Source organism: Gaetbulibacter aestuarii, from assembly GCF_039537665.1.
Classification (GTDB): Bacteria; Bacteroidota; Bacteroidia; order Flavobacteriales; family Flavobacteriaceae; genus Gaetbulibacter_A; species Gaetbulibacter_A aestuarii.
In genome coordinates this window covers 461,371-519,041 of record NZ_BAABAY010000002.1, presented here as the reverse complement: position 1 = coordinate 519,041, position 57,671 = coordinate 461,371, and the positions used below count along the sequence as shown (strand labels likewise).

Sequence of the window (57,671 nt, the reverse complement as noted above, 5' to 3'; positions counted from 1 at the left end):
TGGCTATAGCATATTCCAATTTCCGCTTTGCGGTATCCAGTTGAAGGGTAAGCATATCAAAATTAGACATGTTTTTTGTGGAAGGCGCGAGTTGATGAATATGCAGGTCAACTTCCATAACAGCCTCATGACGTTCCTTCGGTTTTTTACGCGCTGAAGGTTTGCGTTTTGGTTTCTCTTTCTCAGCAACAACCTCCTTTAATGACTTTTCAGAAAAAATGGATTTACTATAACCTGATTTGTCCTCCATTTTTATAAGTTCATTTTTATGATAACTGAGTTCAAAACCCTCAGAGGTTTCAATATAAATAACATCCCCTTCTATCCGTTTAATAGTACCTGAAAGGTCATCATCTAAAACAGAAACAAAATCATTAATCTTGAAATCCATTGGAAATTTTTAATTGTCGTCTGAAGCATTGGAATTATCCCGATCAGAACGGCTACGCAACTTTTTACTGATACGGTAAATGCCTATCATCATAGCAGCCATTCCCAAAACCAAAACCGTAGTTTTTTTGTTGTAATCTTCAAAACTATCAGAATATAAAGCCAGAGCAATTCCCAAAATAATTAAAAAGTAGTTTAAATACTTCATTTTACTTTTTGTTTGAATACAAATTTACATAGAAATACTGAGCTTGCATCAGATAAAAACAAGGGATTCAATATGAAAAAGTATCATTTACAAATTATGATAATCTAAAGCTATTTATTAATTTAGTCCACATGAATTTCCTGGCAACAAATTATGAGCAATACATGCTCCCTTGCTTATCAAAAAAATTTTTTGGTATCGAATGCTTTGGCTGTGGTATGCAACGCTCGTTGGTTTTACTTATTCAAGGTGATTTTTCAGCTGCATTTCACATGTATCCGGCTATTTTTACGTTGGTGCTCCTTTTTGGGGTTATTGGATTTAATGCCATCAGAAATTTTAAATACGCCGGAAAACTTATTTATTTTTTAGCTATATTGAATGCGGTAATCATCGTTACCGGCTATTTTTATAAACACTTTAACTTTTAACAATCAATTATGGAACAACAAAGACTTCCCAATTCTACACTCATATTAGTTCTTGGAATTTTATCAATATTAGGTTGCTGTTTTTACGGAATCGGAATTATATTAGGAATCGTAGCGCTAGTGCTTGCGGCGAAGGCTTCGGCCATTTACAAGGAAAATCCCGATGAATATACAGGTTATCAAAATGTAAAAACCGGTAAAATACTTTCCATTATTGGAATTATTTTATGCGTGCTTTCTTTAGCTATAACTATATACTTTGGATATAAATTAGGCTGGGATGCCATGGGTAATCAGGAACTTATGCAAGAGCGTATGCAGGAAATGATGGGCCAGTAATTTGTTTATCCCAAACGAAAAATAAAAAAAGCGACTGTATAAGTCGCTTTTTTTGTATCCATAAACTTCAACCTATTTTTCGAAGGCTTTCAGTGTTTTTGTAATGATCGAAACACAATCCAGCAACTGATTTTCGGTCATCACCAGAGGCGGTGCAAAACGGATGATGTTACCATGTGTTGGTTTTGCTAACAACCCATGATCACGAAGCGCCAAACAAATATTCCATGCGGTATCACTATCTTCACTATCGTTAATTACGATGGCGTTCAATAGCCCTTTACCACGTACCAGTTTTACAATGTTACTGGTTTCTATATATTTATTTAATTCACTGCGGAAAAGTTCTCCTAAAACAAAAGCATTCTCAGCAAGTTTTTCATCACGGATCACCTCTAAAGCGGCAATCGCTACGGCAGCTGCTACAGGGTTTCCACCAAATGTACTTCCGTGGTTTCCGGGACGTATCACGTTCATGATAGGATCATTTGCCAACACGGCAGAAACCGGATAAACCCCGCCACTCAGAGCTTTTCCTAAAATAAGGATATCGGGTTTTACCTCTGGCGTACCGGAACAGTTCTTATTCTCGCAGTTACAATTTCCGCAGGTTGCTAATAAGCGTCCTGTTCTGGCAATTCCGGTTTGAACCTCATCGGCTATAAACAATACATTATGTGCTTCACAAAGGGCTTTCGCCTTGGCTAAATAATCCGCACTTGGCACATAAACACCGGCCTCACCCTGAATAGGTTCAACTAAAAATCCGGCAATGTTTTTACTACTTTTTAAAGCCTTTTCAAGAGCTTCTAAATTATCGTATTCAATTTTAATAAATCCCTTGGTGTAAGGTCCGAAATGCTCTCTGGCTACCGGATCATTACTGAAGGAAATTATGGTTGTGGTTCGTCCGTGAAAATTGTTTTCGCATACAATGATCTCGGCATCATTTTCATGAATGCCCTTCACTTCATAGGCCCATTTTCTACAGATCTTCAAAGCGGTCTCTACAGCTTCAGCACCTGTGTTCATTGGTAATAATTTATCAAAACCAAAAAATTCTGATGCGAACTTTTCGAATTTCCCTAACATATCATTATAAAAGGCGCGCGATGTTAAGGTTAGGGTTTGCGCCTGATTGGTCATGGCATTCACAATTTTTGGGTGACAATGCCCCTGATTTACTGCGGAGTAAGCCGATAAAAAATCGTAATACTTTTTACCTTCTACATCCCAGACATACACACCCTCTCCTTTTGTAAGCACTACAGGTAAGGGGTGATAATTGTGTGCCCCGTATTTGTTTTCTAAATCAATCGCTTGTTGCGAAGTTAATTGGTCTAAAACAGCCATTTTAATTGTTTTTTAAATTTATAAAATAACCATTCCTTCTATACCTTTATTCTTTCGAAGTCAACGAAAAAGCAGCGTGGGAGAGAAATCATCCCTGGATAGGGCTGCAAGTTAATAAATTTTAATGGCCTTAAAAAACATTTTTATTTCGCCAAATGGCGGAATTAGTTACCCTGTAAAAAATACCATGGTTTTGCTTTAAATCGCAGTCGCTTTGTTTATTTTTGCAGCATGTCCAAAAGAAGATCAAACCGAAAAGTTTTTGAGCAGCTCGAAGTTCTTGATGCTGCCGCCAAAGGAAAATCCATAGCCAAAGCACCGGATGGTAAAGTTGTTTTTTTAGCTCATGCCGTACCCGGTGATGTGGTTGATGTTCAGACCTTTAAAAAACGTAAAGCCTATTACGAGGGCAAGGCTATAGCCTTTCATAAATTATCGGATAAACGAACAGATCCGGTTTGTGAGCACTTTGGTACTTGCGGGGGGTGTAAATGGCAAAATATGGCCTACGAACACCAGTTGTATTACAAACAAAAAGAAGTGACCAATAATTTAACCCGAATTGGTCATATCGAGCTACCTGAAGTCACACCCATATTAGGTTCAAAAAACCAGTATTTCTATAGAAATAAAATGGAATTTTCTTTTAGCGATAGCCGTTGGCTGACCCCGGAAGAAATAAATTCCGGAAAAGACCTAAAAGATAAAAATGCCTTAGGCTTCCACATTCCGGGAATGTGGGATAAGATCCTTGATCTCAATAATTGCTTTTTACAGGCTGATCCTTCGAATGCTATTCGAAATAAAGTGAAGGATTTCGCAGTAAAAAATGATCTGGAGTTTTTTAATACCCGAGATCAAAGCGGATTGTTGCGTACCATGATGATCCGTACGAGCTCTACCGGAGATATTATGGTATTGATTCAATTCTTTAAAGAGGACAAACCAAAACGTGAGTTACTTCTGGATTTTATAGCCGAAACCTTTCCTGAAGTTACCTCCCTACTATACGTGATAAATTCTAAAGGAAATGATACAATTTACGATCAAGAGGTGATCTGCTACAAAGGTGAAGATCATATTTTTGAAGACATGGAAGGTTTGCGGTTCAAAATAAATGCTAAATCATTTTATCAGACCAATTCTGATCAGGCCTACGAATTGTATAAAATTGCCCGTGATTTTGCAGATCTCACAGGTGAGGAACTCGTTTACGATCTTTATACGGGAACCGGAACCATAGCTCAATTTGTGGCTAAAAAAGCTAAAAAAGTAATTGGTGTTGAGGCTGTACCGGATGCTATTGAAGCTGCAAAAGAAAACGCACAATTAAATAAGATTGAAAACGTTGAATTCTTTGTAGGTGATATGAAGCATGTTTTTAACAACCGCTTTATCGCAATGCATGGCACTCCTGATATCATTATTACAGATCCGCCACGTGATGGCATGCATAAAGACGTCGTGCAACAAATATTGAATATTGCTCCGAAAAAAGTAGTATATGTTAGTTGTAACAGTGCCACGCAAGCCAGAGATCTGGCCTTAATGGATGCCGATTATAAAGTGGTAAAAACACAAGCAGTTGATATGTTTCCACAAACATTTCATGTTGAAAATGTTGTACTTTTGGAACATCGCTGATCTCAAAGAACAATAATTGATAAAAAAATCGTTCTTTTGAATATCCAAATCGATAGGAAGAAAAACTATGATTAAAAAAAATATCCGCATACTTCTGTGCTTGCTCTCGGGAATAGTGATGACGAGTTCCATAAGTTGCGAACCTGATGATATTTGTCCGGCCAGTACCCCTACCACGCCAGGTCTGGTTATGGAAGCCTTTGATAATAACAATCCGGAGAACAGTAAGAATATTTTTGGATTAACGGTGATTGGTGAAGGACAATCCGAACCGTTACCCGACTTTTACAATGTTTCTAACAAAAGTAAACTCATTTTACCCCTGAATACGCAAACCAACAAAACCGAATACCGATTAATTAAGGACACCTTTATAAACGATAATGGAACTCCAGACGATACCAGTGATGATTTTATTGATGGTAAATCTGTTTTGATTACTATAAATTACAGTACCAAAGCCGTTTTTGTATCCCGTGCCTGCGGTTACAAATATATATTTGAAAATGTTTCCGTGCAGGTCGATCAATCCGATCCTGACCGCTGGATCAAGTCCATAGCTCCTGTAAACCCGAACCAATCTGTAGAAAATGAAACTGAGACGCAATTTATCTTATTACATTAGTTTCGTTTTGCTATTTATTTGCCTTGGATTACAAGCGCAAAATGACAGCATTCCGGAACCGGTTAAAGACACTCTGGGTATAAAACAAAAATATGGTCTTCGGATTGGTGGCGATGTCAGCAAACTTATTCGATCATTCTATGATGATAATTTTAGCGGTTTTGAAGTGGTGGCCGATTATCGTATTAAAAAGAGCCTTTACATCGCGGGAGAACTTGGATATGCCGAAAAAAACACGGCGAACGATTACCTGGATGTAACCAGTAAAGGAAGTTATTTAAAAGGTGGTATCGATTATAACCTATACACCAATTGGCTGGATATGGATAACATGATATATGCCGGTTTTCGTGTTGGTGTAAGTAGTTTTACCCAGGTTAGGAATGCCTACACCATTTACAATACAAACCAGTATTGGGCGCCTCAATTCTCAACTACAGAAAGCAAAACCTATAGTGGTTTAACAGCCGTCTGGGCGGAATTACAATTGGGTATTAAAGCTGAAATTTTTAACAACCTATATTTTGGTGTGAATGTGCAACTTAAAATGATGGCAAGTGAAACTGTGCCTGAGAATTTTGGTAATTTATACATCCCCGGATTTAATAAAACCAATGATAGTTCCGGTATTGGTGTAGGTTGGGGATATATAATCTCGTATCGTATTCCGCTTTATAAGAAGTAGATCACTTTAGAATCTATTTTTGATACTTCGCTTTCTTACTGCCTTCATACATCACATATTTTACAAAGCGCGCTTCCAATTTAGCATTGTACAATGGAATCTTTTTGGATGTTCGCAATCCAACATGCTTTAAGGCATCCAAATTACTGGTGATAAGCCAGGCATCCGTTCCGGGGTAGTTTTGTTTTAGCGTATCTCCTATGGACTTGTAAAATTCTTCCATATCAATATTCAAACGCTCGCCATACGGCGGATTGAAAACCATATGTAACTTACGTTCTCCGGCTTTCTGGGTTTTGAAGAAATCTTCGTGTTTCACCTCGATAAAATCTCCTAAATGGGCATTGGTGATATTTTCTTTGGCTTTAGAAACCGCACTAGGCGCTTTATCATAACCGGTGATCTTAAAATGAAAATCCCTGGTTTTTTTAAGAAGTGATTCCTCAATGGTTTCAAACAATTCAACATCCCAATCCTGCCAGCGCTCAAAAGCAAACTCTTTCCGCATCAAATTAGGCGGAATATTACAAGCGATCATGGCTGCCTCGATAAGTATTGTTCCTGAACCACACATAGGATCCATGAAATCGCTTTGACCATCCCATCCGGAAAGCATCACCAATCCAGCAGCGAGAACTTCGTTTATGGGTGCAATATTTGTTGAAGTTCTGTAACCTCGTTTATGTAGCGAATCACCGGAAGAATCTAAGGAAATGGTACAACGCCGACGATCGATGTGCACATTGATCTTGAGATCAGGAAATTTCAGATCGACGCTAGGGCGTTGCCCTGACGTGTCTCTGAATTTATCAACAACAGCATCCTTGGTTTTTTGTGCGATGTAAAGGGAGTGAGAAAACAAATCAGAATGGATGGTAGCATCAACGGCCAGACTACCCGTTGGTTTTAAATATTGCTCCCAATCCATGGCATAAATCTTTTTGTAGAGATCATCTTCATTTGCCACATTAAAGCTATGTATGGGTTTTAATATTTTAATAGCCGTGCGTAAACCCAGATTTGCTTTATACATAAAGCCTTTATCGCCAACAAAGGAGACATTTCGAACGCCTTTTTTAATGTCCATAGCGCCAAGTTGCAGGAGTTCTTTCTCTAAAATATCTTCGAAACCAAATAAGGTTTTGGCAACCATACTAAAATTTTCTTCCATAGATGTGTTGAAATTCATTGCAAAAATAATGTAATTTTAGCGCATACCTTATGAATTTGAGAATTATTGGGTTAAGGATTGTAGCGGCATCCTTTTTTTAGTTATGCTAAAAAAAGATACAGCGAAAAGCCTGACTGCCGCAGCATGCGGTAGAAACCCCACAAAAATAAATACGATTAAATTGTAAAGCTGAAGACAACTGTTTAGTAATGGTCTTTAAATAAATTGTACTTTTGGGCAGGCCTTTTACACCAAACTTCAATTCTTTATTGTACAAACTGATTTTTAATGATTAATTATATTCTTCCCGTTTCTGCTGTAATTCTAGGCATTATTATTGCTTTTTTAACACGCGGAAAAAAAACCTGGAACACGAAATTATTACTGGCTTTTAGCGGATCGTTCTTATTGGCCTTAACGCTTTTTGAATTGTTACCTGAGGTTTACCAACATTTACAATACAAACTTAGCGGGCTTTTTATAATGTGCGGTATTCTGCTGCAAATTGTGCTGGAATTGTTCTCGAAAGGCGCTGAGCACGGGCATGTGCACATACATGAGGAAGAAACAGCTTTTCCGTGGTTACTGTTTATTAGTTTGTGCATTCACAGTTTTTTAGAAGGTTTCCCTATTCATGAGCACAATGATATGGTTTTTGGCGTTTTAGTTCATAAAATTCCGATCGCTACTTTAGTGAGTTTGTTCTTATTTCGTTCCGGATTTAACCAAACAAAAATTATCGGCTTCTTACTTGTTTTCGCTCTGATGACACCGCTGGGAACTTTGGTTTCAAATACAGCTGATCTTGATCCCATGGTAGCTTACAGCATTAACGCTATGGTTATTGGTATCTTTTTTCATATTTCAACAACTATTTTATTTGAAAGTGGTGAGGGTCATAAATTCAATTTGAATAAGTTTATCGCCATAATTCTGGGTGTGGCCATTGCCTATTTTATCTAAAAGTTTCTATTTTTAAAATGTTTTCAAAGGAAGAATCACGGGTTTTACGACAGGAATTCTGGACGAGCTTTGGGAAATCCTTTCCCCGGAAATGGTTATTGTATAATACCAAACTGAAAGGTTTGGATTTTAAATTTCACTTTGACACCAAAAGAGCTTTTGTAGCTCTGGATCTGGATGAACCATTAGAAAATCGTATTCGGTTTTGGGAAAAACTACTTGCTTTAAAATCTATTTTACAAGACGACTATTTACCGGAAGCTGTTTTTGAAGAAAGCTACGTTTTAGAAAACGGCAAAGAGATTTCAAGGATCTATGTGCCTTTAGAAAAAAAAGTATCTATCCACAACAAAAATACCTGGCAGGAGGTTATGGTATTCTTTTCTGAAAAAATGAGTTTATTTGAAGCCTTTTTTCAAGAATACCGCGATGTTATCGACAGTTGATCAGATCTCTTTTATGAGTTCATAATCGTCCATGATAAAGCCTTCACCTATATCTGTTACCAACGGACCTACATTTCGAAATCCTAATTTTGTATAGACCTCAATAGAATGTACATTATTGATATTCACCGTTAGGCGAATTTTCGGTTTATCGTAAGCTTTGGCTTTTTCCTCAATAAACTGCATGGCGTGTTTTCCTATCTTTTTTCCTCGATATTTTTTTAAAACATAGATCTTACTTAGGAATAATGCTGATGCTTCGTTTACAATGGCCAGATAGCCTACAGGTTTATCATTATAAATCATCGTGTAATATTCGTAACCCGAATGAATTTGATCAGCCATGGCTTCAGCCGATTGAAATTTATCGAGCATGTAATCGATCTGGGATTTTCCTACAATTGGAATATAATGTTCGCGCCAAATAATATCGGCTAATCCGGCTATGGTTTTGATCTCTTCTTTAGTTTTGGCTGGCTTTATTTCGATCATAAAATATAAAAGTAAATCATACAAAAATGAAACACGGCTCCAGCTAAAACAAACAAATGCCAGATCACGTGGTTATAGGGAATGCTATGAATAGCATAAAACACTATGCCTATGGTATAAGCCAAACCACCTGCAAAAAGGAACAATATGCCATTACTACCAACCATAGTTGATAAATTGGAAAAATCGAATATGATCAACCAGCCCATAACCAGGTATAATAAGGTTGAAAAAATTTCGAAGCGACCGGTAAAAAATAATTTGATCACTAATCCTATAGCTGCAATAGACCACACGACCCAAAATAAGGTCCACCCTTTGGTATTTGCCAAAGCAATCAAAGTTACGGGGGTATAGGTTCCGGCAATTAATACATAAATACTGATATGATCAACAATACGGAAGTAATGCTTTTTGGTCTCGTTTTTTACACTATGATATAAAGTAGATGCCGTAAACAAAATGATGATGGAAAGCCCGTAAACTACCACACTAAATTTGTTAATAAAAGGCGCTTGAAGCGTATGATTTATCAGTAATACTAAGGCAAAAATCCCGAATAAAGCCCCAATACCATGGGTTATGGCGTTTAGTTTTTCTTCTAAGGTCGATTGTATGCGCATAAGCTATTGCTCTTCTTTTTTTGCTTCATCCCAACCACCGTGTAACCACTTATTGGTTAAGTCGTAGTAATCGTACGGAATGGCCGATTTTTGTCGCTCTAAAATACCATTTTGAAAATTGCGTTGCAAGATATCTTCAATGAGGTAATCTTCCTTATTATTCCAGGGATCGAATTCTTCTTTTAATGAAATATTGAACATACTGGCGGTAGTATTGTACCAAAAGGCACGCCAGCCACTCCGTAATTCTTTAACAAGATCGAAGGTGGTTACGCCGGTTTGCCTGTATATCAGTTTTACTAAAATCTGGCCTTCCGTGCGCGTTAGTTTCTTTAAGCGATCTGAAAACTCCCCTTCAATATACTTTTGGATCATTTTGGTATATCTTTTTTTATCGCGATTCCGGGTAAGCGTCTCCAATCGTTTATTCAGTGAATCCAGACGATCGGCTGCAAGTTTTGCATAAGGATATACTTTAATGGTTTTTCTGCGAAGAATGAGATAGCGAATGCGGTCCTCACGGCTGTCAAACTTTAGTTTTTGCAAAAGCATCACCTCATCCAGATCGATGGTAGTTCGCGGCACTGAATCACCTTCAATAATCAGATAGGTAACTTCAGTACTATCCTGTTCCTGCTCAGGCGTTTGGGTAAAACCCAAAATAGGAAGACAAAAAATAAATATGACTAGTATTTTGCGCATATTTGAAATTCGGGACGTTTTGAGTTCAAAATTACTAATTTACCCCAACATTAGTTTCAAAAATATACGAATATAATTTCGTTATAGATCAAAAAACCTGTAAACGTTAAAGCTTACAGGTTTGGTATGATTGGTTAGCAGAATTATATTTGGCGCCTGTTGTCTAACGAGTTTGTATCGATCAGTTTGTTATAAGGATCTACCCCTACTTCTGTAGGTTCCTTATCAACAATGATACTCACTTTATTATCAATAGCCGTGATCTTGTGCTTTTTAAAATAAAGAACTTCTTCATTATCACCTGCCGGTTTATCCTTATCAGTAGCAAAAATACCTATATCAACATAATCTGCCAGAGGTAGAGAATAAATAGCTTTAGACATTTCTTCGGTTTTAAAACTCAAAGAATCCGTCTTATTATCTGAATAGAACTTTTTACCTTTTTCATCATTTCGATATTTACTCACTTCAAATTCAATATCTACTTTATATTTTCCGTTATCCAGTTTCGTAGAAGTTACATTCTTGATCCGGTTTTCATATAAAGTAATGGTTTCGAACATATCATGTAAAGTATATTGGAGTGAATCCGGTGTTACTTCGCGGATGTAATTCATCATATCAACCGTTGTGGTATATGGTGGATATTGAAATTTAACTTTCTCCACATAATCGTGTAATGCATGATTCAACTTATCCTCGCCAATATAATCGGCGAGTGCATAGAATACCAGTGAACCTTTCTGGTAGCGAATATAACCCTGACCATCGTTATACATCAATGGTTTTTCGCGCTTACGTTCTAAGGTTCTTCGGGTTAAATATTCATCTAATGCACGTTTCAGAAATTTACGCATTTTGTTTGTGCCATGCTGATGTTTCAATACTTCCAGTGAAACGTATTCAGACATACTTTCAGAGAGCATGGTGGCACCTTGAACATCAGCACCAATAACCTGGTGTGCCCACCACTGATGCGCTACTTCATGAACCGTTACAGCGAAAGGATAATCTACCCCGCCTTCTTCGGAATCATCTACGGCAGCAATAAAGCCAATACCCTCAGAATACGGAATGGTATTTGGGAACGATTGGGCAAAGGTTCCTGAAGTTCTCGGGAACTCAATGATACGCGCCTGACGGTGTTGGTACGGACTGAAATTTTTGGAATTGTAATCTAAAGAAGCCTTCATGCCCGCAAACATCCTTTCCAGGTTGTATTCATGTCCTTTGTGATAATAGATTTCCAGATCCACATCGTGCCACTTATCCTTCTTCACTTCATACCGCGCTGAATTAAATGCGAAGAAATTCATGATCTTACTATCCATTTTGTAATGGAAATAGCGACGACCGTTTTCTGTCCATTCTTTTTGCAAATATCCCGGAGCTATGGCAATTTGATCCGGAGAGGTGCTTACTGTAGCTTCAAAATCGATCCAATCGGAATCTTTACTAATGTAGGTATTACCCAAGGCTGTAGAATCAGTAGGCTCCGGTTTCAGATCATTTGGTGGTAAACCATATTTTTCCCTTGTTTTGTTATCCGTTAATTCATTAATAGAAGAATAACCCAGCGAAGGAAATAGCACAAAATTATTGATAAAGGTGCCATTTTCTAATACCGGTGAATTTTTACGCAACCAGGAATTGGGTTTATTTTGAACCGTTACGTGGAGTTTTAAACTATCGCCCGGTTGCAACGGTGATTTCAATTGATAAATATTGAAATTGTAAACAGTATCTTCTGAAACAAGGTTTACAGGTTTATCAAACCTGAATGTACTTGGATAATCATTATGATTCAAAAGAATACTATCAATAACCTCACCCGATTTGTTGACCATAAGGTAGTCGCAACTTGCTTTAAAATCCAGGGTTTTCGGAAAAATGTTCATATCAGCTTTTACCGCTACAATACGCGGTTGTGCTTTATCCTGATACTTTTTATAGGTCTTTTCCCAGGTTACCTGGCGTTGTTCTCGTTCTTTCGCAGAAACTCGTTCATTCAAGATATTATTTTCATAATAAATACGACCTCCAAGACCAATGAATGCTGCAAATAAAACCACAAAACTAACCACGTAAATACCTTTAAAACGAGATTTAGCGATTGATAAACGTTCTTTGAAAGAATGCGGAATCCCTCGCACCCAAAACATGGCAGATAAAATGAATAGCATTAAGCCTGCAAGGATCCAATAGAGCTTATAGGTAAAATACGGTATGAGGCTCGATCCATACCCATCCATATCAGAATATTGAAAGCCCGGACCATCATTGTATTTAAAAATAGCCTGCTCTATTCCGGCAAAACGCAATAGTGGAATTCCGATAGAAAGTACCAACAATACAAATAAACCGATATAGGGATTACGAAATAAGGTTTGAATGAATAAAGCCAAAAATGCCCAAATCACATAATTAATAAGTCTTAAGCCAATAAGTTCCTCAAGGTAATGTCCGATCTCAAAATGATAAAAACCTTTATAGATCTGGAAAAGAATTCCTGAAAGCATGATAACCCCTAACAATACGACCTGCATCTTGATAAGCGCTATAAACTTGGAAGTAAATAAACTCCAGTTCGGTATTGGTGTTACATCCATCAACTCATTCATTTTAGCAATTTTGCTCCGATGTACCAGCATGCCGGCATACAAAAATGTACAGATGTTTATTGCTACAGTGAAGGAACCACCACTGTTAAGCATTTTCCAGGTTACGGGCAAGGTCTCCGTTCCAAAAAGGTTTCCAACTTCCGATAAGGCAATCAAAACAATGATTAAGCCAACCAGAACAATACTTAAAAACGGCCAGTTCTTTAAAATATATTTGAAATCGATGTTCGATAATCTCCAGGTTGTTTTCAAATTATGCCAAAAGGAATAATCTACAGTTACTTTTGGTAATTTAATACGAACGATACCTCCAAAATTCTTTTTAACTGAGCGCGTTTCTTTGTGTTTTTTGAAACTGAATGTTAAGGTATTCTGACTAAAGGAGAAAAATTTATAAACCAAACCAAACACTATAGTAGCCACAGAAAGCCAAATGAGTCGGTTATAAATTATAACAGATTTGATGGGCAACTGAAGTTCATTTTGCTCAGCTAAGGTCCAATATCGCGTGTAATAATTTAGTGCTGCACCTCCATAAGGGTCCAATAAAGCTGCGATCAAACGATTTTCGGGATCGGAGAGTAAACTTTCCATAAGCCCCTGAATGAATAGGAGAAGAATAATCGTGATAAACCCTGCCGCAATGTTTCTTGTGAAGGTTACCACACCAAAAACAATGGCTCCAAATAATAAAATATTGGGCAAGATAAAGACCAAATATGTTGTTAGATACGCCTGTAAACTAAACGCCGTTACGATATCTGAATTTGTTCCCGGTAAACGGAATCCAATAAAAAGAGCAAATCCAATAGCAATTACAATACAAGTCACCACAATAACACCGCTGAAAAACTTGGCAAATAAGTAATTCGATTTTGAAAACGGGTAAGAGTACAAGATGGTGTGCATATCACTTCTGTAATCCCGGTATACGGAAAGACCGATAATAGAGGGAAACAAAAAGAAAATAAGTATGGCCATAGTAATGAACAGGTTGGCAATACCAAATGGCGAATTCACAATTGAGGTTGATCCTGTGGTAACGGTTACACCATCAAAAATACCGGCTGCACTAGCGGATAAGAACATGGAAATCAATACAAAAATTGCCGTGTAAATATAAAATGCAGGCTTTCTAAACCAGTATCGTAATTCGTGTTTTAAAATAGTTAAAAACATAATTATTTTGAATTTTAGGAGATCAAGGTTTAGGCTGTTACTTCGGTATCAGACTTTAATGCTATAAAATAAACATCATCTAATTGTGGTGCTACGGTTCTGAATTCGGGAGCCGGTTGTTCATCGGCATAAACGCGGATGTTCAGGGTATTATCCTGATTGTAATTAGAAGACAGAACATTAAAAGTCGCCTCCATAGATTCTAATTCGTCACGCTCAATAATGCGTGTCCAAATCTTGCCTTTTATAGCTTCTGTAGCCTCAGTTGGTGTGGTATGTTGCAATATGCGGCCACCGTTCAGAATGGCCATTTCATTACAAAGTTCTTTCACATCATCTACAATATGCGTTGAGAAAATAACAGAACAATTGGTACCTACTTCCCTCAGTACATTTAAAAAGCGATGGCGTTCAGCGGGATCCAATCCTGCCGTTGGTTCATCTACAATTATCAACTTTGGGTTATTCAAAAGAAGTTGCGCAATACCGAAGCGTTGTTTCATGCCACCGGAATAGCCTGCCACCTCCTTTTTACGTACTTCATAAAGGTTGGTAATCTCTAACACTTCCTTTACCAGAGTTTCACGATCAGTTTTAGATTTCACACCTTTCAGCGTAGCAAAATAATCCAGAAGCGCCTCGGCAGACATTTTTGGATATACTCCGAAAGATTGTGGTAAATAGCCCAAAACCTTTCTTAAGGCCATTTTATCTTTTAAAACATTGATTTCACCAAATTGAATAGATCCAGAATCAGGACTTTGCAGGGTTGCGATGGTCCGCATCAGCGTGGATTTTCCGGCACCATTCGGACCCAAAAGGCCGAACATACCGGTACCAATTTCTAAATTGAGATTGTCAATAGCTTTTACACCGTTTTTGTAGGTTTTCGTGAGGTTGGTAATGCTTAATTTCATATATGTTAGTTTTAGTGTACCAGGCTATAAGTATGTGGTAATGAAAAGATGTTACAAATTATTTTTATAAACTTTTAAAAACTGAATAAATCCTAGTACTTTTACAAAAGACAGTATAATATTCATTGATCGCTACGATCACAGACCTTAAATTAACATAAATCATATGGCAAAAAAAAGTGTTCTAAATGCGAAGTCGATGGACTTCCTTGAGAAATATTTGAATAATGCAGCGCCGACAGGATACGAGTGGACCGGCCAAAAATTGTGGATGGATTATCTAAAACCTTATGTTGATGAGTTTATTACCGATACCTACGGTACAGCAGTTGGTGTGATAAACCCTGATGCTAAATATAAAGTGGTTATTGAAGGGCATGCCGATGAAATTTCGTGGTACGTTAATTACATTACAGATAACGGCTTGATCTATGTTATCCGAAATGGAGGAAGCGACCATCAAATAGCGCCGAGTAAGATTGTTAATATCCATACCAAAAATGGTATTGTGAAAGGTGTTTTTGGCTGGCCTGCAATTCACACCAGAGATAAATCAAAAGAAGAAGCACCGAAACCCGATAACATCACTATCGACATCGGTGCAAAAGATAAGGCAGAAGTTGAAAAAATGGGCGTTCATGTGGGGTGTGTCATTACCTATCCGGATGAATTCCACATTCTTAATAAAGACAAATTTGTTTGTCGTGCCCTGGATAATCGTATGGGTGGTTTTATGATCGCCGAAGTAGCACGTTTATTAAAGGAAAATAACATTAAATTACCATTTGGTCTTTACGTGACGAATTCTGTACAGGAAGAAATTGGGTTGCGTGGTGCAGAGATGATCACCCAAACCATTAAACCAAATGTTGCCATTGTTACCGACGTAACTCACGATACTACTACCCCAATGATCGAGCAGAAAAAAGAAGGCCATCTTGAGCTTGGTCTGGGTCCTGTTGTTGCTTATGCTCCGGCTGTGCAGCAAAAACTGCGTGATCTTATCACGGATACTGCTGAAAGTAAAAAAATTCCGTTCCAGCGTTCAGCGCTCTCTAGAGCCACTGGAACAGATACGGATGCCTTTGCTTATAGCAATGGTGGTGTAGCTTCTGCTTTGATTTCTTTACCATTGCGTTATATGCACACCACTGTAGAAATGGTTCATAAAGACGATGTTGAAAATGTGATCAGATTGATCTATGAAACCCTACTACAGATCAAAGATGGTGAATCATTTAGCTACTTTAATTAAAACTTAATAGCCTCTTAACCGAGGCTTTTTTTATGCTTATGGAAGAATATTTAGATATTTTAACTGAAACCGGGATACCAACCGGAGCATCAGCTTTAAAATCAGAAGTACATCAAAAAGGATTTTATCATAATACGGTTCACATATGGTTTTATACCGATTCCAAGGCTATTTTATTGTCGCAGCGTTCGGCTAAAAAAACCATTTGCCCACTACTTTGGGACGTTTCCGTTGCCGGACATATCGATGCCGGTGAATCGATTACCTCCGCAGCTTTAAGAGAAACGGAAGAAGAAATTGGTTTGCATATCTCTAAAGAGGATTTGCATAAAATCGGTATCTTTCCCTGTTTCCAAAGTTATGATTCAGGCCTCAAGGATAATGAATTTCACCACAGCTTTTTATGCAAATTAAAAGTTGATATAGACCAACTGCAACGCCAGGAAGAAGAGGTGGAAGCATTAAAATTGGTGAGTTTAGAGGAATTTCAAGGGTTCATTGATGCTATTGATACGCCTAATGATCATTTGGTTCCTTCAAATAAAGCCTATTACCAAATGGTATTAGATGCCATTAAAAACATACATTAAAAAAAGTCCCGCTAAATAGCGGGACTTTTTTCTTTTTCTAGCAATTTTTTATGGTACAGAATGTCTTAGAATTGTAAATCTGCAACTAAATCAAATTCATCGTAGATTACTTTATCTTTCAATCCATCAAAAAAGCTTGATGAACCGTAGCGTACGTTGTATTCTGAACGATCGATCTTTAAAGTAGCATTAGCCTTACTTCCGTAGATCGCCATGGTAAAGTTTACCGGTTTTGTAATGCCTTTAATGGTAAGATCACCAGTTACATCATAAGCATTTTTACCTGAAGGTGTTACCTCAGTGAACACTAAAGATGCAGTTGGGTGACTTTCAACGCCAAAGAAATCATCAGATTTTAAATGTCCTTCTAATTTTGATTTGTAATCACCTTCAAGATCCGTGTTGGCAATAGTCGTCATATCAATTACGAATTCTCCTCCTACTAACTTATCATTATCAAAAGTTAGCGTTCCTTCTTCAATAGCAATCGTTCCTTCGTGAGAACCAGTTACTTTATACCCTTTCCAAATCACTTGGCTAGCTTCAACTTTTACAGATTTTTTTTCAATATTACTGGTTGTGAAAGCTGTTCCGATAACACTAATAAGTGCAAGAATAGCAATGTTTTTAAAAGTCTTTTTCATTTTATAATATGTGTTTTTTTGGTTAACAAATTTTTGATGCACAAAGATCGAAAACCTCGTTGAATTAAAAAATGAAGTAGATTATCAAAAAATATTAAACTAGTTTAACATTTTATTCTTCGAAAAGAAGTTGCGCCTTAATTTTACTCAGGAACTCTTTGGTAATTCCCAGATAAGATGCTACCAGATATTGTGGAATACGTTGTTCAATTTCCGGGTATTGTTCCTTAAAATAGAGATAATGTTCTTTGGCTGAAAGGCTAAAATTTCGAATTAAGCGTTTTTGAGTAGCTACCAATCCGCGTTCCAAAACCTGGCGGAAAAAACGTTCCAGTTTCGGTATCTTTTCATAAAGATATTCGGTAGCTTCATAAGAAAACATAATGAGTTCAGTAGGCTCAATACATTGAATATTAAAATCCGCAGGACTCTGGCTCATGAAACTCCCTATATCCGAGAGCCACCAATCTTCAACAGAAAAAAGGACGATATGCTCCTGCCCTTCCTCATCGCTGTAATAAGTTTTGGTGCAACCTGAAATTACAAAGGATTGGTATTTACAAACATCGCCTTGCTGTAAAACAAATTGCCCCTTTAAGTATTTTCTGAAAATGACTTTTTCTTCAATAATAGCGGCTTCTTCCGGAGTTAATTCCACATAGCGATTGATATAGTCTAAAAGCGGCTGAATTTTCATTTGAATAGTTTTCTTTTCAGTATCAAATTTAACAATATTAAAATTGTATTAATAAATGCAAAATACATATTTCAGAGAATTTATTCTCTTACTTTTGCCAAATGAAAAAGAAAGTTAGAAATTTTAATTTCGAATTTATCGCCATGATGGCCTCCTTAATGTCATTAGTGGCGCTCTCTATAGATGCTTTACTACCCGCGTTGGCAACTATTGGGTCTGACCTTCAAACACATTCAAGCAATGAGAATCAATTGCTTATCACCATGATCTTTTTAGGAATTGGTTGTGGTCAACTTGTTTTCGGACCCCTATCCGATAGCTTCGGAAGAAAACCTATAGTTTACGTTGGATTTAGCATTTTTATCATCGCCAGTTTAATTTGTGTATTTACCAAAAATTTCGAGGTAATGATCGTTGGCCGTATATTACAAGGAATAGGTTTAGCCTCACCAAGAACACTGAGTTTATCTATGATCCGAGATCAATTTCACGGCGATTATATGGCCAAGATCGTTTCTATCGTTGTGATGTTCTTCATACTGGTACCTGTGGTTGCCCCAACTTTAGGTCAGTTTTTATTAAACTTTTTCAACTGGGAATCCATTTTTTATTTCAATTTAATAATTGGTGTGTTCGTCATCATCTGGTTCGCCATTCGCCAACCTGAAACTCTGGAAAAAGAAAAACGTATTAAGTTCAGTTCGCATCTTTTTATTGATGGCGTGAAAGAGTTTTTTAAATATAAAGAAGCCGTGGCATTTACTTTGGTTTCCGGATTTATTACAGGATCTTTTATGGTGTATTTGAGTACTTCGCAACAGATCTTCCAGGTGCAATATAATATGGCTGATATGTTTCCTTATATATTCGCCAGTCTGGCAATAACGGTTGGTCTGGCTACTTTTTTAAACAGTCAGTTAGTTGAAAAATTTGGTGCTTTAAAAATAGCTTTTGTATCCTGTATAGGTTATGCAGTCGTGTCTATTCTCTATGTATTTTTGTTTGCTTCCGGAAAAAACCCTAGTGTCTATTTGCTCTTAACATTCTTTGCCATGCAGTTCTTTTTCGTAGGCTTTTTATTTGGTAACTTAAGAGCTTTGGCTATGGAGCCACTTGGTCATATTGCGGGTATTGGAGCGGCTATAAACGGTTTTATTTCAACGGTTATGGCAGTGCCTATTGCCAATTTTATTGGAAGTTTCGTAAAAACCTCTGTGTTGCCTCTTTTTATCGGTTTTTCAATTTTTGGAATTTTATCCTTTTTAGTTTTTATTATCCTAAGGAAGATTCCTCAGATCGAAATCCCGCTTACTGACGATCTATAAATAGCGTTCTTTCAGTATTTCTCGATGCCATATCTCATGTCCTAAAACAATACAGGCCGCAGCTCTGGCAGACATTTGATTGCCTGATGCATTACCAATGAATTTAAGATCATTGTCGTGTAGACTTTTTAAAAATTCGATCGAATGATTCCTAACGGCCTTGTATTCGTCGATCAGGTTTTCCATGTCCTTTTGATGCGCTCTGGAAGGTGCTATAAAATCGTCCTGCTCAAATCCAGCCAAAGGTGTTTTATCATGTCTTGAAATTCGTAAACAACGATACATAAAGATTCGTTCCGTATCAATAATATGTTGGATGACTTCCTTAACACTCCATTTATCGGATTCATACCGATAATTATGCTTTTTATCAGGGATATTTTTGAAGAACCTTACCATCGCCTTTTCGCCATCCATATAGCCCTGGATCAGTGTCAAATCTTGTGGTACTTTTTGAATGTAGCGTTTATAGAAAGGATTATATTCTGTTTCGCTTAAACTGTTAATTTTCATTTTTTTATTATTTATTATTAAGATTTAAGTGAGTGTAAAACCTGGAATAACATTCTTAATAAGATCACTATGGTAAAAATAAAATTATTAACGGCGAATTAGTACTTTTACTGATACAAATTTTAATTAGAATCAAACCTTAAAACAAAAACAGCCTATTTCATGAAAAACTCTATAGCTGAACGTGTCGGGGATTTTTTGGAAAAATATCCACCATTCGATCTTATTAAACCTAAAAAGCTATTGAGTATTGCTGAAAATGTTTCTATCATTTATTTGGAAAAAGGCGATACCCTTTTTAAAGCAGGTGATAGTTCTCAGGACCACTTTTATATGGTGCGCGATGGCGCCATTAGCCTAATTCATACTGCTAATAACACTCAGGAATTAGTTTCTATAAGTGATGTGGGTGATATTTTTGGTGTGCGCCCCCTGATTACCAAAGAAAATTATAAGCTTACTGCGAGTGCCCATGAGGAGTCTATTGTTTATGCCATTCCCATCCAGGATTTTCAGGAGGCTGCAGAAAACAATTCTAAAGTTTATAAATACCTCATTACGGCCTTTGCCACGAACGCATATGATTCATACTCTGCCGAGGAAAACAAGGAAATATTTGTGGATTATTTGCCAAATAATTCACAAGACCTTGCCACATTTCAAACTGCTAATTACACCAAAAACCCCATTACATGTAGTGTTGCATCAACCCTACAAGAGGCAGCCTTAAAAATGAGTAAGAACAAAATTGGCTGTATCATCGTTGTTGATAATGAAAAAAAACCTTTAGGTATTATAACCAATAGTGATATAAAAAATAAAATTGCTACCGGGCTTTACACCATTACGACTTCGGTTTCTAACGTGATGAGTTCTCCGGTAATAACGAGTAAAAAAGGTTTAACAGTTGCTGACGGACAGCTTCAAATGATCAAAAATAATATTGGTCATTTGTGCATTACCAAAGATGGTACCGTAAACACCCGGTTGGTTGGGGTACTTACCCACCACGATGTACTCGTTTCGCTTGGTAATATTCCTTCAGTAATTCTAAAAGAGATCAAAAGAGCCAATCGAACAAAAAAACTTCGCTCTGCACGACTTAAAACCAATACCCTTTTAAAAAATTATTTGGAGCAAAATATACCACTGTCGCATATCATTAAAATAATTTCACAGATTAACGATGCGGTGACAAAACGTGTCGTTGAATTATCGCTTCAAAAAATGAATTCTAAACCTCCGGTGAAATTTGCATGGATGGCACTGGGTAGTCAAGGTCGAGGGGAACAATTACTTTTTACAGATCAGGATAATGCTTTAGTTTTTGAAGATGTGCCCGAAGCTAAATACGAAAAGACAAAAGAATATTTTTTGGAACTCGCCAATCATATTACCAAAGCATTGAATAAAATAGGTTTTGAATATTGTGATGCTGATATGATGGGAAGTAATCCTGAATGGTGCCTCTCACTAACGGAATGGAAACAACAGTTTCGAAATTGGATCCTACAGCCAAACGAGAAAGCAATTTTGCTCTCTTCCATTTTTTTTGATTACAACTGTGTTTATGGAGAAAGATCTTTAGTGGATGAATTATCGGATGCTATTTTTGATGCCTTAGAAAACACATCGGCTTTCTTTAAATTTATGGGAAGCAATGCAGTTAAAAGTCCGTCGCCATTGAGTTTCTTCAGACAATTTGTTGTTGAAGATCATGATGAACAAAAGGACCTGTTCAATATTAAGAATCGTGCTATGATGCCTTTGATTGACGCCGGACGCTTATTAATTTTGAGTAAACATGTGAAGCATCTTAATAACACCGGAGATCGTTTTGAGAAATTAGCCGCCATGGAACCGGAAAATAAAGAGTTGTTTGAATCCTGTTCCTATGCATTCAAAGCCCTGTTGAAGTTTAAAACCAAGCAAGGTTTACTTCACGGAAACTCCGGAAAATATATTTCTTTAGAGAGTTTAACCAAGGAAGAAAAACTTAAATTAAAACGCTGTTTTAAACCCATACACGATGTTCAGGAAACCTTAAAAATCCGTTTCGATCTTAAAAACTTTATTTAAATGGCGTTTCATTGGTTCAGAAAAGAAAAAAAGGAATATCCTGAATTTTTTCAGTCTTATTTAGATCTCTTTGAAAATAAATCAAATCCCGAGATCGACGCTACCCGATTTGTTGCATTTGATACAGAAACTACAGGATTAAATACGAAAGAAGACCGTGTGCTTTCTATTGGTGCTGTGGCTTTTACCGGAAAGATCATAGCGGTAAAAAATAGTTTAGAATTATATGTACATCAGGAGATTTTTAAACCTGAAACTGTTAAGATCCACGAATTACTACGCACCGGAAAGGAAAAAATATCTGAATTGGAAGCCATTAAAGCCTTCCTAGCTTACATTAAAGACAGCGTTCTAATCGCGCATCATGCCAATTTTGATAAGAACATGATAAACGAAATGCTCAAACGAAACGGCCTGGGAAAACTAAAAAACACATTTATCGATACCGGTGTGTTATACAGAAAATCTAAACACATCATTTATCGCGAGAATTTACCGCATTATTCTCTAGACGATCTTTGCAAAGAACTCAAAGTGCCTAAAGTGGACCGACATACCGCAAGTGGTGACGCCTTGATAACTGCCGTGATTTTCTTAAAAATCCTGGCGCGACTGGATAAACAAAAGCACCTGAACTGGGATTATCTGCTCAGTGGATTTTAATCCGGATCTTTACAAAGCATTATCAATAATGTCCTGAACAACTTCCGGATTCAATAAAGTGCTGGTATCGCCAAGGTTACTTGTGTCTTTACTCGCTATTTTTCTTAGAATTCGGCGCATGATCTTACCGGAGCGTGTTTTCGGTAATCCTTGAGTAAATTGAATTTTATCCAGTTTGGCAATTGGTCCGATTTGTTCGGTGATCATTTGATTGATCTCTTTTCTCAAATTATCCTGATTACGTGTTTCACCGAAATTCTTTAAGATCACATAACCATACAAGGCATTTCCTTTTACATCATGGGGGAAACCAACAATGGCACTTTCCGCTACGGCTGGATGCTCGTTAACGGCATCTTCGATAGGCGCTGTTCCTAAATTATGACCGGAAACAATGATCACATCATCAACGCGACCTGTTATTCGGTAATAACCTACCTCATCGCGTAAGGCACCATCTCCGGTAAAGTACATATTTTCAAATGCTGAGAAATACGTGTCTTTATAACGTTGATGATTACCCCAAATGGTGCGCGCCATACTGGGCCATGGAAACTTAATGCATAAGCGACCATCGGCTTGATTGCCTTTAATTTCCTTTCCGTTCTCGTCCATCAAGGCAGGTTGAATACCCGGGAAAGGTAAGGTGGCATATGTTGGTTTGGTTGGGGTAACATATGGAATTGGTGTGATCATGATACCACCGGTTTCCGTTTGCCACCAGGTATCTACAATCGGACTATTTTTATGACCAATATTATCATTGTACCAATGCCAGGCTTCCTCATTTATTGGCTCGCCTACAGAGCCCAGAACCTTCAATGACGACAAATCATGGTTTTCAATCAGTTCGGTGCCTTGTTTAGCCAAAGCTCGAATAGCGGTTGGCGCAGTATAAAACTGATTGATCTTGTGTTTTTCAACGATCTCCCAAAAACGTCCAAAATCCGGATAACTCGGCACGCCTTCAAACATTACAGTAGTGGCACCATTAGCTAAAGGTCCGTAAACGATGTAGCTGTGCCCGGTAATCCAACCGATATCTGCTGTGCACCAATACACATCTTCTTCACGATATTGAAACACATTTTTAAAAGTGTAAGCGGTGTAAACCATATATCCGGCAGTGGTGTGCACCATGCCTTTTGGTTTACCGGTTGAACCGGAAGTATATAGAATAAATAAAGGGTCTTCAGCATCCATAATCTCTGGCTCACAATCAGCAGACGCTTCATCGAGTAAAGGTTCTAACCATTGATCTCGACCTGATTTCATTTCGATATCAGAATGAATGCGTTTCGCAATTAGAACAGTTTCCACACCTTCACACTGCTCCAGAGCCTCATCAACGATACCTTTTAAATCGATCGTTTTGGCACCACGATACGAACCATCGCTGGTAATAACCATTTTACAATCACAATCATTGATTCGGGTTGCTAATGCTGTTGAAGAAAACCCTGCAAAAACCACCGAATGAATGGCCCCTATTCTGGCGCAAGCCAAAACAGAAACTGCGAGTTCGGGAATCATCGGCAAATAGATACAAACCCGATCGCCTTTTTTAACACCCTGAGCTTTTAAAACATTGGCAAATTTATTAACCCGTTCCGAAAGTTGAGCATAACTGATATGTTGCGCCTCTTCCTTTGGATCGTTAGGTTCGAATAAAATAGCGGTTTTGTCACCACGTATCCTCAAATGCCTGTCGATACAATTTTCGGTAATATTCAATTTGGCGCCTTCAAACCATTTTACTTCGGGTTTAGTGAAATCCCAATCTAACACGCGATCCCACTTTTTATGCCACATAAAATGTTCTTCAGCAACTTCCTCCCAAAAACCTTCGGGATTCCGTATTGATTTTCGATAGACCTGAAAATATTCTTCTAAATTTTTAATGTGATAATTACTCATGAATTATGAAGTTTAGTGGTATAAAATTAAGTCATGCCAACCGTTTTTGAAAATGTTTATTCTAAAGGAATCGCAAAATACTTTTTAAATTAATGATCGGTGGCTTCTCCTGCTCCGCTTGGAATACGAATATTTTCTACTAATTCCTGAACGTCCTGAGGTGGTTTTGCCGTGAATCGCATCACGGTAACCGATACCACAAAATTCAATAGCATGGCTATACTTCCAAAGCCTTCCGGAGAAATTCCAAACCACCATGCACTTTGATCCGGTAATGTTTCGTCGAACCAACCCAATTTAAATTTGATCATATAAAGGAGCATCGCAGTAATTCCAACAATCATACCTGCAACGGCACCTTCTTTGTTCATTCTCTTATAAAAAATACCTAAAATTATCGCCGGAAAAAACGAGGCTGCCGCCAGGCCAAACGCTAATGCCACAACTGCAGCAACAAATCCCGGTGGGTTTATTCCAAAATATCCGGCCACACAAACTGCTCCAACTGCCGACAATCTAGCGGCAATTAATTCGCCTTGTTCCGAAATATCCGGGTTGATTATTTTTTTAACAAGATCGTGAGACACTGAAGAAGAAATAACCAACAAGAGACCGGCAGCAGTAGACAAGGCAGCAGCCAAACCACCGGCAGCTACCAATGCAATTACCCAGTTTGGTAACCTGGCAATTTCAGGATTGGCTAAAACCATAATATCGCGATCTACTATTAATTCATTTTTTTCCGGATTGGCTACATAGGTAATTTTGCCATCTTTATTCTTATCATCAAAGCTTATTAAACCGGTAGATTCCCATTTTTTGAACCACACCGGAACATCAGCATAAGCCTTTTCAGAAACAGTTTCGATCATATTCGTTCTTGCAAAAACAGAAACCGCTGGCGCGGTAGTATATAAGATCACGATCAATAAAAGTGCTAAACCGGCCGACTTTCGAGCATCCTTTACACGTTTTACTGTGAAAAAACGTACGATCACATGAGGTAAACCTGCAGTGCCGACCATAAGCGCGAGGGTAATGGCAAAAACATCAATCGTAGCCTTACTCCCGTTTGTGTAAGCATTAAAGCCAAGCTCAGTGCTCAGTCCATCTAATTTATCCAGGAGGTAAGTTCCCGAACCATCGGCTAGAGTGCTTCCAAAACCAAATTGCGGAATGGGGTTTCCGGTCATTTGAATGGATATAAATATTGCGGGCACCATAAAGGCGAAAATAAGCACACAATACTGAGCTACCTGGGTATACGTGATCCCTTTCATACCGCCCAACACGGCATAAAACAAAACAATGATCATTCCGATGATCACGCCGGTATTAATATTTACCTCTAAAAACCTTGAAAAAACGATGCCCACTCCTCGCATTTGACCTGCAACATAAGTGAAGGAAACCAGCAAAGCACAAAATACAGCGACCAACCTGGCTGTTTTAGAATAATAACGATCACCAATAAAATCAGGGACCGTAAATTTTCCAAACTTTCTTAAATAAGGAGCCAAGAGCAATGCCAATAAAACATAACCTCCCGTCCAGCCCATTAAATAAACAGCTCCGTCATAACCGGCAAATGAAATAATTCCGGCCATAGAGATAAAGGATGCAGCACTCATCCAATCGGCTGCCGTTGCCATACCATTTGCTAATGGCGAAACGCCTCCACCCGCTACATAAAATTCTTTCGTTGATGCTGCCCTTGACCAAATTGCAATCCCTATGTATAAAGCAAACGTTAGACCAACAAGAATATAGGTCCAATTCTGGACATCCAAAGCTTCTAGAAAAATCATATTACTCATCATAGCCGTAGGTTTTATCCAGTTTATTCATCAATCGAACATAAACGAAAATGAGGATCACAAAAACATACATTGAGCCTTGTTGAGCAAACCAAAAGCCTAGTTTGAAACCGCCTATTTTAATACTATCAAGTTCTTCTTTAAAGATAATTCCGGCACCATAGGATACCGAAAACCAAATCACAAGAAGAATGAGAACGTAACGGATATTCGCCTTCCAATACGCTTTAGGATCTTTTTTAGTCATGCTTTAATTCTTTAGTTGGTTGGTTTTAAGTTTTTGTTGATAGCTTTTAACTTCCTTTATAACACGCGGTGCCATTAAAATAGTTGCTGTCATGGTAGGAAATGCCATTAAGGCGAAAAAACCATCGACCAAATTGATCATCATACTCAACGAGGCGGTGGCTCCCAGAATGATACTCATAAGATAGAAATAATTGTAATAATGTTTGTACCCATCACCGACCAAAAAGGACATACATTTAGTTCCATAATAAGCATAAGAAAGTAAGGAGCTTACACTGAAAGTAATGATACAAATGAGCAACAGATATTTACCATAACCAGGCATAGTATTTGAAAAAGCCGATGCCGTTAAACTCACACCATTGGCATCCGAGCTTTGCCAAACCCCTGTGACTAGAATCGCTAAAGCCGTAAGCGTACAGATCACTAAAGTATCAATGGCTGGTCCTAACATGGCCACGAGCCCTTCGCGAACAGGTTCATCTGTTTTGGCCGCGCCGTGTGCCATAGGTGCTGTTCCAATACCGGCCTCATTGGAAAAGGCTCCGCGGCGAATTCCCAGTAAAATGAGTCCACCGGTAAGTCCGCCTAAAAAGGTTTCTCCTTTATAAAGTGAAGCAGAAAAGGCTTCCGTTAAAATTAATTTTAAATATCCGGGAACTTCTGAAAAATTACTTATGAGTATGATTCCTATTAAAATAAAGTAGAGCACCACCATAGTAGGGACTAATCTTGAAGCTGTTTTACTTATACGGTCAAGTCCGCCTAAAATAACCACAGCAGTGATGGAAACTAAAATGAGTCCGATAATGAAATTTGATTTAAAAGTAACCGTGTACCCTTGTGGAATAAGCACTATATCGTTTATAGCTTGTGTTAATTGATTCACATTAAAAACAGGTAATGCTCCAACCATACCACAAAAGCTAAAGAACAAGGCGACAGGTTTCCAGGATTTACCCAAACCTTCGACTATAAAATACATAGGACCACCTTGTAACTGACCCGCACTATCTTTTCCGCGATAAAGGATCGCTAAAGTTGACGTAAAAAACTTGGTAGACATCCCAATAACGGCACTCACCCACATCCAAAAAACCGCTCCGGGACCACCGATGGTTATAGCTACGGCCACGCCTGCAATATTTCCCATACCAATAGTTGATGATAAAGCCGTAGATAAGGCCTGAAAATGACTTATTTGTCCGGGATCATTTGGATCGTCATAACGTCCGCGCAACACCTGAATAGCATGACCTAAAAAACGAAAAGGTAAAAAACGCGATAATATTAATAAATATAAACCTCCACCAATAAGTAAAATGAGTAAGGGTAAACCCCAGGTCAGGTTAGCAAAAGCCTTTAAGAAATCGTCCATACGGAATTCCGTTGATTGGTTGTGCCACTAAATATATAACTTTAGAATTTAAGGTTTTCATTAATTAAAAGTATATTTAGACCCTGAAACTGATTAAGCCTTGCAAGCCAAACGCCTATATTTTATTGATGCGGTAAGAGCATTTGCCATTTTAATGATGCTCCAGGGTCACTTTATAGATACCCTTCTAAACCCTATTTATCGGGACGAAAGTAATACCATTTATAACGTATGGAAATATTTTAGAGGTATCACAGCACCCGTTTTCTTCACTATATCCGGATTAGTTTTTGCCTATTTATTGCTAAAAGCTTATGCTAAAGGCGATGATAAACAACGTATTAAGAAAGGAATACTAAGAGGGCTTTTGTTACTGGGCATTGGCTACAGTTTACGCATAAATATCCTAAGTTGGCTTACCGGTTATTTCAATTCTTATGTTCTAGTAATCGATGTATTGCAGTGTATTGGATTGGCTTTGATCCTTATGGTGCTCCTGCATTTACTTTTTAGAAAGCACAGCTATATTTATTCGATAGTTTTGTTCTCCATAGGCTGTATCATCTTTGTTTCCGAACCTTTATACCGCAATTTAACGCTGGATCATGTTCCCGCTGTTTTTGCTAATTATATGACCAAAAGTAACGGCTCCGTATTTACCATTTTACCTTGGTTTGGTTATTCAGCATTCGGAGCTTTTTTATCTACGGTATTTTTCAGACATGTGCATAGAGACCGATTCAAGGTGTTTTCTATTGTATGTTTTTTTATTGTAGGATTGCTTTTTATGTTCTGCTCCACCTCTTTTCTTTTTTGGCTAAGTGAGGTTACCGGTGTTGAACTGTTTCATCGTAGTGCCGATTTTAATTATTTGTTTATCCGCCTGGGTAATGTGCTCATTTTATTCGCTTTGTTCTATACGTTTGAGCAGTTTTTAAAACAATCCATCATTGCGAGAATTGGCGAGAAAACCTTGTCCATTTATGTGATCCATTTCATATTACTTTATGGAAGTTATACCGGATACGGATTAAAACGATACTTCACAGAAGCTTTAGATCCTTATGAAGCGGTTATAGGAGCCATACTATTCATGATTATAGTTTGTATAATCTCGTTCCATTACGCAAAAACCAACCATTTTGTTTACGCGCTTATTCAAAAGGTCAGTGGGTGGTTTAAAAAATAGATGTGCTTAATTTTGATTACTTCTCTAACAAGGTATTATTGAACAAATCAAAAATCCTCCTATATTCATCGGTCCAGCTGGAAGATTCCACAAAACCGTGACTCTCTAAAGGAAATACCGCCAGGTCCCAGTTCTTTTTTCCAAGCTCGATCAAACGCTGTGATAAGCGCACCACATCCTGAAAATGAACGTTGGTATCAATAACGCCGTGAAGCATCAATAATTGACCTTCAAGTCCGTCAGCAAAATAAATGGGTGAACTTTGTTTGTAAGCCTGCGGATCTTCAACGGGCGTATTCAAAATATTAGAAGTATAGCCGTGGTTATAATGCGCCCAATCTGTTACCGAACGTAATGCCGCGCCACTTTTAAAGACCTCCGGTGCTTTGAATAAACACATCAGGGTCATGAACCCGCCGTAAGAACCCCCGTAAATACCTATGCGATCCTGATCGATGCCTTGTTCATTTACCAAATATTTGGCACCGTCAACCTGATCTTCGAAATCGCGACCACCCATGTGACGGTAAATTGCTGTACGCCAATCGCGCCCGTAGCCTTTACTTGCTCTATAATCAATCGCTAAAACGGTATACCCATTATCGGCCAACATATTATTGAACATATATTCTCTAAAGTAGGACGACCACCAGTGATGTACATTTTGTAAATAACCCGCACCGTGTACAAAAATAATCGCAGCGCCATTCTTTTTATCAGGCGATGGTTCATATAAAGTAGCCGGAACCATGACACCGTCAGAGGCTTTAAACTTCACGATCTTGTTTTCACGCCAGGGATACGATTTGAATTGTGTTGTTGTGGAATGTGTTATTTGTTCCATTTTTGCTCCCGGCTTATTTGGCATGAGGTATAATTCCCAGGGTTTATTGATGTAGGAATAGCGAAGCGCCAGCATTTTTTCATCCGGTGAAACGGAAACCTCAAAACCACCTTTAACATTAGTGATTTTTGTCATTTTCCCACCATTTACAGGTAAATAATAAAATTGATGCTCAAACGGACCTGGTTTATTACTGGTGATAAAAAAGGTCTTTTTATCTTTTGAAAGTTGAACATCCAAAATTTCAAAATCGCCCTCGGTTAAAGCTTTTATCTTACCGGAATTAACATCGGCGGTATACAAATGAGAAAAACCTGTTTTTTCCGATTGAAAATAAATATGGTCATTATCGATCCACCCTAGGGTTTGATTGATTTCATAACCACTAATTCCGGGTCCGCCAATCCAGGCCTCGTCGTGCTGATGATCAATGTCTTTTAAATCACCATTATTTAAATCCAAAAGTGCAATCCAACGGTCTTTGTGATCCTGAGATCTTATGGAAAACACCGCCTTATTATCATCAGAAAAAATCGGACTTCCAATGATCACAGGTTTAGGATCGTCATAACTTTCATTATAAGTTGAAGTATCTTCAGCATAGTCCTTCAAAAACTCCGGTTTTTTGTAAATCCCTTTTAAATGATCTGTTTTGATCCGGTAAATAGTATCCCTTTTCGTATCGTAGATCCAGGATTCGTATTGATTTTGCGGCCCGCCAACCTTAGGTCTGGCGATTTTATCTTTTGTATATCCTGATTGGGTGACATAATCCGGAACGTCGGTATTTTTGTCCTTGGCATCTTTATACAACCGATAGATCACGTAGTTGAGATCAGGTGAAGCCACGACATAGGAAAGTCTTTTTCCATTTAAATAAATGGGTTTAGGACGCTTAGGTTCGATCAAAGCATTCCGGTATTCGCGCGCATCTTGCTCACCTTTACGTTTTCTTAGAATATCGAATTCCTCAAGCTGATCGTTCTCCAGCCATTTTTCCTGAGCGGTTTCTTTGTCTTCTTTCTTATTTCCGGTGCGAAAATCGGTAAGTTGTTTGGTGCTTCCATCAGCCATCGACCAGGTATAAAGATTATTATCCATTCTGTAGATCACCGCCTGATCATTACCCGAAAAAACCGGATTTGATTCCCGATTCAGGGTGTTTGTGATCTGTTTTATTTTGAAGGTTTTGGTATCTTCAAGAAAAATATCACCATTGGAAGCATAGACCTTTTTAGTGTCATCCCCATTGTAGTCACCTCGATTGGTTTGATTTTTAAGCGCTTCAACTGATAATTTACTTATATCTTTTGAATGGACATTAACTTTATACGTGGAACGCAATGTATCGGCATCGGGATTCCAACTGAAATAGACCTCCTTACTGTCGTCCGACCATGTGATGTTTTCAGGTAAATAACCTACAAAATCTTCGCCTTGCATGATCTGATCGATCTGAAGTGGCGATGTGTTCTGCGCATTAGAAAATGATGTTCCTACTATGAAAAACAGAAAAATAAAATAGACACGTTTCATAACAATTAATTGAATTACTTAGGGATAACAAACAAGAACGCCATGAATTTTTCATGGCGTTCAGTATCATTTTTTATGATTTTAGATAAGCCAAAACATTGGCTTCGATACGTTTTTCGATATTATTTACGTCGGCTTTTTCGAAGGCTTCTCCGGTAATATTCTCATACAATTCGATGTACCGATCACTTACCGTTTGGATGTATTCATCACTCATTTCCGGAACGGTTTGACCTTCCAGACCTTGAAAATTATTAGCAATGAGCCATTGGCGCACAAATTCTTTTGATAATTGCTTTTGGGGTTCGCCTTTTTCCTGACGCTCCTCGTAACCTTCGGCATAAAAATAACGTGAGGAATCCGGCGTATGGATCTCATCGATCAACACGATCTTACCTTCTTTGGTCTTCCCGAATTCGTATTTGGTATCTACCAAAATCAAGCCTCGCGATGCTGCGATCTCACTACCACGACGGAATAATTTTCGGGTGTAATCTTCTAAAACAACATAATCTTCTTCAGTAACGATACCGCGTTTAATGATATCTTCTGCGGAAATATCTTCGTCATGATCGCCTTTCTCGGCTTTGGTAGCCGGAGTGATGATAGGTTCCGGGAAAGCATCGTTCTCTTTCATCCCTTCAGGCATGGGAACCCCACAGATCATGCGTTTGCCGGCTTTATATTCGCGAGCGGCATGACCGGATAAATAACCACGAATCACCATTTCTACTTTGAAAGGTTCGCAAAGTTCGCCTACGGCCACGTTAGGATCCGGTGTGGCAGTTAGCCAATTGGGAACAAGATCTTCCGTAGCTGCCATCATTTTTGTGGCGATCTGGTTTAAAATTTGTCCTTTGTATGGAATCCCTTTTGGCATCACCACATCGAAGGCCGATAGCCTGTCGGTTGCGATCATTACCAATTGTTCATCATTGATATTATAGACTTCGCGCACTTTGCCTTTGTAAACACTTTTTTGTCCCGGAAAATGAAAATCGGTGCTTATGATGGTCTGACTCATGACTGCAATTCTGTTTTATTTTGTGTTGTTATGTTCTTTCGTTTTTCTGCTGCCCTAGCCCGGATTGAGGCTTTGTTGGAGCGCCTTGCAAAGCGCGACTGCCGAAAGCCGGAAACAGCTCCTGAAAAAAAATTATTCTCTGTTCTCTATGTTCTTGTACGCGGCGATGACCTTTTTTACAAGATGGTGACGTATGACGTCTTTGTCGTCTAGGAAAATGATGCCCACGCCCTCGATATTTTTTAATATGAGTAAGGCTTCTTTGAGGCCTGAAATGGTGCGTCGTGGCAAGTCAATTTGACCCGGATCGCCGGTTAACAAAAATTTGGCGTTCTTGCCCATTCGGGTTAAGAACATTTTCATCTGGGCGTGGGTGGTATTTTGACCTTCGTCGAGAATCACAAAAGCATTATCCAGCGTTCGGCCACGCATGAATGCTAATGGCGCGATTTGGATGGTACCATTCTCGATGTAATGGGCTAATTTCTCTGCGGGGATCATGTCGCGCAACGCATCGTAAAGCGGTTGCATGTATGGGTCGAGCTTTTCCTTAAGATCGCCCGGAAGGAACCCGAGGTTTTCTCCGGCTTCCACCGCAGGTCTGGTTAATATGATTCGTTTTACTTCCTTGTTTTTCAGCGCCTGAACAGCTAATGCCACACCCGTGTAGGTTTTCCCGGTTCCTGCAGGACCAATGGCAAAAACCATATCGTTCTTGCGCATCAGTTCTACGAGTTTGCGTTGGTTAACGGTTTGCGCTTTTATAAGCTTACCGCCAACGCCATGCACAAGAACTTCACCACTTTGCTTGGAGGTGTTATAGTCGTCGCTACTTTGGCTGGTGAGCACGCGCTCGATGGTATTTTCGTCGATCTTATTGTAGCGCCCGAAATGCTTGAAGAGCATATTCATACGGCGATCGAATTCTTCGAGAAGTTCTTCATCGCCAAAGGCTTTCAGCTTGTTACCGCGTGCTACGATCTTGAGTTTTGGGAAATATTTTTTTAACAGTTCAATGTTTACATTTTGAGCACCAAAAAATTCTTTCGGTGAGATCTCTTCCAGTTCGATTATAATTTCGTTCAAAAGCCTGTGTTTAATTTAAATTAAGCTGCTATCAGTTGGTTGATAGGCGAATGCATATTTGGTTTAAGGTTATTACTGAAGGTGAATTTTAGGCTCGCCACCTGAATTACCAACCCGTTACATTTTTGGTTAAATTATAAAAACAAAAACGAAAATTTGCGTAGGTTTGTGTAACAAAATACACCCACTCAAAAATACATAAATTTGAGTGACTTAACGCTAAAAACATATCAACAATTTTGCCGATGGCAATTATCACCCTAACAACCGACTTCGGAGAAAAAGATCACTTTGCTGGCGCTACCAAAGGGGCTATTTACAGTGAACTTCCTGATGTTAAAATTGTTGATATCTCGCATTCTATTTCGCCGTTTAATATTCCGGAAGCTTCGTATATCATCCAAAATGCCTACAATAGTTTCCCGAAAGGCACCATCCATATTATTGGGATCGATTCTGAAATTAATCCGGAAAATAAGCATATTGCCATGAAACTGGACGGGCATTTTTTTATTTGTGCCAATAACGGCATTATGAGTATGATCTGCTCAGAAATTGCTCCGGAACACATTGTTGAAATCAATATTCACGATAAGATCCAAACTAGTTTTCCTGTATTAGATGTATTTGTGAAAGTAGCCTGCCATATTGCTCGAGGCGGGACTTTGGATGTGGTTGGTAAGCGTATAGACGCCATAAAGCCCATTAAAAATATTGTGCCTTATGTGAATGATGACAAAACACAAATTATAGGAAGTGTGATCTACATTGATAATTACGGGAATGTAGTCACGAATATTAAGCGTCAGTTTTTTGAGCAAATCCAAAAAGGACGTTCTTTCGTGATCTCAGCACGACATTATAAATTTACTGAGATCTTTAAGAAATATAGCCAGATCGTTAACTTTGATATTCCTGCTGAAAAACGTCATGATGAAGGTCGGAAACTCGTGGTGTTCAATTCCGGAGATTTTTTAGAGATCGCGGTATTTAAAAGTGATCCTCAAACCGTTGGAAGTGCTTCAACACTTTTAGGCTTAGGTGTTAGGGATACGGTAACCATAAACTTTAATAAGGAGTAATTTATGCTTGTACGAATAGTAAAAATGGGATTTTATAAACAAAATATCGAGGTGTTTCTGAAACATTTTGAAGGCTATAAATCACGCATTCGTGGCTTTGAAGGCTGCCGGTTATTAGAACTTTACCGTGATAAAAATGATCCCAGTGTATTTTTTACTTATAGTTATTGGGATGATGAAAAAGCACTTCAAAATTACAGAAGCTCTGAGGTTTTTAAGGATGTTTGGTCTAAAACAAAACCATTGTTCAGTATCAGGCCTGAAGCATGGAGTGTAAATAAAATAGAATTCTTGCCGTAATTTTTTTAATTTTATCATCGAAACATGCTCTCGATACTAAAAAAAGAAATAAACTCATTTTTTGCCTCACCTGTAGGGTATCTTGTTATCTCCATTTTCCTGGTTCTAAATGGCTTATTTCTCTGGCTTTTTAAAGGTAATTTCAACATCCCGGATTACGGCTTTGCCGATCTTTCCTCCTTCTTTTTACTGGCGCCCTGGATTTTGATCTTCTTGATTCCGGCGGTTACTATGCGAAGTTTTTCCGATGAAAAGAAACAAGGAACTTTAGAGTTATTATTAACCAAACCTATAGGTATTCGTAATATTATTTTAGGTAAATATTTTGCAGCTTTTGTTCTCATAATCATTGCGCTGTTACCAACCTTACTTTATGTATACACGGTGTACCAATTAGGAAATCCTGTTGGCAATATTGATCTGGGAAGTACTTTGGGCTCTTATTTTGGTCTGCTATTCCTGGTAGCCGCATACACAGCAATTGGAATATTTGCTTCTACATTTTCAAGCAATCAAATTGTGGCTTTTATTAGTGCGGTATTCTTGTGTTTTTTCTTTTATGCGGGATTTGAAGGGATCGCCGATTTCACTTTTAGTGATTTTATAGATCAGCTTGGTATGAAATATCATTTTAACAGCATGGGTCGCGGCGTTTTGGATACGCGAGATATCATTTACTTTTTAAGTATAACTGTATTCTTTTTAATCCTTACAAAATTAACCCTAAACCGCGAGCGCCAATGATCTACACCCCTTTGCATATTATATTTTTGGTTGTCATATTTTTATTGATGTGGTGGTTCGCCAATACCATAGACAAACGCAAATGGCTCAGTTTTTTGATCGCCCTGGTATTAACACCATTTGTATTCTATTATGTATTCTATCCGGTTTTAAATATTTTTAGTTCTTATCACCACGAAAAATACTTTGATGCCGAAGCCTGGAAAGAGGAACCGGCTTTACGTTATGAAATGAGTGATAATATGATCTCGGATAGCTTGTTTATTGGAAAAACCAAAGCACAGGTTGAAAAACAGTTAGGAGAGGCAGAATGGTATGGTTGGGACGATAACATAAAAGCAAACTCACCAGAACTGTGGAATTACAATTTAGGTTTTGAGCCAGGCGCTTTTAACCATATGCAGGAATGTTTGGAACTTACCTTTGACCATGATACGGTAACGGCGGTAAAACAATATCAACTTGAAAAGGAATTTGAATAAGACTATTAAATATATTGCCCTGGTTTTACTTACACTGATCGTTGTTAATGTGATTAGCAGTAAGGTCTATGAACGTTTTGATCTTACCAAGGATAAACGTTATACCTTAAGCGAGGCTACCAAAAATATTGTTGATGAGGCGGATTCGCCATTACAAATAGATATATTTTTAAAAGGTGATGATTTCCCTGCAGAATTCCGTCGTTTGCAAAGTGAAACGAAACAGATCCTTGAAGAATTCCATTCGGAAAATAATAATATCATTTTCAATTTTATCGATCCGCTTCAAGATGAAGCTAATCAGGATCAGGTTATCCAACAACTGACACAGCGCGGTTTAACTCCGATGCAGTTGAGCGTGCAGGAAAACGGTAAATCATCAAAAGCCATTATTTTTCCCTGGGCTTTGGCTAGCTATAACGATCAAACGGTCGCTATTTCATTGATAAAAAATAAGATTGGTGCTTCACAGCAGGATCTTGTTACCAACTCGATTCAACATCTGGAATACGCTTTTACGGATGGTTTTAAAAAATTGACCCAACCCAAAAGCAAGAAGATCGCTATTTTGAAAGGTAATGGCCAGTTGGCCGATAAATACATTGCTGATTTTGTCAAGAAAATTGGTTCCTACTATTTTATCGCACCCTTCACCTTAGATAGTGTGGGGAGCAATCCGCAGAAAACCTTGAAAGAACTGGAACAGTACGATCTGATCATTAATGCGAAACCTTTAGAGCCCTTTACAGATAGTGAAAAATATGTTTTGGACCAATATACCATGAATGGCGGCAAAAGCATGTGGCTTATTGATAAGGTGGCTATGGAAAAGGATAGCCTTTACAACAGCCGGGGCATGAACTATGCTGTTGGGCGCGAATTAAATCTTACGGATTTCTTCTTCAAATACGGCGTTCGTATCAATCCTAATTTGGTAAGTACCCTCTACTCTGCCCCAATTACTTTGGCTATTGGTCAGGGTAGCGATTCTCAATTTCAAAATTTACGTTGGCCCTATTCGCCTTTGGCGGGAACAGAAAATCATCATCCAATCGTTAATAACATCAATCTGGTGCGCTTTGATTTTGCCAACCAGATCGACACCCTTAAAAATGATGTGAAGAAAACTATTTTATTGGAATCCGCTCCTTTGAGCAAACTTGAAGGAACACCAAGTGAAATTAGTTTGAATATCGTAACCCAAGAACAGGATCTAAAGCTTTTTAATCATGGTAATATCACTTTGGCTGTATTGCTTGAAGGGGAATTTCATTCCGTGTTTGAAAATCGCCTGAAGCCTTTCAAAATAAATGATTTTAAAACCATTAGTGAACCCACAAAAATGGTGGTGATTTCTGATGGTGACCTCATTAAAAATGATGTTATCAAAAATCAGCCGCAGGAACTGGGCTTCGACCGTTGGACAGGACAACTTTACGGTAACAAAGAATTCCTACTCAATGCTGTGAATTATCTGCTTGATGATACGGGACTTATAAACATTCGATCAAAACAAATCTCTGTAGCCTTCCTGGACCAGCAAAAAATAGCCTCTCAAAAAACACTGTGGCAACTATTAAATATAGCACTACCACTGGTTTTATTGGCACTTTTCGGTTTTGTTTTCAATTACCTGAGAAAGAAAAAATATGGAGCTTAAATGTTAATAAGTTTGTTTCCAAATAAAGATGCGAAAGAATATCTTTGTAAATAGACATTTTGAAAACTAAACGCCAATAATTGATGAAATTTATTGTTTCCAGTACTTATTTATTAAAACAACTACAAGTTTTGGGTGGTGTTATTAACAATTCAAACACCTTACCTATTCTAGATAATTTTTTATTCGAATTAAATCAAAATAAACTCACCGTTTCTGCCAGTGATCTTGAAACTACTATGGCTTCAACACTCGATGTAGAAAGTGACAGCGAAGGTAGTGTCGCTATTCCGGCACGTTTGCTTTTGGATACACTCAAAACCTTTCCTGAACAACCATTAACCTTTGTTGTAGAGGATAATAACACAGTTGAAATCAGTTCGAATCACGGTAAATATGCGTTGGCTTATGCTGATGGCAATGAATTCCCTAAAGCTGTAGCCCTTGAAGACCCAAGCAAAACAGTTGTAACCGGCGATATTCTGGCCAGTGCAATAAGTAAAACGATATTTGCAGCAGGAAACGACGATCTTCGTCCTGTGATGAGTGGCGTGTTTTTTCAGTTCTCTACGGAAGGTTTAACCTTTGTGGCAACCGATGCCCATAAACTGGTTAAATACACAAGAGAGGATGTAAAGGCAAGTCAGGTAGCAGAATTCATCATGCCTAAAAAACCTTTGAATCTTTTAAAAGGAATTTTAGCAGCCAGTGAAGAAGATGTGATTATTGAATACAACGACAGTAATGCAAAATTTACTTTTGAAAATTCAGAATTGATTTGTCGTTTGATCGATGGAAAATATCCAAATTACGAGGCGGTAATTCCAAAAGAAAATCCGAATAAACTTGTGATCGACAGAACCCAATTCTTAAATTCTGTGCGTCGTGTAAGTATTTTTTCAAATAAAACAACACATCAGATCCGTTTAAAAATTGCCGGAGCTGAATTGAATATTTCAGCTGAAGATGTAGACTACAGTAATAAAGCTGAAGAGCGTTTAACCTGTGATTATCAGGGCGACGATATGCAAATCGGTTTTAACTCACGCTTCCTTACTGAAATGCTTAATAATCTGAGTTCAGATGAAGTGCAATTGGAAATGAGTATGCCAAATCGTGCAGGAATCTTAACCCCTGTTGATGGTCTGGATGATGGTGAGCATGTAACTATGCTTGTAATGCCGGTGATGCTAAATTCATAAAAAAAATTATTCCATAACCAAAAAACGCTCACCGATTGGTGAGCGTTTTTGTTTATCTCTAAAAACTAACTAACTAATAAAATTAAGAGATAACGGATATTTTGCAATTTCTCCATGGCTGGCTTTGATCGCATTCACGATCGGAAATACAAAGGATATGATCCCTACTCCAATCAAGCCTACGATACCCAAACCGAACAAGAAAATTAACGGAATACATAATAAGGCATAAATAATCATGCTAATTTGAAAATTCAAAATATTCTTACCATGGGCATCCATGGTATATACCTTTTCTTTCTGTGTTAACCATAATATTAATGGCAACAACAAACTACCGAAGCCAATGACTAAGGTGATTAGCTGACTCAAATGGGTCAGCACGATGAGTTGATTATCTTCTTTCATGATGATGGTTTTGTTTTGATTGACAGTAATAGGACGTAGACTCATTGTTTTTGTTACACCGAATCTTGGAATAATTTATTCCTTTAAAAAAAAACATAAAATTTTCAACTATCTGATTTAACCTGTTTTAGAACGAGTAAGGGCAAATCGATTTTAAAAGCGAAGGTTTCCACACGATATTCAGAAAATAATCGATTTAAAAAGCCATGGGTCTTAGCCAACATAACAATCAGTTTTAATTTATGAGCATCTGCAAATTCATGAATCCCATTATAAACCGAATCTTTATGGTTTGGTATGCGTTGAATAGATACATCATCAAAATTTAATTTAAAAAAATCGACATTATCATTTAATTCTATTTCGGTGTCCTCACTCTGGATAACGTGCATCACAAATAAATGGGATTTATGTCGAACCAAAAGATCGCGTAAAAACTTAAAATCCTGCTCTTCATATTTCGATTTAAAGCTTGTAGTGAACCCAACCTCATCAAGATTTTTAAAACGACATTTATCAGGAATTACCAAAACAGGAACTTTAGAACGCTTAATAACATGTACCGTGTTACTGCCAAACAACATTTTCTTTAATCCTGAAGCTCCATGGGTGCCCATTACGATCAGATCAATTTTATGTTGTGTGGTGATCTGGTTTACTGAATCAACAAAATTATCGTAATCAACCAGCGCATGAAAAATGTGATTATCATTTTTAAATTGCTTTTTAAGATTAACAATTAGATTATTGATCGATTTTTTGGCAGCTTCAACAAGCGTATTGTAAAGGGTTGCTGTAGAAGACATTACCAACATATCATCCGAAATGAAGGAAGAGGCCTTTTGAATGTTCAAAATATAAAACTCACATCTTTCATCCTTAAATAAACGCATAGCGTAATGAATGGCATTTACGGAGTTATTTGAGAAGTCGGTTGGTAAGAGTATGGCTTTCATCATCAAAGAAAATAGGTTCTTTGTAAAATTATAACAGTTAATTACCAGAAAATATGATAATTGTCAGTTCATCGATTTCTTCGAAATGGCCCAATTTAAATTAGTATAAAACTGATATGAATTGTATTTTCGGCACAATAAATGTTTACAAAAACGTTATAAATTAAAATCTACAACATGCTTCGAACTTTCTTAATCGCACTGTGTTTTTCTTTTACCTTTCTATCTTACGCACAAAACGATGCCATTGGTTACAATGAAACCTTGGTTTACACGGCATCGTATAACATGTCGGGTATATTAAACGATCTTGCCGAGATCAAGATGGAAACCAGTCCGGTAAAAACCTCAAAAGCTACACTTCTTCAATTAAAGTGTACTGCAGCTACCTATAGTAAATGGGACAATTTTTTTAAAATTCGTGACCTTTATGAAAGTTATGTAAGTCCGAAAAGCCTAACGCCATACCTTTACAAAAGAGATATTACTGAAGGCGGTTTTTACAAGTATATGAAATACACGTTTAGCCACAAAACGCATACTGTAAAATCTCAGATGAAAAAGAAAAATGGTTATGAGGAAAACAAAAGCGTTTCGATTGGAAATAGCACAAAAGATATTGTATCCACACTGTATTCCATCAGGCTTTTAGATTATAGTTCTATGAGTGTAGGGACGGTAAAGACATTTACCATTATTTTTGATAATAAGGAATTGAAAGGACAATTTACTTATTTAGGTAAGGAAACCATAAGTACGGCCCTTGGCAAAAAAAGTTGTTATAAATTAGCGCTTGGTTCTCGAAGTACCAATGCCTTACAAGGCACCAACAGCAATTTGATATGGCTCACTGCTGACGCCAATAAAATTATTGTCTACGGAAAATTCAAGATCCCGGTTGGAACCGGAGAACTACGCATTAAATCCGCCTCCGGCTTAAGAAATTAATTATGAAAAAGTTGTTTACCATTTTGGCCCTAATTGCAGCGATTTTAGCTATAATTTTAGCTGTATTACCTGTTTCCAATCTGGCTGTAATACCAAGTATTGCTGCCCTTATTTTTGGTGTGCTTGCCTTTTATTTTTCAAAGAAATCCGGTGAGGTTAAAAAATTAGTGCAATTCAGTTTTTTACTTACCACCGCGGCATTGGTTTTGGTTGTTTATAAAGCCTTATTTACCGAAACAGAAGTAAGTAGCACGGAAACATTAGATGCCAAAGAAACTCAGTTTAAAGAAGAAGCCATTGATGAATTGGAAGAGCTTGATATCGATAATATTGATGAGATCGATGGCATCGAATTAGATGATAGCATTGAAGATATCGAGTTGAATTAATCTCAGTTTTCAACTTTTAAAATAATAAACTATTTTGTAGGATCTCATAATCTTGTTCAAATAGATCCAATATTTCTGCTGACGGCATTCTAACAGCTCTGTTAATACCACTATTGATCAATATATCCTTAATATTTTGAGCTTTTTTATGTTTCCAAAATCCCGCTTTTGTAAATCCAATAGCGCATAGCTCACCATCTTGCGTAAAGGTTTGTCTATGATATACCCATTTGTCATCAGCACCTTCGAATTTTAAAGTGATTTCGAATTTCCGCAATTTTCGTAAGGGTTTTCTATAAATAATTTTTTGCGAAGCCAGCACCCCAAACATCCCTTTTTTTACCGTGTTATTATAAAGCTTTGAGCGGAAGACCACCTCATAACGAATAAGATCCATGTAATAAAAATATTTGGAATTTGCCATGAAACGAAACGATTCGCAATCCAAAAGATTAACACGGCGTGTTCTTGTGAGATCAGTTCCCGGAGGTATTTTTTTCCAAAAAAATCGGGACCCGATAAAAATGTAGATCATGTGTAACCAGTAATAAATCATACGCTAAAGATTTAGTTTGCAGGTTACGTCATTATTTTAGATCTGATTTAAAACCTCTATGTTATTCTTCAATTCTTGTTGAATGTTTAAGAGCTATTTTCCAACTTTCGTTGATTTTTCTGAATATAGTACTTTCGAGCCAATGAAAATTTTTAGAAATATTATTGATTGTTTTCGTTGGATATAGGTCCTAAACCACGTATGCAATATCGTCATAAATTTTCACATCCGAAATATTAAACGAACCTACCCTTTTCTCTTTAGGGTTTTTATTATTCTTTAACTATTCGATTTCTTTATTTAGGTTCCAAATTTCTCGATTTTTCAGTAGGATGTAATCATTAGTAATATTTTCAAGATGTTTTTAAATATCGTAATTTCCAAAATCTTTATCATCTTTTTTAAGAAGCTCTGCGATGGCAACTGAGTCATTTTCGAATTGAACCGGTACACATTGAAAAAGAATAAAATTACTATTAAAGTTTCTCTCATGATGCGGTGTTCATGGATAGCTGGAAATGAATTTTGAGTAAGATAGGGAAAAAACGCAGATTGATAATTCAAGAAAATTCACTAATTTGAGTCCATTATGAAGCATTTATTCGCTACACTACTTTTCGTTTTAATAATGAGCTTTTCAGTCCAAGCTCAAACCCAAGTTTACGAACTTAGGGTGTACGAATTGGAATTTTTTAGATCTGCGGACTTGTTACACAATTATTTTAAAGAAGCGCTTATTCCTGCCTTAAACCGGCAAGGCGTAAAACATGTTGGCGTTTTTGAAGAAGTAGGTGAATCATTACCTAAAAAGATCTATCTTCTAATTCCGCATCATGATGTTGTTAGTTATCAGAACAGTGAGCGCCATTTATTTGATGATGATATCTACATAAAATCTGCTAAAAACTACCTGTCTGCAGACCAAAACAGCATACCATTTAAAAGGATCCACACTAGTCTTATATCTAGCACTAAAGAATTTCCCGAACTCATTGTTCCTAAAAATGCAGGTATTTACGAACTCCGGATTTACGAAAGTCAGCAGGAAGGTGCGTTGAAAAGTAAATTAAAAATGTTCGAGAGCGAGTTTAGCATTTTCGCCGATGCGGGATTACCTATGGTATTCTATGGTAAAAATATCGCAGGTGATCATATGCCTTGCCTTACCTATATGTTGGCAAATACCGATTTGGAAGAAAATAAAAGCGGCTGGTCTAAATTTATCAATCACCCTAACTGGAAGCAATTAACGTCCATGGATGAATTTAAAGGCAACATGAGTAATATTATCAGGGTCTTTCTTAAACCTTTAAAATACTCGCAGATTTAACTCCAATCTATTACAGGTTATTATCAGGTGCAACAATTGGTGTTCGGTTTGTTGCACTTGCCTGCAGATAGGCGATTAAAACCTAACTTCAAAAAACCACCTTAATTCTCCTACTTTCCTAAATCCAGATATTATTTTTAACTACTTAATAACCAGTTTTTGAGAATACCCTTGCTTGGCAGAACTTTCAAATTTCAAAATATAGATACCGGAATTCAAGTGACCCAAATTCATTTTTTGATTATTCTTTGATATTTCAACAGAAGTTTCATCTAAAATGCGCCCACTGATATCAAAAATTCTTAGAGTATATATATCGTTATCCAGTCCGGAGATATTGATATAACCAGGAGCCGTTGGGTTTGGAAAGATTTTCAAATCTTTACTACGCTCTCGTTCCTTATTCGTTATAAGTGTTTGATTTTTTTTAAGGTACACCACCCAACTCTTATCTTGGTTATTCGGCGGATTACCTATAGATTGGGCAGTTCCTGAACTCAAAGCACTTAAAGAACCATCTTGTAAAGCACCGCCGTTTCTTGGATCAAACCATTTTATTGTAAAATCACTACTGCCGGTCAGGTCAATATCTGCTGTACCCCCTCCTGGTAAAAAAATAACATAATTCTCCGTGCCATCACTAAATAATCGTCCAGTACTAACAGCATCATTATCATTGAACATGTTCCAAAAAGGAATAGCATTATCATATAAAAAATCTTTAGCATAACGCATTCGGTTAAAGAAGTCCGACCAAAGCGTATAATTATCCTCGGTAATATCGCCGTTATTGGAATAATAATGAATCCCGGCACCTCCTGCCGTTAAACTTGCCCAAAGCGATCTCTCTGTCCATGTCTCAATATTCATGTTACTATTATTGTATGGTTCTGTGTAACGAATCACCCATTTTGTACCATCAGCCTCAGCCAAATCGTGGAACGACTTGACTTTATTGTGTCCTGAACCGTAACTATCATAACTTCCCTGCAGGGATATACAGGTTAGCGAGGACGTACCGGAAAGATCTAATAGCTCAGAAAATATTGAAAAATCCGTGTTTGGTCCATTATGTACACTTATGAGATCGGTATACGGTGTGAGTGCCTGAATGTAGGCTGCGGCCTCCTCAATCTGTGTAGCTGTATAGAAGTCGGCACCAGGTCCGTTGTGCTCCCAGTTGGCTTCTTCGCCAATGTTGTAAATTATGTTTAAATAGCCAAAACGAGCAATAAGCTCCCTGTAATATAATTTTCTGCTTGTTGAAAAATCATGTTGTCCAACACCTTCCTGATCTTCAAACCAATTGCTGTTTTCGTCTTCAGTTAGTACAAATTCCTGAATCAAGCCTTTATTGTACATGTGATCAAAAACTATTTGCCATTGGGCAAGTTTGGAAACATCGTAGCTTGTGTATTCCGTGTTGCTCGGAAATGGAAAGGCCTCTTTACCATCTCCTTCAATGTTCATGGTTAAAAAGTATTGCACATTCATCCCCTGGCTTGCCAGATAATTTACAGCACCCATAATTTCAGTACCTTTTCCGCCAGCCCAGGTGGGATCGCTACCATCTTGATAAGCTGCTACTTCAGTAAACGTATGTCTTCCTACTGTGGCATCAAAATCGCCGTATTCTAAAAAGGTTTCAGGACTATCGGCACCAACTTCGTAGAAATAAGTCCCATCAGCAAACCGGGCATAATCCTCCTGAACATACTCCAACTTGCCATGAGCTCTAAAATCGTTACCGGTTTTATCCGTGGCTGTGATAGTAAACGTTCCGCTAGCACCATCAATCGAAGTTGCACTTCCTGCATTGACATCCGGACTCACCGCTATGTCAACGCCTGTTCTAAAGGAAACCTCGTAGCTCCACAACCCGGTTTCGTTAGGGTTTAGATGAACGCGCCATTTATCACCGCTGGTTGCCGATGTATTGGCAGCATTGCCATCTGCGGCAAAATAGCCGGGAACCACATAGGTTTCATTTCCTGGAGAGGTAAACGTAACATTCATCCTGTAATTTAAAAAGGTATCCGGGGCTTCTGATACATTCAATCCGGTAAAGGTTAAGGTTGTTTTATGATATTGTTTAAGATCACCGGTTATACTCACTTGGGCATGGGTGTAAAAAAAAGAAAATGTTAGGGTAAGGGCGCAAAATAACATGCGCATTGTAGGGTTTAGTGTCATGATCAATTAATTAATTTGGGTTCTACAATATTAAATATATAATTGATAAACTGAAAACCAAGCGATTAAAATAATTAGCAATTTCATGGATTCAAACCGTTTGTCTGAAAAATTAAAAAAATTGAGATGATAACCAGGAATACCTATCCACGATAGTAGCCATATTTTCAATAACCCGCTCTTGCCATACGTTTTAAGGAAGTAATATAATTGGTCTCCGGTTTATTACACCTGTCTGCAGACAGACAGTTTAAACCTAGCTACAAAAAAACACCTCATTCCATTTATTTTCCTAAATCCAGATATTGTTTTTTTAACTACTTAATAACCAGCTTCTGAGAATACGCTTGCTTGGTAGAACTTTCAAATTTTAAAATATAGATTCCCGAGTTTAAATGACCCATATTAATTTTTTGATTATTATCTGATATTTCAACTGTAGTTATGTCTAAAAGGCGTCCACTGATATCAAAAACCCTCAACGCATATCTATCGTTATGAAGTCCGGAAATATTGATATAACCGGGAGTCGTGGGATTAGGAAAAATTTTAAAATCTGAGCTAAGCTCCTGTTCTTCATTTGTAGAAAGTGATTCATTTTTTTTAATGAATACCACCCAACTTTTCTCTGGATTATTCGGTGGATCACCTATAGATTGAGCACTTCCTGAATTCACAGAAGTTATTGAACCATCTTGTAAACCGCAGCCATTTCTGGGATCAAACCATTTTATAATATAATTATTACTACCGGGCAGGTCAATATCGGCTGTCCCTCCTTCAGCTAAAAAAACAATATAATTATCAGTGCCATCACTCAATAAGCTTCCCCTGCTGATAGCATCATTATCATTGGACATGTTCCAAAAAGGAATCGCATTGTCGGTTAAAAATTCTTTAGCATAATGCATTCGAAGAAAAAATCCTTTCCAGAGTCTATAGTTGTCTTCGGAAATATCGCCGTCATTGGAATTATAATGAATACCGGCTCCTCCTGCGGTTAAACTCGCCCAGAGCGATCTCTCTGTCCATGTATCCAAATCTATCATACTATTACTATCATAGTATGGTTCTGTATAACGTATCACCCAATTGGTACCATCGTTTTGAGCCAAGTCATGAATGTCATTTAATTCATCATGTCCTGAACTGTAATTATCATAGCTTCCTTGAAGCGATATACAGGTTAGCGACGAAGAACCGGAAAGATCTGTTAGCTCAGAAAATATTGAAAAATCCGTGTTTGGTCCATTATGTATACTTATGAGATCGGTATACGGTGTGAGTGCCTGAATGTAGGCTGCAGCCTCCTCAACCTGTGCAGCTGTATAATAGTCGTTGCCTTTTCCGAAGTTTTCCCAGTTGGCTTCTTCACCAATATTATAAATTACATTTAAATAGCCAAAGCGAGCAATAAGCTCCCTGTAATATAATTTTCTGCTTGTTGAAAAATCATGTAGTCCAACACCTTCCTGTTCTTCAAACCAATTGCTGTTTCTATCTTCAGTTAGTGCAAATTCCTGAATCATTCCTTTGTTGTACATGTGATCAAAAACTATTTGCCATTGGGCTAGTTTGGAAACATCGTAGGTTGTGTATTCCGTATCACTCGGAAATGGGAAGGCCTCCTTACCATCCCCGTTAATGTTCATGGTTAAGAAGTACTGCACATTCATACTCCGGCTTGCCATGTAATTTACAGCACTCATAATTTCAATACCTTTTCCGCCGGCCCAGGTAGGATCACTATCATCTTGATATTCTACGATTTCTTCAAACGTATGTCTTCCTACTGTGGCATCAAAATCGCCGTATTCTAAAAAAGTTTCAGGGCTATCCGAACCAATTTCATAGAAGTAGGTCCCATCAGCAAATTGGGCATAAGGCTTATCAACATACTGCAACTTGCCATGAGCTCTAAAATCGTTACCGGTTTTATCCGTGGCTGCAATAGTAAACGTACCACTAGTACCATCAATAGATGTTGCACTTCCGGCATTGGCATCTGAACTCACCGCTATATCAGTACCTGTTCTAAAGGAAACAACATAGCTCCATACTCCGATTTCGTCAGGATTTATATGAACACGCCATTTATCACCGCTGGTTGCGGAAGTGTTAGCGGCATCACCATCTGCTGCAAAATAGCCGGGAACTACATAAATTTCATTTCCAGGAGAGGTAAACGTAACATTCATCCTGTAATTTAAAAAGGTTCCCGGGGCTTCTGACACATTCAATCCGGTAAATGTTAAGGTCGTTTTATGGTATTGTTTTAGATCTCCGGTTATACTCAACTGAGCATGGATGCGAGAAAAAGAAAATGTTAGGGTAAGGGCGCATAGCAACATGCGCATTGTAGGGTTTAGTTTCATAGACAATTAATTAATTTGGGGACTGCAATTTAAAAATATTATTGATAAACTGAAAATCAGAGGGTTAAAATACCCGGAATTTCATGGATTCAAACCGTTTGTCTAAAAAATTATAAAAATGAGGTATTCAAGAATAAATTATACGCCATGGCAACCATATTTTCAATGGCCCTCTTTTGCGGTTGGTTTTTTAAAAGGGTTATCAAAAAAACTATCACAGAATAAATTGAAGTACAAGAAAAACCGCCATTTCATTATTCTTTTCTATAGTCGAAATACTGACTTTATCCAAACCTTTAACACCCTTTCGTTTCACTTCAGGAAAAACCTCATAAATAACCATATTTTAATAAATTGGGGCATTTTCCAAAGAAGTCCATCCTTTCCTTGTTCTGATGATCTTGTTCTTTCCAATCATTTGGTTTTCATTGTTGAACATTTCGGCTATGATTTGGCAACAAATGGGCGTTATAAATTACAGCGCTTATTGGGTTTTGAGAGCTTGATTATTTCAATTATTATCTAATAGTTGTAACAGTTTTTCAGTTTGATTTCTCATCTGATTATTTTGGTCTGTTCGAAAATAATAAAGACGTAATTCAGCCAAAATTTTATTGTTAAACAACCTATATTGCTCCGATTTTAAATTAAATCTCCAATCATTCAAGCTATTAAAATCACTCTGCGAAAAATCATTAAAGGAAATTAAGTCGATAGCTTTTTCGAATTCGATATTGCTTAAGGTCCATTTTTGCTCCACTTCAATTCTGTTTTTTTCATAAAACTCCTGGATGGCCTTTAATTCTAAAATGGCCGTTTTTTTCTCTAAACTAAATAAAGAAAGATTACCGGTGCTAATAATTTCATCAATGGTATAAGCAATACTTCTGTAACTAGCACCATTATATCGGATATCATACATTTTTTTAATAACTGTATCGGTGTCTCTGGTAGGGTTTTTAAAGTATGAAATGTAATTCACAATTTTTTGGCATTGCGTAATGTTAAAACTATCAAGACTGTTCAACATTTTTAAATCATTTTTTAGTTCTGAAACAATATTTTGTTCATACTTTTTTACTTGCTGATTTTGTTTTGAAATCTCATTGGCATTGTTGATTTGTAAAGCAATTAAGATCCCTATAACCACCAATACCGTTTCACCAATAGCATATTTTAGATAGTTGGATGTCTTACCCTGATCAATGAGCTTTTTGCGTATACTTCTGAAGAATTTTATCATTTGTTAGTGGTTGGTTACTATGATACACAACGGTTTGCATCAAATTGCGTTGTGAAATCCCGGAACCTAAGATAGGGAAAAAGGTGGATAATTAGCTAAGTCCCGGTTTTTCTAACCGGAAATAACTGCTTCAATTTTTTTCCCTGTGTTACTTATTTGCCATTATTAGGTTAGTTGTAATATTTGTTGAATTTTATTTCCAATCTTTAGAAACCTGTCGATTAAAATAAAATGCTTTAAATCAAAACTAAATCAAAAAATTAGGTGACGTCAAATAAATAGTCTACTTTTGCCCAACAATAAAATATACCTATAGAGTTTTAAGGTAGTATATAGTACAATTAGTTTTTACGAGTTTTTCTCTACTTTCCAATTTTATTTTTACAATTACTTTTTCAATAGTGTTATTAAGTTAATAGATTGTTTTTCAGTCTAATTATTATGCTTTAGTATGCTTTTCTTAACTAGGATATTTTTATTGAGAAAAAATAATTAACAATTTAAAATTAAGTAAAGATGCAAGAAGGCACAGTAAAATTTTTCAACAATTCAAAAGGATTCGGATTTATTAAATCATCAGATACAGGCGAAGAAATTTTCGTACATAATTCTGGTTTAATTGATGAAATTAGAGAAGACGACAAAGTACAATTCAGTACGGAACAAGGAAGAAAAGGATTAAATGCTATTAACGTAGAAGTTATAGATTAATTCACAAAAATATTTATCCCTTTTTGAGATAAAAATTTATACAAAAAGACCGCTTTAATAAAGCGGTCTTTTTTTATGAATAAAATAATTTTCATCGTAATCTGAGGCTAAAAATACTTTACAAACCTTTGATCAAGCACTAAACCAAGTATTATTTTTTAAATCTATAATTCTTAGATTGATTCCACTGAATTTATTTTTTTAAACTTATAGTTGCAGCCCTCAACACACAGGATATAAGTTGGGTTTATGAATAAGTATCCTGATTCAAAATTTATTTTTTCAATAAATGTTCCTTCAGGGTTTTCTATTCCTGTGGTAAATCCATCACAATCAAATTTGAGCGTTAATTCATTAGAGTCCAGCGTGTATGTTCCTTAGGTACATTCTTCAAATCTGTTCGATAAAAAATTCCCCTTGCTTAAAAATGTATATTTATATCCATTTTCAATAGGATTCCAGGTTCCCGGGCCACCATCACTAGAGTAAATTTCCACTAATTGCCAGGTTCCGATAATGGATTGCTCTTGCTTCAGGTCATCCTCCTTATTGCAACTAAACAAAGTAAAGACAATGAAACTAACAATTCCAAATTTTAAAATATTATTCATAAATATCATCTTTTAAGTAAGATGAATATTTTATCAAAAGGTTGCGCTCCAATGACTGGTAGTAAGGTTCTTATTTATGAAAAGTTGCCTCGTGTAGCATTAAACTTAACAAGACGGCCTATCGGTAAGCAGTTGTACAAAAAGTTGAAAATTTCACAGAAATTTTCAGAAGCAGTCGAGAACCTAAGAAATGAATGTTACATGTTGTTGGCATTAGGTTTTTTTTTTATTAATTACATTGGATATTTTTACCCAAATCAATGGCTCTTTTAGGTACGAGCTTTTTAAATTCTTCTGGTGTAATGTTGTAACCAAAATTAGTTGAAGCTAATAGGATGTAGTTTTCGTTTTCACAATTAAAGTTAATAAAACTTCTAATTTCTTTTGATTTACCCTCTGAAATCAATGCTATTTCTCCGTTATCCAATTTATATGCATACCAAGTGTTAGAGTATACTGCGCCCACAGATTCGGTTAACAGGAAAATTCTTTTAGAAGTTTCCACTTTTAAGTCGATCTTGTTTTCTTGTCCAAAAGTTTTTGGAGAGAAGAATAATAAAGTCAAAAGGTTTATTACTTTAACAATATTACTCATAGTTTTATTAATTGATGTTTTGTTGTTTTCAAATATACTAAAACTCGCAAATGTAGGTAAATATACCCCTTTTTGAAATCTATACTACGGATAAGAGGAACTTTTGGTGACCTTTATCTGTTTTTACTTTTGCCTTAATAATGTTAATTTCAACAAAAAATAAATATCAGTTTCCCTCACTTTTCGTATTATCGTAAAAAATTTTTTCATGAAAAAACTCGTTTTGATAGCTTCGGCCCTATTTTTCCTGCATACGGCCTGTGCCCAAATGGCTACCGCCAGCGATATCAACATCGCTACCAAATACGCAAAGACCATTAAAGCTTCCGACCTTAAAAAACTACTTTATGTATACGCCTCTGATGATTTTGAAGGCCGCATGACGGGAGAACCCGGACAAAAAAAGGCCGTGAATTTCCTGAAAGATCACTACATTAAATATCAGGTTCCTTCAGCATTTGGTGGAGATGATTATTTTCAAAGCATCCCTAAAAGTTATCTGCGTGATAAATACAACGACTCTGAAAATGTCCTGGCTTTTATTAAAGGCTCCGAAAAACCCAATGAGGTTCTGGTCATCTCCGCTCATCTGGATCATATAGGTATTTCCAAAAATGGCGAGATTAATAACGGCGCTGACGATGATGGTTCCGGAACCATTGCTGTTCTGGAAATTGCCCGAGCTTTTCAAAAGGCTGTGCATGACGGACACCGACCAAAACGCTCCATTTTATTCTTGCACGTTACCGGTGAAGAGATCGGACTTTTCGGGTCGCGCTACTACACCGATAACCCGGTGTTTCCTTTGGAGAATACGGTTACCGACCTGAATATTGATATGATTGGTCGTGTGGATCCAAAACACGAAGGCAAACCCAATTATTTATACCTTATTGGTTCTGATCGTTTAAGTAAGGAATTACACGATATTTCTGAAGCCGTAAACAAAAAATACACCAAACTGGATTTCGATTATACCTATAACGATAAAAATGATCGAAACCGGTTTTATTACCGATCCGACCATTACAATTTCGCTAAGAATAATATCCCGGTGATCTTTTACTTTAATGGTACGCATGCCGATTATCACCGCCCTTCGGACACACCGGATAAAATAAATTACGCGTTTTACGAAACCCGCACGCGCCTCATTTTTTACACTGCCTGGGAACTGGCCAACCGAAAAGATCGCGTGAAACTTGATGGTACCGATGTAAAAACAGATTAAACATTCAAAAATAAATCGTACAAAAAAAGCCTTTCAAAAATTAATTTTGAAAGGCTTGTATTTTTGGGTGGAAGATCGGTCTCGAACCGACGACCTCCTGAACCACAATCAGGCGCTCTAACCAACTGAGCTACAACCACCATGTTAAACGCACAATAAATGCGAGTGCAAATGTAAAGGATTTCAGTGGTATCTACAAAGACTTTTTTAATATTTTAAACACGAAACAGGAACTACTTCAGGTCGTACAAACTGTCTACAGCCACATAACGTCCTACAGTAAATCCTTCAGCGTATTCAACCCCTACCAGGCGTCCCAGATCGCGGGCACGATATTTAATACTATCCGTAAAATTCTTGCTGGATATAGGTGTTTCCGGGTCTGAACTAGCCGGGTTGAAAAATTGGGTCTTAAAAGCTAAAACCGCTTCCATTTTGGTGTTGATATAATCGGAAACATCAACCACAAAATCCGGCTTCAGATTTTTCCACTGGATATAATGATACACATGTTTCGGACGCCATTTCTGCTGTAGTTCGCCCTCATGTTCTGTATCAATTTTGATCAATCCGCTCAAAAAACAGGCATCACTTACCAACTTACTTCCTTTTCCATGATCGATATGCCGATCCGATACCGCATTACATAACACAATATCCGGTTGATACTGTCGGATCTTTTTGATCAGGGCCATTTGGTGCGTTTTGTCGTTCATAAAGAATCCATCGGCAAAATCCATATTCTCACGAACAGATACACCTAAAATATCAGCACTGTGCTTTGATTCTTCTTCTCTGGTTTCAGCAGTACCTCGCGTACCCAATTCACCACGAGTGAGATCGATGATCCCAACTGTCTTTCCCTTTGCAATTTCTTTGGCTATCGTTGCGCCACATCCCAGTTCCACGTCATCAGGATGAGCTCCAATAGCTAGTATATCTAATTTCATCTTTAACTATTTATTTTTCTTCTGTCATTAAAACCTTACTGTCTGCTAACTTGCTAAACAACCGCAACTTTCCACTGGTGGTGTTTTCAAATTTGATCGATAAGGAATTACAAATAATGATTTTAGCGTTTTTTTTATGCAAAAATAAAGTATTCTGACGCTTAAAAAAGATTCCCGTCTCAAAAATAAGCAATCATTTTTAAGATTCCCTCAAAATCATAATATACTATTACGTTTTCGCTTGTAAAATTAGGAATTAAGACCTCTAAAAATCTCTATTTTGGTAAAAATGACCATCAATCTTAAAGTATGACATTCGTCATAATATACGGTAAACCTAGGCTCTAATTTTATACTGTTGTTTAAAAGCAATTATCGTTCAAACAAATTCAATTTTTCAAAATCCTACCATGATCTACATAATGCTTGCCATATTAATTGTTACCATCGCCTTCTTTGTTTGGGGCAAATTTACGCCAGATATTGTAGCCTTATTATCCATGATCACCTTATACCTCACAGGTATTTTGGATGCTCCGGAAACCTTAAGCGGATTCAGCAATCCAACCGTTATCATGATCGCTGCTTTATTTATTATTGGTGAAGGCATCGCACAAACCGGATGGACCGCCATGGCGGGTAAAAAATTTGTGGAATGGGCCGGTAACAGCGTTCCAAAATTATTGGTAATCGTTACTCTGGGTGCCGGTGTACTTTCGGGCTTTGTAAGTAATACGGGTACGGTGGCAACCTTAATGCCTTTAACCATTTCATCGGCCTGGAGCATCGGGACATTGCCATCTAAATTCCTGATTCCGATCGCTTTTGGTTCCAATACCGGTGGCTTACTCACGCTTACCGGAACACCTCCTAATATTATTGTTAGTAATGCCTTGATTGATAGCGGATTTAAAGGTTTCTCGTTTTTTGAATTTGCGTTGATTGGTTTGCCTTTACTCATCATAACCCTGGTTTATTTTCGATACGTTGGTTATAAATTATTACCGAAAAATAAAACCAACAACAAACCTGTGAATATTGAATCAACCCTATACCATTGGATTGATGCCTATAAAATTGATGATGGCTATTACCGATTAAGAATACGTTCATTGTCACCACTTATCAATACACCAATTAAACAATGGAATTTTGAATCGGATTTCGATGTGGCGATTCTTCGATTGAAAAGAAGACATCCCAAGGTATTAAAAAAGATTCCTGCTTTTGAAGAATTTCCTGATGGTGATACCGAATTGCGTTATCATGATATCATTACAGTTAAAGGTGATGCAGCAGCGATAAATAAATTGATGATCACCTTCCGTTTAGGCCTATTACCTCTAGAGCCAAGCGTAGACGAATTGAAACACAATTTAATAAATCAAGAGGTTGGAATGACCGAAGTTATTGTATCACCGAACTCGGCTTTGGTGGGCAGACAATATACACTAGGAGAATATTTTAAACGATACAGCATCCAATTACTGGCAGCTTCCAGAAACAATAAACCGATTGAAGAAAAAACCATTACCGTAAAACCCGGAGATACCTTTGTGATCCGTGGTACCTGGCATGATATTGAGGCTTTGAAAAAACAATATGAAAATCTGATCATCATTGGGAGTCCGGAAGGTATGGCTAAAAATGTGGCCAAGTTAAGTGGTAAATCCTACATCGCGCTAGGCTCACTTTTGCTGATGATCGTACTTATGGTATTTCATATCGTTCCGGGATCTATTGCAGCACTTATTTCCGCAGGCATCATTTTACTCACCGGTTGTGTTCCTATCGAAAAGGCCTATAAAGGCATTAGCTGGACTAGCGTTGTAATGATCGCTGCCATGATCCCAATGGGCATTGCACTTCAGAAAACAGGTACAGCAAAAGTTATCGCGAACGGCCTTGTAAGCTACTTAGGAGCCATACATCCTATTTTGTTGTTAGCCGGTATTTTTATACTGACCACTACTTTTAGTCAGTTTATAAATAATTCGGCTACAGCGGTTTTAATGGCACCGATAGCGCTATTAGCGGCGCACTCGCTAAACCTGTCGCCAAAACCTTTTATGATCATCGTGGCCATAAGTGCTTCCACCGCATTTTTAACACCTATTGGAACCACAACAAACGCCATGGTGATGACGGCAGGAGGCTACAAATTTATGAATTACCTGAAGGTGGGAGCGCCTTTGTTATTGCTACTCTGTATCATTTCACTCCTACTTGTACCCCTATTTTGGCCCTTTTAATAAATCTAATACATAACGCTAAATCTTAAAATTATGAAAACAAATCAAAAAGCTCAAAAAGACCGGAATCTCGGATCATACGGACTGAAAGATGTAAAAGTAAACTGGAATTTAACTCCGGAAGAATTACAGAAAATTACTTTAGAAAAAGGTCTGGGAGAAGAAACCTTAAACGGTACTTTGGTTATTAAAACCGGAAAATTTACCGGACGTTCACCTCAGGACCGCTTTATAGTTAAAGACGATTATACAGAATCTAAAGTGTGGTGGGGAAAAGTTAATAAACCTGTTTCTCCTGAAAACTTCGATAAATTAGAAAAAGAAGTTCTTAACTACCTTTCGGGTAAAGAACTTTATGCCCGTGATGGTTACGTTTGCGCCGATCCGGAATATAGAACCAATGTTCGAACCATTACCGAACTCCCCTGGTCTAACATGTTTGTCTATAATATGTTTTTGAGACCGAGCGAAAAAGAACTTGAAAATTTTGAAGAAGATTGGCTGATACTTTGTGCTCCCGGCTATGAATGTCCAAATCCAAAAGATTATGGCATCCGACAAGGTAATTTTTCAATATTGAATTTTACTAAAAAAATAGCTTTAATCGGAGGTTCTGCCTATACCGGAGAAATGAAAAAAGGTATTTTCTCTGCCTTGAATTTTATCCTTCCAACAGAAAATAAAGTACTTCCAATGCACTGTTCTGCCAATGTAGGTAAAAAAGGTGATACTGCTATTTTCTTTGGATTGTCCGGTACCGGTAAAACAACCCTATCCGCCGATCCTAATCGTAAATTGATTGGTGATGACGAACATGGCTGGACTTCAGATAATATCATTTTTAACTTTGAAGGTGGTTGTTATGCCAAGGTTATTGATCTTACTGAAGAAAAAGAACCTGAGATCTTTAATGCCATAAAACCGGGCGCTATTCTTGAAAATATTATTTTAAAAGACAATAAAGAACCTGATTATGAGGATAGTAGCATTACCCAAAACACCCGGGTAAGCTACCCTATTTACCACATTCAAAATATTCAGGAAACCTTGTTTGCGAATAATCCGAAGAATATTTTCTTCCTGACCTGTGATGCTTTTGGTGTGTTGCCTCCTGTTTCTAAATTAACAGCAGGTCAGGCAGCCTATCATTTTATTTCAGGTTATACAGCTAAGGTAGCAGGAACTGAAGCAGGCATTACCGAGCCCGTACCTTCCTTCTCAGCTTGTTTTGGAGAGCCTTTCATGCCATTACATCCCACGGTTTATGGAGAAATGTTGAGTGAAAAAATGACCAAAGCCAGCGTTAATGTATGGTTGATCAATACTGGTTGGAGCGGCGGCCCTTATGGCACAGGATCTCGCATTAAACTGAAATATACACGCGCCATGATCACGGCTATCTTGAATGATGAGTTAGCGGATGTAGATTATGAACAAAATCCCATATTCGGATTATATACGCCCAAGTATTGCCCCGGTGTTCCTACAGAGATTTTGGATCCTATGAACACCTGGCTTAAAAAAGGCGATTACATCCGTAAAGCCATTCAATTAGCGCATTATTTTCATATCAATTTTGAAAAATTTGCTTCTCAGGCGAATGAGAACATTGTTGAAGGCGGACCTCTAATTGATGAACATCATCATTTACATGAACACCTTTAATTCATTTTTATAATCCTAAAAAGAGCACCCTAAAAGCTCTTTTTAGGATATTAAAAAATTACTCAGAAGTATACTCCCAAATATTACCAGCTCATGAAGCTTTTCCCTCGCTTTATCTTGATTGTATTGTTTACAACCTCGTTAAGTTTTTCTCAATCAACACCAGAAACCACCTTAGGCGCCTGGTATATGA

The 57,671-nt window shown here is 37.4% G+C and carries 55 protein-coding genes and 1 tRNA gene (2 of these 56 only partly in view); 27 read left to right on the top strand and 29 right to left on the bottom strand.

The window, feature by feature from the left end:
* A protein-coding gene (locus ABD682_RS11135) for a Smr/MutS family protein (RefSeq protein ID WP_344741439.1) crosses the window boundary here: on the bottom strand, positions 1 to 391 show its 5' portion. It extends 170 nt beyond the left edge of the window; the window shows 391 of its 561 coding nt (coding positions 1-391); it begins with the start codon at positions 389 to 391; its stop codon lies beyond the left edge, outside the window.
* A gap of 9 nt (positions 392 to 400) precedes the next feature.
* Positions 401 to 598, bottom strand: a complete 198-nt coding sequence (locus tag ABD682_RS11130; RefSeq protein ID WP_344741438.1) for a hypothetical protein — start codon at positions 596 to 598, stop codon at positions 401 to 403.
* Positions 599 to 729: 131 nt separating this feature from the next.
* Between ABD682_RS11130 and ABD682_RS11125 the strand changes: the two genes are divergently transcribed.
* Entirely contained in the window at positions 730 to 1,029 is a 300-nt protein-coding gene (locus tag ABD682_RS11125; RefSeq protein ID WP_344741437.1) for a DUF2752 domain-containing protein, read from the top strand.
* A 9-nt stretch (positions 1,030 to 1,038) separates the two neighbouring features.
* Positions 1,039 to 1,368, top strand: a complete 330-nt coding sequence (locus ABD682_RS11120) for a CCC motif membrane protein (protein WP_344741436.1) — start codon at positions 1,039 to 1,041, stop codon at positions 1,366 to 1,368.
* A 72-nt stretch (positions 1,369 to 1,440) separates the two neighbouring features.
* Here the strand turns inward: ABD682_RS11120 and rocD are convergent, their stop codons facing one another.
* Positions 1,441 to 2,721, bottom strand: coding sequence for an ornithine--oxo-acid transaminase (gene rocD / locus ABD682_RS11115; protein WP_344741434.1), 1,281 nt, complete (start codon positions 2,719 to 2,721; stop codon positions 1,441 to 1,443).
* A gap of 231 nt (positions 2,722 to 2,952) precedes the next feature.
* Between rocD and rlmD the strand changes: the two genes are divergently transcribed.
* From rlmD to ABD682_RS11100, 3 genes are all read left to right on the top strand, one after another.
* Positions 2,953 to 4,365 (top strand): 23S rRNA (uracil(1939)-C(5))-methyltransferase RlmD, encoded by a 1,413-nt coding sequence (rlmD, locus tag ABD682_RS11110; protein ID WP_344741433.1) that lies wholly within the window; start codon positions 2,953 to 2,955, stop codon positions 4,363 to 4,365.
* Between the two features lie 67 nt (positions 4,366 to 4,432).
* Complete coding sequence (locus ABD682_RS11105; RefSeq protein ID WP_344741432.1) at positions 4,433 to 4,990, top strand: DUF6452 family protein; 558 nt, start codon at positions 4,433 to 4,435, stop codon at positions 4,988 to 4,990.
* On the top strand, positions 4,956 to 5,675 hold the full coding sequence (locus ABD682_RS11100) for a DUF6048 family protein (protein WP_344741431.1): 720 nt from the start codon (positions 4,956 to 4,958) through the stop codon (positions 5,673 to 5,675). Before ABD682_RS11105 ends, ABD682_RS11100 begins: the two co-directional genes overlap by 35 nt.
* Before the next feature lie 13 nt (positions 5,676 to 5,688).
* Here ABD682_RS11100 and ABD682_RS11095 read toward each other — a convergent pair whose 3' ends face one another.
* Entirely contained in the window at positions 5,689 to 6,846 is a 1,158-nt protein-coding gene (locus ABD682_RS11095; protein ID WP_344741430.1) for a THUMP domain-containing class I SAM-dependent RNA methyltransferase, read from the bottom strand.
* Between the two features lie 288 nt (positions 6,847 to 7,134).
* Here ABD682_RS11095 and ABD682_RS11090 point away from each other — a divergent pair, with 288 nt between their 5' ends.
* Positions 7,135 to 7,809, top strand: a complete 675-nt coding sequence (locus tag ABD682_RS11090; protein WP_344741429.1) for a ZIP family metal transporter — start codon at positions 7,135 to 7,137, stop codon at positions 7,807 to 7,809.
* 17 nt (positions 7,810 to 7,826) lie between these two features.
* Entirely contained in the window at positions 7,827 to 8,255 is a 429-nt protein-coding gene (locus ABD682_RS11085; protein ID WP_344741427.1) for a DUF4268 domain-containing protein, read from the top strand.
* Here the strand turns inward: ABD682_RS11085 and ABD682_RS11080 are convergent, their stop codons facing one another.
* The 5 genes from ABD682_RS11080 to ABD682_RS11060 form a co-directional block, all read right to left on the bottom strand.
* On the bottom strand, positions 8,256 to 8,747 hold the full coding sequence (locus ABD682_RS11080) for a GNAT family N-acetyltransferase (RefSeq protein ID WP_344741425.1): 492 nt from the start codon (positions 8,745 to 8,747) through the stop codon (positions 8,256 to 8,258). It lies immediately after the preceding gene.
* Positions 8,744 to 9,370, bottom strand: coding sequence for a PAQR family membrane homeostasis protein TrhA (gene trhA / locus ABD682_RS11075; RefSeq protein WP_344741423.1), 627 nt, complete (start codon positions 9,368 to 9,370; stop codon positions 8,744 to 8,746). The genes ABD682_RS11080 and trhA overlap by 4 nt, the downstream gene beginning before the upstream one ends.
* A 3-nt stretch (positions 9,371 to 9,373) precedes the next feature.
* Positions 9,374 to 10,072, bottom strand: a complete 699-nt coding sequence (locus tag ABD682_RS11070; protein WP_344741422.1) for a DUF4294 domain-containing protein — start codon at positions 10,070 to 10,072, stop codon at positions 9,374 to 9,376.
* Positions 10,073 to 10,215: 143 nt separating this feature from the next.
* Positions 10,216 to 13,872 (bottom strand): ABC transporter permease/M1 family aminopeptidase, encoded by a 3,657-nt coding sequence (locus ABD682_RS11065; protein WP_344741421.1) that lies wholly within the window; start codon positions 13,870 to 13,872, stop codon positions 10,216 to 10,218.
* A 29-nt stretch (positions 13,873 to 13,901) separates the two neighbouring features.
* Positions 13,902 to 14,789: an ABC transporter ATP-binding protein gene (locus tag ABD682_RS11060; RefSeq protein ID WP_344741420.1), complete on the bottom strand. Its 888-nt coding sequence runs from the start codon at positions 14,787 to 14,789 to the stop codon at positions 13,902 to 13,904.
* 166 nt (positions 14,790 to 14,955) lie between these two features.
* Between ABD682_RS11060 and ABD682_RS11055 the strand changes: the two genes are divergently transcribed.
* Positions 14,956 to 16,044 carry a M42 family metallopeptidase gene (locus ABD682_RS11055; protein WP_344741419.1) on the top strand — a complete coding sequence of 363 codons (1,089 nt, stop codon included), beginning with the start codon at positions 14,956 to 14,958 and terminating at the stop codon, positions 16,042 to 16,044.
* 38 nt (positions 16,045 to 16,082) lie between these two features.
* A complete protein-coding gene (locus tag ABD682_RS11050; protein ID WP_344741417.1) occupies positions 16,083 to 16,634 on the top strand; it encodes an NUDIX hydrolase in 552 nt (183 codons plus the stop codon).
* A 65-nt stretch (positions 16,635 to 16,699) separates the two neighbouring features.
* Here the strand turns inward: ABD682_RS11050 and ABD682_RS11045 are convergent, their stop codons facing one another.
* Together ABD682_RS11045 and ABD682_RS11040 are read right to left on the bottom strand one after the other, a co-directional pair.
* Positions 16,700 to 17,278, bottom strand: coding sequence for a YceI family protein (locus ABD682_RS11045; protein WP_344741416.1), 579 nt, complete (start codon positions 17,276 to 17,278; stop codon positions 16,700 to 16,702).
* A gap of 112 nt (positions 17,279 to 17,390) precedes the next feature.
* On the bottom strand, positions 17,391 to 17,975 hold the full coding sequence (locus ABD682_RS11040; protein ID WP_344741415.1) for a Crp/Fnr family transcriptional regulator: 585 nt from the start codon (positions 17,973 to 17,975) through the stop codon (positions 17,391 to 17,393).
* A 101-nt stretch (positions 17,976 to 18,076) separates the two neighbouring features.
* Here ABD682_RS11040 and ABD682_RS11035 point away from each other — a divergent pair, with 101 nt between their 5' ends.
* Entirely contained in the window at positions 18,077 to 19,300 is a 1,224-nt protein-coding gene (locus ABD682_RS11035; protein WP_344741413.1) for a multidrug effflux MFS transporter, read from the top strand.
* On the opposite strand, the gene ABD682_RS11030 is transcribed toward ABD682_RS11035, so the two are convergent.
* The gene (locus tag ABD682_RS11030) at positions 19,295 to 19,813 is read right to left on the bottom strand and encodes a DinB family protein (RefSeq protein ID WP_344741410.1); all 519 of its coding nucleotides are present in this window, start codon (positions 19,811 to 19,813) and stop codon (positions 19,295 to 19,297) included. The two genes, ABD682_RS11035 and ABD682_RS11030, sit on opposite strands and share 6 nt — an antisense overlap.
* Positions 19,814 to 19,975: 162 nt before the next feature.
* Here ABD682_RS11030 and ABD682_RS11025 point away from each other — a divergent pair, with 162 nt between their 5' ends.
* Entirely contained in the window at positions 19,976 to 21,892 is a 1,917-nt protein-coding gene (locus ABD682_RS11025) for a DUF294 nucleotidyltransferase-like domain-containing protein (protein WP_344741409.1), read from the top strand.
* The gene (locus tag ABD682_RS11020) at positions 21,893 to 22,555 is read left to right on the top strand and encodes a 3'-5' exonuclease (RefSeq protein WP_344741408.1); all 663 of its coding nucleotides are present in this window, start codon (positions 21,893 to 21,895) and stop codon (positions 22,553 to 22,555) included.
* A gap of 9 nt (positions 22,556 to 22,564) precedes the next feature.
* Here the strand turns inward: ABD682_RS11020 and acs are convergent, their stop codons facing one another.
* From acs to ABD682_RS11000, 4 genes are all read right to left on the bottom strand, one after another.
* Positions 22,565 to 24,472: an acetate--CoA ligase gene (gene acs, locus ABD682_RS11015; protein WP_344741407.1), complete on the bottom strand. Its 1,908-nt coding sequence runs from the start codon at positions 24,470 to 24,472 to the stop codon at positions 22,565 to 22,567.
* 89 nt (positions 24,473 to 24,561) lie between these two features.
* The gene (locus ABD682_RS11010) at positions 24,562 to 26,262 is read right to left on the bottom strand and encodes a sodium:solute symporter family protein (RefSeq protein ID WP_344741627.1); all 1,701 of its coding nucleotides are present in this window, start codon (positions 26,260 to 26,262) and stop codon (positions 24,562 to 24,564) included.
* 19 nt (positions 26,263 to 26,281) lie between these two features.
* The gene (locus ABD682_RS11005) at positions 26,282 to 26,536 is read right to left on the bottom strand and encodes a DUF4212 domain-containing protein (protein ID WP_344741406.1); all 255 of its coding nucleotides are present in this window, start codon (positions 26,534 to 26,536) and stop codon (positions 26,282 to 26,284) included.
* Between the two features lie 3 nt (positions 26,537 to 26,539).
* Positions 26,540 to 27,916, bottom strand: a complete 1,377-nt coding sequence (locus tag ABD682_RS11000; protein ID WP_344741405.1) for an alanine/glycine:cation symporter family protein — start codon at positions 27,914 to 27,916, stop codon at positions 26,540 to 26,542.
* A 100-nt stretch (positions 27,917 to 28,016) separates the two neighbouring features.
* Between ABD682_RS11000 and ABD682_RS10995 the strand changes: the two genes are divergently transcribed.
* A complete protein-coding gene (locus tag ABD682_RS10995; protein WP_344741404.1) occupies positions 28,017 to 29,105 on the top strand; it encodes a heparan-alpha-glucosaminide N-acetyltransferase domain-containing protein in 1,089 nt (362 codons plus the stop codon).
* Between the two features lie 16 nt (positions 29,106 to 29,121).
* Here ABD682_RS10995 and ABD682_RS10990 read toward each other — a convergent pair whose 3' ends face one another.
* The 3 genes from ABD682_RS10990 to ABD682_RS10980 all read right to left on the bottom strand — a co-directional run bounded on the left by ABD682_RS10990 (position 29,122) and on the right by ABD682_RS10980 (position 33,595).
* Positions 29,122 to 31,485, bottom strand: a complete 2,364-nt coding sequence (locus tag ABD682_RS10990; RefSeq protein ID WP_344741403.1) for a S9 family peptidase — start codon at positions 31,483 to 31,485, stop codon at positions 29,122 to 29,124.
* Positions 31,486 to 31,558: 73 nt separating this feature from the next.
* Positions 31,559 to 32,509, bottom strand: coding sequence for a phosphoribosylaminoimidazolesuccinocarboxamide synthase (locus ABD682_RS10985; RefSeq protein WP_344741400.1), 951 nt, complete (start codon positions 32,507 to 32,509; stop codon positions 31,559 to 31,561).
* Between the two features lie 132 nt (positions 32,510 to 32,641).
* Complete coding sequence (locus ABD682_RS10980; protein ID WP_344741398.1) at positions 32,642 to 33,595, bottom strand: PhoH family protein; 954 nt, start codon at positions 33,593 to 33,595, stop codon at positions 32,642 to 32,644.
* 245 nt (positions 33,596 to 33,840) lie between these two features.
* Here ABD682_RS10980 and ABD682_RS10975 point away from each other — a divergent pair, with 245 nt between their 5' ends.
* The 6 genes from ABD682_RS10975 to dnaN all read left to right on the top strand — a co-directional run bounded on the left by ABD682_RS10975 (position 33,841) and on the right by dnaN (position 39,065).
* A complete protein-coding gene (locus ABD682_RS10975) occupies positions 33,841 to 34,677 on the top strand; it encodes an SAM hydrolase/SAM-dependent halogenase family protein (RefSeq protein WP_344741397.1) in 837 nt (278 codons plus the stop codon).
* A 3-nt stretch (positions 34,678 to 34,680) separates the two neighbouring features.
* Positions 34,681 to 34,977 carry a putative quinol monooxygenase gene (locus ABD682_RS10970; protein ID WP_344741396.1) on the top strand — a complete coding sequence of 99 codons (297 nt, stop codon included), beginning with the start codon at positions 34,681 to 34,683 and terminating at the stop codon, positions 34,975 to 34,977.
* Positions 34,978 to 35,001: 24 nt separating this feature from the next.
* The gene (gldF, locus tag ABD682_RS10965) at positions 35,002 to 35,721 is read left to right on the top strand and encodes a gliding motility-associated ABC transporter permease subunit GldF (protein ID WP_344741395.1); all 720 of its coding nucleotides are present in this window, start codon (positions 35,002 to 35,004) and stop codon (positions 35,719 to 35,721) included.
* On the top strand, positions 35,718 to 36,203 hold the full coding sequence (locus ABD682_RS10960; protein ID WP_344741394.1) for a hypothetical protein: 486 nt from the start codon (positions 35,718 to 35,720) through the stop codon (positions 36,201 to 36,203). The genes gldF and ABD682_RS10960 overlap by 4 nt, the downstream gene beginning before the upstream one ends.
* Positions 36,184 to 37,863: a gliding motility-associated ABC transporter substrate-binding protein GldG gene (gene gldG / locus ABD682_RS10955; protein WP_344741392.1), complete on the top strand. Its 1,680-nt coding sequence runs from the start codon at positions 36,184 to 36,186 to the stop codon at positions 37,861 to 37,863. The genes ABD682_RS10960 and gldG overlap by 20 nt, the downstream gene beginning before the upstream one ends.
* An 83-nt stretch (positions 37,864 to 37,946) precedes the next feature.
* Positions 37,947 to 39,065 (top strand): DNA polymerase III subunit beta, encoded by a 1,119-nt coding sequence (gene dnaN, locus ABD682_RS10950; RefSeq protein ID WP_344741626.1) that lies wholly within the window; start codon positions 37,947 to 37,949, stop codon positions 39,063 to 39,065.
* A 69-nt stretch (positions 39,066 to 39,134) separates the two neighbouring features.
* On the opposite strand, the gene ABD682_RS10945 is transcribed toward dnaN, so the two are convergent.
* Positions 39,135 to 39,473 carry a DUF4870 domain-containing protein gene (locus ABD682_RS10945; RefSeq protein WP_344741391.1) on the bottom strand — a complete coding sequence of 113 codons (339 nt, stop codon included), beginning with the start codon at positions 39,471 to 39,473 and terminating at the stop codon, positions 39,135 to 39,137.
* 104 nt (positions 39,474 to 39,577) lie between these two features.
* A complete protein-coding gene (locus ABD682_RS10940; protein ID WP_344741390.1) occupies positions 39,578 to 40,432 on the bottom strand; it encodes a universal stress protein in 855 nt (284 codons plus the stop codon).
* A gap of 174 nt (positions 40,433 to 40,606) precedes the next feature.
* On the opposite strand from ABD682_RS10940, the gene ABD682_RS10935 reads away from it, so the two are divergent.
* Both ABD682_RS10935 and ABD682_RS10930 read left to right on the top strand, forming a co-directional pair.
* Positions 40,607 to 41,377, top strand: coding sequence for a DUF3108 domain-containing protein (locus ABD682_RS10935; protein WP_344741388.1), 771 nt, complete (start codon positions 40,607 to 40,609; stop codon positions 41,375 to 41,377).
* A 2-nt stretch (positions 41,378 to 41,379) separates the two neighbouring features.
* The gene (locus ABD682_RS10930) at positions 41,380 to 41,766 is read left to right on the top strand and encodes an FUSC family protein (protein ID WP_344741387.1); all 387 of its coding nucleotides are present in this window, start codon (positions 41,380 to 41,382) and stop codon (positions 41,764 to 41,766) included.
* A 16-nt stretch (positions 41,767 to 41,782) separates the two neighbouring features.
* On the opposite strand, the gene ABD682_RS10925 is transcribed toward ABD682_RS10930, so the two are convergent.
* The gene (locus ABD682_RS10925; RefSeq protein ID WP_344741386.1) at positions 41,783 to 42,322 is read right to left on the bottom strand and encodes a thioesterase family protein; all 540 of its coding nucleotides are present in this window, start codon (positions 42,320 to 42,322) and stop codon (positions 41,783 to 41,785) included.
* 589 nt (positions 42,323 to 42,911) lie between these two features.
* Between ABD682_RS10925 and ABD682_RS10920 the strand changes: the two genes are divergently transcribed.
* A complete protein-coding gene (locus ABD682_RS10920) occupies positions 42,912 to 43,652 on the top strand; it encodes an NIPSNAP family protein (protein WP_344741384.1) in 741 nt (246 codons plus the stop codon).
* Between the two features lie 141 nt (positions 43,653 to 43,793).
* Here ABD682_RS10920 and ABD682_RS10915 read toward each other — a convergent pair whose 3' ends face one another.
* From ABD682_RS10915 to ABD682_RS10905, 3 genes are all read right to left on the bottom strand, one after another.
* A complete protein-coding gene (locus ABD682_RS10915; protein WP_344741382.1) occupies positions 43,794 to 45,845 on the bottom strand; it encodes a DUF5060 domain-containing protein in 2,052 nt (683 codons plus the stop codon).
* 317 nt (positions 45,846 to 46,162) lie between these two features.
* Positions 46,163 to 48,220 (bottom strand): DUF5060 domain-containing protein, encoded by a 2,058-nt coding sequence (locus tag ABD682_RS10910; protein ID WP_344741381.1) that lies wholly within the window; start codon positions 48,218 to 48,220, stop codon positions 46,163 to 46,165.
* 511 nt (positions 48,221 to 48,731) lie between these two features.
* The gene (locus tag ABD682_RS10905) at positions 48,732 to 49,463 is read right to left on the bottom strand and encodes a DUF6090 family protein (RefSeq protein WP_344741380.1); all 732 of its coding nucleotides are present in this window, start codon (positions 49,461 to 49,463) and stop codon (positions 48,732 to 48,734) included.
* A 516-nt stretch (positions 49,464 to 49,979) separates the two neighbouring features.
* Here ABD682_RS10905 and ABD682_RS10900 point away from each other — a divergent pair.
* Complete coding sequence (locus ABD682_RS10900; protein WP_344741378.1) at positions 49,980 to 50,174, top strand: cold-shock protein; 195 nt, start codon at positions 49,980 to 49,982, stop codon at positions 50,172 to 50,174.
* A 377-nt stretch (positions 50,175 to 50,551) separates the two neighbouring features.
* On the opposite strand, the gene ABD682_RS10895 is transcribed toward ABD682_RS10900, so the two are convergent.
* Together ABD682_RS10895 and ABD682_RS10890 are read right to left on the bottom strand one after the other, a co-directional pair.
* On the bottom strand, positions 50,552 to 50,785 hold the full coding sequence (locus tag ABD682_RS10895) for a hypothetical protein (RefSeq protein ID WP_344741377.1): 234 nt from the start codon (positions 50,783 to 50,785) through the stop codon (positions 50,552 to 50,554).
* A gap of 229 nt (positions 50,786 to 51,014) precedes the next feature.
* Entirely contained in the window at positions 51,015 to 51,380 is a 366-nt protein-coding gene (locus ABD682_RS10890) for a hypothetical protein (protein ID WP_344741376.1), read from the bottom strand.
* Positions 51,381 to 51,588: 208 nt separating this feature from the next.
* On the opposite strand from ABD682_RS10890, the gene ABD682_RS10885 reads away from it, so the two are divergent.
* On the top strand, positions 51,589 to 52,611 hold the full coding sequence (locus ABD682_RS10885; protein ID WP_344741374.1) for a M28 family metallopeptidase: 1,023 nt from the start codon (positions 51,589 to 51,591) through the stop codon (positions 52,609 to 52,611).
* 65 nt (positions 52,612 to 52,676) lie between these two features.
* Here the strand turns inward: ABD682_RS10885 and ABD682_RS10880 are convergent.
* Positions 52,677 to 52,752 (bottom strand) — tRNA-His (locus tag ABD682_RS10880).
* Positions 52,753 to 52,844: 92 nt separating this feature from the next.
* Positions 52,845 to 53,561 (bottom strand): bacillithiol biosynthesis deacetylase BshB1, encoded by a 717-nt coding sequence (gene bshB1 / locus ABD682_RS10875; protein WP_344741373.1) that lies wholly within the window; start codon positions 53,559 to 53,561, stop codon positions 52,845 to 52,847.
* A 410-nt stretch (positions 53,562 to 53,971) separates the two neighbouring features.
* Here bshB1 and ABD682_RS10870 point away from each other — a divergent pair, with 410 nt between their 5' ends.
* The 3 genes from ABD682_RS10870 to ABD682_RS10860 all read left to right on the top strand — a co-directional run.
* Positions 53,972 to 55,813, top strand: coding sequence for an SLC13 family permease (locus tag ABD682_RS10870; protein ID WP_344741372.1), 1,842 nt, complete (start codon positions 53,972 to 53,974; stop codon positions 55,811 to 55,813).
* A gap of 33 nt (positions 55,814 to 55,846) precedes the next feature.
* Positions 55,847 to 57,478 carry a phosphoenolpyruvate carboxykinase (ATP) gene (gene pckA, locus ABD682_RS10865; protein ID WP_344741371.1) on the top strand — a complete coding sequence of 544 codons (1,632 nt, stop codon included), beginning with the start codon at positions 55,847 to 55,849 and terminating at the stop codon, positions 57,476 to 57,478.
* Positions 57,479 to 57,571: 93 nt separating this feature from the next.
* Positions 57,572 to 57,671, top strand: the 5' end (the start) of a protein-coding gene (locus tag ABD682_RS10860; RefSeq protein ID WP_344741370.1) for a DUF2490 domain-containing protein. The gene runs 584 nt beyond the window's last position; the window shows 100 of its 684 coding nt (coding positions 1-100); its start codon is at positions 57,572 to 57,574; its stop codon lies beyond the right edge, outside the window.

Coding starts and splice junctions, on each gene's coding strand:
- bshB1 (WP_344741373.1), bottom strand. CDS start 53,561: ATGAAATTAGATATACTAGCTATTGGAGCTCATCCTGATGACGTGGAA.
- ABD682_RS11055 (WP_344741419.1), top strand. CDS start 14,956: ATGGCAAAAAAAAGTGTTCTAAATGCGAAGTCGATGGACTTCCTTGAG.
- ABD682_RS11025 (WP_344741409.1), top strand. CDS start 19,976: ATGAAAAACTCTATAGCTGAACGTGTCGGGGATTTTTTGGAAAAATAT.
- ABD682_RS10890 (WP_344741376.1), bottom strand. CDS start 51,380: ATGAGTAATATTGTTAAAGTAATAAACCTTTTGACTTTATTATTCTTC.
- ABD682_RS10930 (WP_344741387.1), top strand. CDS start 41,380: ATGAAAAAGTTGTTTACCATTTTGGCCCTAATTGCAGCGATTTTAGCT.
- ABD682_RS10970 (WP_344741396.1), top strand. CDS start 34,681: ATGCTTGTACGAATAGTAAAAATGGGATTTTATAAACAAAATATCGAG.
- pckA (WP_344741371.1), top strand. CDS start 55,847: ATGAAAACAAATCAAAAAGCTCAAAAAGACCGGAATCTCGGATCATAC.
- ABD682_RS10935 (WP_344741388.1), top strand. CDS start 40,607: ATGCTTCGAACTTTCTTAATCGCACTGTGTTTTTCTTTTACCTTTCTA.
- ABD682_RS11100 (WP_344741431.1), top strand. CDS start 4,956: ATGAAACTGAGACGCAATTTATCTTATTACATTAGTTTCGTTTTGCTA.
- ABD682_RS10915 (WP_344741382.1), bottom strand. CDS start 45,845: ATGACACTAAACCCTACAATGCGCATGTTATTTTGCGCCCTTACCCTA.
- ABD682_RS10945 (WP_344741391.1), bottom strand. CDS start 39,473: ATGAAAGAAGATAATCAACTCATCGTGCTGACCCATTTGAGTCAGCTA.
- ABD682_RS10925 (WP_344741386.1), bottom strand. CDS start 42,322: ATGATTTATTACTGGTTACACATGATCTACATTTTTATCGGGTCCCGA.
- ABD682_RS10985 (WP_344741400.1), bottom strand. CDS start 32,509: ATGAGTCAGACCATCATAAGCACCGATTTTCATTTTCCGGGACAAAAA.
- ABD682_RS11070 (WP_344741422.1), bottom strand. CDS start 10,072: ATGCGCAAAATACTAGTCATATTTATTTTTTGTCTTCCTATTTTGGGT.
- trhA (WP_344741423.1), bottom strand. CDS start 9,370: ATGCGCATACAATCGACCTTAGAAGAAAAACTAAACGCCATAACCCAT.
- ABD682_RS11020 (WP_344741408.1), top strand. CDS start 21,893: ATGGCGTTTCATTGGTTCAGAAAAGAAAAAAAGGAATATCCTGAATTT.
- gldF (WP_344741395.1), top strand. CDS start 35,002: ATGCTCTCGATACTAAAAAAAGAAATAAACTCATTTTTTGCCTCACCT.
- ABD682_RS11105 (WP_344741432.1), top strand. CDS start 4,433: ATGATTAAAAAAAATATCCGCATACTTCTGTGCTTGCTCTCGGGAATA.
- ABD682_RS11030 (WP_344741410.1), bottom strand. CDS start 19,813: ATGAAAATTAACAGTTTAAGCGAAACAGAATATAATCCTTTCTATAAA.
- ABD682_RS11050 (WP_344741417.1), top strand. CDS start 16,083: ATGGAAGAATATTTAGATATTTTAACTGAAACCGGGATACCAACCGGA.
- ABD682_RS10910 (WP_344741381.1), bottom strand. CDS start 48,220: ATGAAACTAAACCCTACAATGCGCATGTTGCTATGCGCCCTTACCCTA.
- rocD (WP_344741434.1), bottom strand. CDS start 2,721: ATGGCTGTTTTAGACCAATTAACTTCGCAACAAGCGATTGATTTAGAA.
- ABD682_RS11080 (WP_344741425.1), bottom strand. CDS start 8,747: ATGATCGAAATAAAGCCAGCCAAAACTAAAGAAGAGATCAAAACCATA.
- ABD682_RS11000 (WP_344741405.1), bottom strand. CDS start 27,916: ATGGACGATTTCTTAAAGGCTTTTGCTAACCTGACCTGGGGTTTACCC.
- ABD682_RS11090 (WP_344741429.1), top strand. CDS start 7,135: ATGATTAATTATATTCTTCCCGTTTCTGCTGTAATTCTAGGCATTATT.
- ABD682_RS11065 (WP_344741421.1), bottom strand. CDS start 13,872: ATGTTTTTAACTATTTTAAAACACGAATTACGATACTGGTTTAGAAAG.
- ABD682_RS11005 (WP_344741406.1), bottom strand. CDS start 26,536: ATGACTAAAAAAGATCCTAAAGCGTATTGGAAGGCGAATATCCGTTAC.
- ABD682_RS11085 (WP_344741427.1), top strand. CDS start 7,827: ATGTTTTCAAAGGAAGAATCACGGGTTTTACGACAGGAATTCTGGACG.
- ABD682_RS11095 (WP_344741430.1), bottom strand. CDS start 6,846: ATGGAAGAAAATTTTAGTATGGTTGCCAAAACCTTATTTGGTTTCGAA.
- ABD682_RS11040 (WP_344741415.1), bottom strand. CDS start 17,975: ATGAAAATTCAGCCGCTTTTAGACTATATCAATCGCTATGTGGAATTA.
- ABD682_RS10900 (WP_344741378.1), top strand. CDS start 49,980: ATGCAAGAAGGCACAGTAAAATTTTTCAACAATTCAAAAGGATTCGGA.
- ABD682_RS10940 (WP_344741390.1), bottom strand. CDS start 40,432: ATGATGAAAGCCATACTCTTACCAACCGACTTCTCAAATAACTCCGTA.
- ABD682_RS11060 (WP_344741420.1), bottom strand. CDS start 14,789: ATGAAATTAAGCATTACCAACCTCACGAAAACCTACAAAAACGGTGTA.
- ABD682_RS10870 (WP_344741372.1), top strand. CDS start 53,972: ATGATCTACATAATGCTTGCCATATTAATTGTTACCATCGCCTTCTTT.
- ABD682_RS10990 (WP_344741403.1), bottom strand. CDS start 31,485: ATGAAACGTGTCTATTTTATTTTTCTGTTTTTCATAGTAGGAACATCA.
- ABD682_RS10975 (WP_344741397.1), top strand. CDS start 33,841: ATGGCAATTATCACCCTAACAACCGACTTCGGAGAAAAAGATCACTTT.
- ABD682_RS10920 (WP_344741384.1), top strand. CDS start 42,912: ATGAAGCATTTATTCGCTACACTACTTTTCGTTTTAATAATGAGCTTT.
- ABD682_RS10885 (WP_344741374.1), top strand. CDS start 51,589: ATGAAAAAACTCGTTTTGATAGCTTCGGCCCTATTTTTCCTGCATACG.
- ABD682_RS11035 (WP_344741413.1), top strand. CDS start 18,077: ATGAAAAAGAAAGTTAGAAATTTTAATTTCGAATTTATCGCCATGATG.
- ABD682_RS10895 (WP_344741377.1), bottom strand. CDS start 50,785: ATGAATAATATTTTAAAATTTGGAATTGTTAGTTTCATTGTCTTTACT.
- ABD682_RS11130 (WP_344741438.1), bottom strand. CDS start 598: ATGAAGTATTTAAACTACTTTTTAATTATTTTGGGAATTGCTCTGGCT.
- ABD682_RS10905 (WP_344741380.1), bottom strand. CDS start 49,463: ATGATAAAATTCTTCAGAAGTATACGCAAAAAGCTCATTGATCAGGGT.
- acs (WP_344741407.1), bottom strand. CDS start 24,472: ATGAGTAATTATCACATTAAAAATTTAGAAGAATATTTTCAGGTCTAT.
- dnaN (WP_344741626.1), top strand. CDS start 37,947: ATGAAATTTATTGTTTCCAGTACTTATTTATTAAAACAACTACAAGTT.
- ABD682_RS11120 (WP_344741436.1), top strand. CDS start 1,039: ATGGAACAACAAAGACTTCCCAATTCTACACTCATATTAGTTCTTGGA.
- ABD682_RS11125 (WP_344741437.1), top strand. CDS start 730: ATGAATTTCCTGGCAACAAATTATGAGCAATACATGCTCCCTTGCTTA.
- ABD682_RS10960 (WP_344741394.1), top strand. CDS start 35,718: ATGATCTACACCCCTTTGCATATTATATTTTTGGTTGTCATATTTTTA.
- ABD682_RS11045 (WP_344741416.1), bottom strand. CDS start 17,278: ATGAAAAAGACTTTTAAAAACATTGCTATTCTTGCACTTATTAGTGTT.
- rlmD (WP_344741433.1), top strand. CDS start 2,953: ATGTCCAAAAGAAGATCAAACCGAAAAGTTTTTGAGCAGCTCGAAGTT.